The organism is Gordonia sp. YC-XJ4, assembly GCF_059511865.1.
The window spans coordinates 4,541,495-4,599,165 of the sequence record NZ_CM183447.1; the positions used below are offsets into that span (position 1 = coordinate 4,541,495).

Genomic DNA, 57,671 nt, shown 5'->3' on the forward strand with positions numbered 1-57,671 from the left:
CGCGAGAACCGCGAGTATCGCCGGAACCCAGGAATGCACGTCCACAAGGCTAACGGTGTGCCTACCCGCGAGGCGAGGTTTGCACGTCGTAGGTTGGATGCATGCGGTTGCGATCAGAACTGGAGATCCTCGCGACCCTCGATGCCACCACGATCGAGGCCGTGTGCACCGACCCCTCGCTCGTCGACCACCTGATCGTCGGGTGCCTGGACGAGGCCGCCGACGCCGACACCGCCGCCGAACTGGCCGAGACCTGCGCCGACGCGGCCACCGAGACGGATGCCGACGACCCCGTTCGGGATCATGGCGAGTGGGATCACGCCGCCGAGTTGGCCTGCTTCCACCGGCAGGAGGCCGCGGCGTGGCGGGCCACCGCCCGGGTGTTGGCCCGCTCACAGCGCTCCCGCGACACGCCGTCGTCGCGCCGCAACGGCCGCGGCGTAGCGTGAGCCACTCCGACACCGCCGGCCCCCGGCGGACGCTGGTCCTCATGCGCCACGGCAAGTCCGGTTACCCGCCGGGCGTCGGCGATCACGGGCGCCCGCTCGCCGACCGTGGTCGGCGAGAGGCAGCCCTGGCCGGTCGATGGATGACCGAGGCGGGACTGTCGGTCGACGCCGTGCTGTGCTCGACGGCCACCCGCACCCGGCAAACGCTCGACCGGACCGGGATCAGTGCCCCGACCGTCTACCTCGACGACCTCTACGGCGGCAGTCCGTTCGACGTGCTCGAGGCGCTGCGCATCCACGCACCCGCCAACGCCGCGACCGTGCTCGTCGTCGGTCACGACCCGGGTATGCCGACCACCGCGCTCACCCTCGACCCCGAGGGCAGCATCGATCGCTTTCCCACCTCCGCCTACGCGGTCGTGCGCATCGGTGTGCCCTGGGAGACGATCGGCGTCGACCACGATCCCGACGCCCGCCTCCTGGGTGTGCGCGTTCCGCGCGACTGACCTCGCTCGGGCAACTTCGTCGGTCACGCCCGTGTCCTGCGATCTCGGACTTGTCCCGGGCTGCCCGGCGTCGTATTATCGATTTCGCAATCACGTAATCCATCAATTCATCGTTGACTCCAAGCGGTGAATGACCGAGGAGCCCCCGTGTCGACATCCGGTTTCTCCGGCACCGATCAGCCGCTGTATGAGATCAAGGCCAACCTGTTCAAGGCGCTCGCCCATCCGGCGCGTATCCGGGTCCTCGAGGTCCTCTCGGCCAACGACTCGCCGACCCCGGTGAGCGAACTCCTCACCATCATCGACATCGGCCCGACCACCATGTCGCAACATCTCGCAGTCCTCAAACGGCATCACGTGGTCCGCTCGACGCGCACCGGCAACGCCGTGTTCTACACGCTCGCCCACCCGAAGGTGTCGGAGTTGTTGCTCATCGCCCGGACCTTCCTGTCCGACACACTCGACGAGCAGCGCGAGCAGTACGACGCGATCTCCGCGTTACCGCCCGTCGTCCGGGCCTGACGGCACGCGGTCCACCTTCACCCATCCCCCGACATCCCCGGTGACCGTGGTGAACCCACCCGACCGGACGTGCCGTCGCCGGGTAAGCCATTGCGGCCGAACGGATGTGGCCAATACCGTGCATTCGCCGCCGCGCCAGGGACTCAGACGGGGCGCAGCAGGTCGCGGACGGCGGGCGTCGATGTGAGTACCATCCGTGATGTTCACTGTTCGTCCACTGAGCATTGTCCACAGAGATATGTCCATCGAGTTGTGTCCACCAACTCACGTCCACAGCAGAACAAAAGTCTCGGCCGACCTACCGTCGACCGGACCACACAGAGGAGAACCCGATGCGGTTGAGTGTCGCCGAGCGACGCCGACTCGCCATCGAGGCCACCTTGCGGGTCATCGCGACCGAAGGTGTCGAAAGCGCCACCACACGACGGATCGCCCTGGAGGCGGGCGTTCCGCAGTCGGGGCTGTTCTACGCTTTCGACAGTCGCGACGAGTTGCTCGCGGCAGTGGCCGAGCATGGCATCAACGAGGAATTGGATGCGCTCAACGAGCGGATCCGCGCGCTCGAGGAACGCTCGAGCGACGCACCACTACATCCGCGCGAGGTGATCCGCGCCGGATTCGAGAGCTTCGCCGGAGACGTCGTCGGCAACGCCACCCGCGAGCATGCGCTGATCTCGCTCGGACTGTTCGCGCGCCGGACGACGGGCTTGGAACCGCTGGCCGAATATCTGTACGCGCGCTACACAGAGTTGGTCATCCGGATGCTGCGCGAGGGCGCGCGGCTCGGCGGATTCCGTTGGGCGGTACCCGAAGAGCAGATCGCACCCGCAGTGGTGGCAGCCGCCGACGGGCTCACCCTCGGCTTTGTGATGACCGGTGATCAGGTATCGCTCGAGCACACCACCGATGCCTTTGTCCGAATGCTCGGCACGTACGTCACCGTCTGATCAGCCGCCGGTCACCGGCGACACCGGTACGCACGGCACCGGTCCGGGATGGGCCGGGTCGAGGGCGTTGAGCACCAACGCGGCCGATCGCCGGTTCGCCACGATGGACAGATGGTCGGCGTGATCGATCGGACAGCCGTCCTGCACAACGATATTGGTGACGTCGGTGCCGGGCGGTCCGGGAAGGATGCCCGCCGAGTACGGGGTGACGATCTCGTCGTCGCGCGTCACGATGTTGGTGTACCGCACCCCCGGTAGGTAGGGCGTGGGCAGGCGGACCGCCTGGTTGAAGTTCAGATCCGCCGGCGCAGGCGTGCATTCGGGACACGCCGGATGAGCGGGCGGTGCAATCCCCAGTCGCGCACGGAATGCGGCGATCGTCTCGCCGCGGACGTCGTCGTCGTCGGGGCCCTGACGCCAGTACGGCGCGAGCGACACGTAGTGGGCCACATGGCCGCGCCCACCGAGGTATTTCAGCCAGTAGGTGGGGATCTCGGTGCCCAACGAATGTCCGACGATGTCGACCTGATCACTGCCGGTCGCGGCGCGCACGTGGTCGATGAATTCCTTGACCTGCCAGGCACTGTCGGGTTTGGGTCCGAGTCCGCCGAGCGCCGAGACCGGCCACACCGTGCCGAGGGCACCGTAGGTGGGTGCGAACACGCAGTAGCCGGCGTTGACCAACACCGGCGCCAGCGTGGCCCAATTCGTCTGCTGCCCACCGCCGCTGCCGTGAACCAGGATCACCGGCCGTGGGTGGGTGGCAGACGGGCGGCACGAGTAGTCGTTGGTGCCGGGCAGCGACCCGCCGGGATGGGCGAGTTCGGCGGAGATACCGGCCAGGAAGTCGTAGGTCACGGGTAACGGGGTGTGCGGCCGGGCCTGGGCCGTCCCGATCCCGAGAGCCCCGATCCCGAACACGGAGCCCATGACCATGGCCGCAACGACGACGACCGACGCGACGCGAGGTCGTCGGACCCGACTCCCCGGCGGACGGCAGGACCCGGAGCGGCGCACGTGGTGTTCGAGAAGAGACGACACGCCTTACCGTAACCCCGGGCGGCGACGGTGGAGAAGACCTTGCTCCCCCGCAGATGCGCCGCAGCTGGTGCCGTCGCCCACCCCGCGTGCCCGGTCGGCGATGCGCCGGGAGTCGCGACGCGGGTACGCCAGAGGCGTCCGCCGGGGTGCGGTCATCGGGAAAGCATCGCGAGGACTCGACGCGCCGACCCGAAAGCCGTCCGCTCAGTCCGGCTCGCCCCCGTCTCCCGCAGCGCCGTCCGAGTCCTCGACGAGGTCGAGGCGCACCCCCAGCAGTCGGATCGGTCGTCCCTGTTCGAACTTGCCCAACAACTCCACGACGACCGGGGTGATCACCGCCGCGTCGGTGCCGGGGGCCGGCAACTTTCGCGACTTGGTCCGGGTGTAGAAGGTGGAGGTGCGTACGGTGACGGCCACCCGAAAGGCCACCCGCCCCTCCGCGACGACCTGGGTCAGCAAATCCTCGGTGAGTTCGGTTGCTGCCGCAGCGATCTCATCGGGCTCGGTGAGATCGGTGGCGAAGGTCCGGGATTTGGAGTGGGATTTCGCGACGAACGGTTCGACGGTGATGGTCGAGTCGCCGCCGCCACGGCAGAGTACATACAACCAGTTGCCCTGGTGCGGGCCGAATCTCGCGATGAGGTCCTCGCGGGAGGTGGCGATGAGCTCGTCGACCGTGTTCACCCCCATCTCGGTCAGCTTGTCCGCGGTGCGCGGGCCGACACTCCACAGGTCGCGGGTAGGGGCAGAACCCATGAGCGGCAGCCAGTTCCGGTTGTCGAGTAGGAACACACCACCCGCCGACTCGTCGCGCTTGGCGAAGCCGGTGGCCATCTTGGCACGTTGTTTGTTGTCGCTGATGCCGATACGACACGACAACCCACTGCGGTGCGCGACCTGTTCGCGCAGTCCGGTCGCGAGGGTGCGGATCTCGGCGTCGGTCCCGTCGTCGACCCCGGCGTAGGCCTCATCCCAGCCCCAGACCTCGATGGGGTGTCCCGACTCCCGCAGGATGTTCATGACCTGGGCCGACGCCGCGTCGTAGGCCGCCATGTCGAGCGGCAGATACACCGCATCGGGCATCTTGCGGTAGGCGGCCCGCAGCGGCATCCCCGCTCGCACACCTACCGCACGCGCCTCGTAGGACGCACAGGTCACCACCTTGCGCGCCTCGGTCGGATCCCCGTTACCACCGACGATCACCGGCACACCGACCAATTCGGGGCTGCGCAACCGCTCCACCGCGACCTGGAACTGGTCGAGGTCAATGTGCAGGAGCCACCGATGACGCACAGGAGTCGGCGATCGGTGGCTCGGCTCACTCACCTTCGCCACGATACCGCCGACGTCGTGGTCCCGAGCGTGATCGGGGATGGGCGAGATCAGACCGAGCCGAGCAACCTGAGTCCGACCTGTTCGCATGCCAGCGCCAACGAGTGCCGGTTGTAACGCAGCAACGTCAGATCCGACGTGCCCGGGGCCAACCGGTCGCCGACGGCCGGCAGCCGTTTCTCGTCGGGGACCGAGAAGAACGACGCCGCCTTGCTGACGGTGATCTCGAACCACGCCCGGCGTGGGCTCGTCAGCGCCGGCACCACTTGCGCGAGAACCGTATTCATCATCGCGCGATCGCGATGCAGCGGCGGCGGAACGAGATTGAGCGACCGCGACGCCGTCGCCACGTCGGTGGGATCGCTCAACGCATGCGCGGCGACCAGCAGAAAGGCCAGGCGTACCAGATCCGACCTGGCGGCGTCGTCGCCCTTGGCAGCATCGGACAGCAAGAAGCCCTGGGCACGCACCGGCAGTGCACCGGCGACCCCACGCAAGGGGTTGCTTGCGCCCCGATCCACAGGGCTCCGATCATCGAGCTGCCGGCCATCAAGGCGACGGCCATCGAGGTGACGGCCTCCGAGGGCGTCGCGCAGCATGCCCGCCAGGACGTCACTGGTTCGCAGATGCCTTGCGATCGAGGCGCGCACCTGGGTTCGCGCCGACTCGTCGAGCTCCCACGGCGCCGACGATGACGCGTCGGTCCCGTTGTCGCACACCAGCATCCGCAATGCGGGTAGCACGATCACCTCTTCGACGTCGTAGGCCTCGAGGATCGCGTTTCCGCCGAGAAACGCTCGGCGAGTCCGTGTTTCGCACTCCATGAAGTCGAACAAGATGCAGCCCCCACGTTGAATCGATGGTCCGCCGACGTCCCCGAGCGTCAGTTACTCACGAGTAGGTCTCGTACTGAGGAGTAAGTTAGACCACATTGGGTGCTGTGTCCAGATCTGGCCCACAATCTCTTGTGGTAACGCGTGTATACGAATTGCACACGGGCCGAACGCAATACAGACCAGCGAACATCCGGTGTCAACAGGCGAAGTGTGCGCAGCATCGACGAGGGGCGGTTCACTCCCGGCGAGGCATCAGCTCAGCAGGCTCGCGCCGTCAGTACAACTCCGGACGCCGATCGGCGAGATACCGCCAGGTCTCACGTGACCATCGGAGAGTGTCACGGTCGGCAGTGGCGAGGATGACCTGCTCGTCGCGCCCCGCCGAGACGTCGATGGTGCCGCCGGGGCCGATCATCTCGCTGAGACCGCCGAACGACAGTTCCCGTTCGCTACCAACATAATTCGCGTAGGCGAGGTACACCTGATTCTCCAACGCCCGCGCCGGCAGGAGGATCTGCTGCACCTTGTCGTATTCGGGCATGTTCGCCGTCGGCACACACACCACATCGGCTCCGCGGATCGCCAAGTCGCGCACCATTTCCGGGAACTCGACCTCGTAACAGATGAGCATGCCCAACCGCCATGACCGGAAGTCGATCACCGGCGCACGCGTCGTACCGGCGGTCACCATCGCGACGTCGAGGTCGCCGAAGAGGTGCGTCTTGTGATGGGTCGCGATCGTCACGCCGTCGGCGTCGACGAGCCGAATGGTGTTGTACATCGCCTCTTTCACACCGGCGCCCAACCCATGAGCGTCGGTCACGCGCTCGGCGCACCCGTAGAGCACCGCGAGACCGTACCGCGAACACAGTTGCGCCACCGATGCCGCGATCGGGCCGTCGGCATCATCGGCTCGTGCGCGCGCAGCCGCGGCACCGATGTTGTAGCCGCACAGGAACATCTCGGGGGTGATCAGCAAGTCGGCCCGCCCGGCCACGTCGGCCATGGTGTGCTCGAGCCGCGTCAGGTTCTCCGCGATGACACCTGCGTGATCATCACGGTCGGAATCGCGAAGCGGTGAACACTGCCAGAGGGCCAGGCGCAGGGTGTTGGGCGATCCGGTGTTCGGCGACCCGGCGTGCGGCGATCCGGAATCCAGCGACTTGTCGGTCATCCTCATCCCCCGATGTCGATCGGTCCGAGTTCGGCGTACCGGTCCCCCGGCCCCGGATTATCCGGGTGGCACCGTCCGCCGAAGTGCGTCATCACGCCCCAAACCGCGTTGAGTCCGGTCTGCACCGCCCCCTCCACCCACGCCGGGGTGAACGAGACGTCGTCGCCTGCGATGAAGATCCCCCGCTCCTGCTCGGGAAGGAGATGTTGATCGTGGAAATGACCGTACATGCGGGTGTTGTACCGGTAGTGCCCGGGCAACGCACCCTTGAATGCGCCGAGGAAGTTCGGGTCGTCCTCCCACGAGACGGTGATCGGACGGCCGACGATGTGTTCGGCGATGTCGAGATCCGGGTAGATCTTGCGCAACGCCGACAGTGCCAGCGACACACGACGTTCCACGGGGTGCGGCAACATCTTCAGCGCGTCGCTCATCCACGAGTAGGACAGGCAGATCACCCCGGGACGGTCGGGGCCGTTGTCGAACAGATAGGTACCGCGGGTCAACCGGTCGGTCAGCGTCATGCTGAGCACGTCGCGTCCCGTGCGCGGATCCCGGTCGGTCCAGAATGGCCGGTCGACCATCACGAAGGTCTTCGACGACTGCATGTACCGGGTGCGGTCGAGGGCCATCCACAGATCCTGGCTGAACAGTGCCTCGTCGCACTCGATCTCGGTGGAGAGCAACCACGCCTGACACGTCGCGATCACCGCGCCGAACACCCGCGAATCGCCCCACCGGTCGGTGACCTCGATGCGGTTGGGTCCGAGCCGACGCAAGGAGCGCACCCCGGCCCGTGGGGCACCGTGGTGCAACGACGACAGGCTCGTCCCCACCGGCCAGTGCGTGATCTGTTGCGGCGCATCGGCCCACAATGCCCGCGGCACCTGCTCGGCGCCGCCGACGATCAGGTGCTGATCGGTGTCGCAGTTGGTCAGCACCACCCGCAGGATCTCCAGCATCGAGTTGGCGAAGTCCGAATCCCAACCGCCGGTACCGAATCCGACCTGACCGAACAACTCCCGATGGCGAAACGACAGCGAGCCGAATTCGGTGGAGGTCGCCAGGAAGTCGTAGAAGCTGCGGTCGTCCCAGTCGGCAACGAGTGCATTCCATCGGCGCTTGAGCTCGATTGTGTCACGCTCACGAATGGCCTGCTGCAAACCGGTGTAGCCGGCGATGCGTTCGAGCGCCGCGTCCCACGCGTCGGAGATCTCGCGGTAGACCGGTGGCAGGTCGTCGAGGGTGCGGGCGTAGAACGTCTCGCCACCGATGTCGATCACCGTGCTTCCGGCGGCCTCGGTGAGCGGGTTCGGGAACGGCGCCGACCGCAGACCGAACCGGTTCACATAACCGAAGAAGGCGCTCGACGAGATCGGAAAGCGCATGCCGCCGAGCTCGGCGACCTCCGGTTCACCGGGCACGAACGGCTCCGACCGCAGCCGTCCGCCGATGCGATCGGGCTCGTAGACCACCGGTCGCAGCCCCATCCGCATCAGCTCGTACGCCGCGACCATCCCGGCCATACCGGCTCCGATGACGGCGACCTCGGCACCGAGTGCATCGGCCGGTACCTCGCCGAGCCCGGCGGGATGGGCGATCCACTCGTCGTAGGCGAAGGGGAAGTCGGGTCCGAAGATGGTGATCGGGGCAGCGGTGGTCGGTTCCGCGGTGGTCGGTTCAGCGACTTCGCCGGCTCCGGACATCAGGTGATCAGGGTTTCCCACGCCTGTAGAGGTTAGGCGGTGCGCGACGATCCGTCCGTGGGTGACGCACGACACACCGGGGCCCGGGAACCATCGGTCCCGACGCGCCGACCTCTTCTGCGATGCCCCGGAAAGTTCTCCGGGCCCGCACTCGAAGTCCACCAGCCAGCCCGAAAGCAGGACGTACACGTGGTGACGACCCAGCCCGCCGATGTCTCCGATCCCCTCGAACCCCGGGCGCCCGGGGCGTCGGACCGGCTCGACACACGCGGTGCCGCAGGCCGTTCCGCTGCCGACCGGTGGCGCCCCCTGCTGCTGCGCTGGCACTTCTACGCCGGCATCCTGATCGGTCCGTTCCTGCTCGTCGCGGCCGTCACCGGCACCCTGTACGCCCTGATCCCCCAAATCGATCGCGCCGTCTACGCCCACGAACTGACCGTCGATCGCATCGGCAGCACAGAGCTCCCGCTGTCGGCACAGGTCGATGCCGCGCGGCGTGCGCACCCCGAGGGCGCCATCGTCTCGGTGACACCGGCCCCGCGCGCCGGGGACACCACCCGGGTGGTGCTCGCCACCGACGACCTGCCCGCCGACCGCACCCGCACCGTGTTCGTCGACCCGTACACCGGCGAGGTCCGCGGGGCGCTGCCGACCTTCGGCGAGTGGCTGCCGGTCCGGGCGTGGTTCGACGATCTGCACCGCAATCTGCATCTCGGTGACCTCGGCCGCAACTACAGCGAGATCGGCGCGAGCTGGTTGTGGGTGGTGGCCGTCGGCGGGCTGATCCTGTGGATCGGTCATCGGCGTCGCACCCACAAACTCGCCCGGCTGGCCGTCCCGGACCGCACCGCACCCCGGCGCGCCCGCACCCTGAGTTGGCATGGCGCGGTGGGGGTGTGGATCATCATCGGTCTGATCGGATTGTCGGCGTCGGGACTGAGCTGGTCGCGCTTTGCCGGCGAGAACATCGGTGACCTGCGCAGCGAGCTGTCGTGGACGACGCCTGCGGTGTCGACGACGATCGCCGGCTCCGGTGACGCGGCCGCGCATCACGGTTCCGGTGCCGCCCAGACCGGTCTGGCACCGCTCGGCGCCACCGACTTCAGCGCCACCGACTTCAGCAAGGTCTACGACACCGCCCGCGCCGCCGGGCTGGTCGGTCCCATGAACATCTCGGTGCCCGCGGAGCCGGGAGCCGCCTGGTCGGTGAAGGAGAACGCCCGCGGCTACCCGAGCCACTACGACGCGATCGCCGTCGACCCGCACACCTTCGCCGTCACCGATCGCATCGACTTCGCCCAGTGGCCGTTCATGGCGAAGATGACCACCTGGGCCATCAGCGCACACATGGGCCTGTTCGGCATCATCAACCAGATCGCGTTGGTGGCGTTGGGAATCGGACTCATCAGCGTCATCGTCCGCGGCTACCTCATGTGGTGGCGGCGGCGCCCCACCACAAGCGATCGACATCTCCCCCGGGCACCGCGCCGTGGGGCGCTGAGCACTCTACGTCCGGCGGAGGCACTCGCCGTTGTTGCGGTCGCGGCGGGACTCGGCTGGTTCATGCCGTGGTTCGGAATCCCGTTGGCGCTGTTCGTGATCGTCGACGCCGCGCGCGGGGTGTTCACCGCACGCCGAGGCGCCGACGCCGAGGCCGACACCGCGGCCGGGGCAGCCCGATGATCGACGACATCGTGCTGCGGTGGGTGGTCACCATACTGTTCGCGCTGGCCGCGGCGCAGTGCGCCTACCTGATGCTCACCCGTCGGATGCCGTGGGAGGCCTACGTCGGGCACGTTCTGCACCTCGTCATGTCGGTGGCCATGCTGGTGATGGCGTGGCCGTTCTCGGCGGACTGGCCGACCGCGGGGCCCATGTGGTTCTTCGTCGTCGCGGCAGCGTGGTTCCTGGTGAGTCTGGCACTGCACCCGAGGCTGCGGCCCACCGACGACTGTGGTTGTGTCCCACCGACAACCACACCGTTCGGGCGACTCGCCGCGGTGTATCACGCCACGATGATGGGCGCGATGGCCTGGATGTACGCGGTGATGAACGGCATCGTTCTGCCCGGCGGGCCGACGACGCAGGCGATGGCCATGGGCTCGCCGGGGCCGTCGGTGACCGTGCTCGCGCACAATCACGACGACATGCCCGGGATGAACATGCCCGGCATGGACGTGGGCCATCACGCCGCGCAACCCGGCTACGTGACACCCGTCAACTGGATTCTCACCATCGGCTTCGCTCTCGCCGCGGCGGTCTGGTTGTACCTGTACTTCGCTCGTCGTCGGGCCCCGGGTGCCTCGACCGATCTGATGACCTTCGCCGGGGACCTCTGCCAGGTGTTCATGGCGGTCGGCATGGCGATCATGTTCGGGGTCATGCTCGGCTGAGCGTGGCCGCGCCTCTTCGATCGCGGGTCCCTCAGATCACGGGCTTCAGATCACGGGCTTCAGATCGCGGGCTTCAGATCACCGTGGCCTGCCACCGCTGGGTGGGATGTACCTTTGCGCGGTAGAGCGCACCGTCGGCGACGTCGACCAGGGTGGTACTCGAGACCGTCGGCTCGGGATTCTCCAGCGCGGCGATGCCGATGGAGATCCCCAGGCCCGACACGGGATCGGAGGCGGATGCCGACGTCGAGATCCCGCGAACACCGACGGCGATCGCCGCGGCGAGATCGTTGACCTCCGTGAGGGTCTTGCGGGTGCACACCACCGCGAATTCGTCGCCACCCCAACGACAGACGACGTCCCTTCGGTGCGCGGCCGTGAGCATCGCCTCGGCGACCGATCGCAGCACCGCGTCGCCGGCAACGTGCCCGGAGGTGTCGTTGACCTCCTTGAATCCGTCGAGATCGCAGATCAGCACTCCGAGCACCCCGGTCCGCTGGCCACGCAACCGGTCGTTCAGTTCGTCGAGCCACACCTCACGCACGGTGAGCCCGGTCAGCCCGTCGTGATCGGCACGGTAGCGGATGGCGTTCAACTCGGCGCGTGCCTGCGTCCGGTCGGCGATCGTGCACACGAACAGCGCTGCGTCGGTGATGGATTCGACGCGGCGGGCGGTCACGTCGACCCACCGGTCCCAGTGCAGACCGCGGGGGTGGCGCAGCCCGCAGAACTCGGCGACGCCCGCCCCTTCGCCCGGCTCCAAACCGTCGAACCGCCACGCCAACTCGTCGGCGTCGACCGCGACGACATCGGCGAGCACCCGTCCGTCCCACTCACCGGGTATCGCATCGGTGAGTTGCAGGAAGGCGTCGTTGACGTCGATCAGTCGCAGGCGCGAGTCGAGAAGTGCTGTGGCCAAGGGCGATTCGGCGAACGAGGCCCGATAGAGTCGCACCCGATCGGTCGCCCGGCCGGCCTCGGTGACGCGGGTCAGTGCTATCCCCACCCGGACGCCGAACAGTTCGAGCAGTGCCTGTTGTTCCGGGTCGGGGGTCATCCCGCTGCGCGGCAGGTCGACACTGATGACTGCCTGCAATTGCTCGTCGGCGTAGACGGGAACCAGAAGGGCGAACTCCGGCTCCCACACCGCGGGCGGCAGGAACCCGGGCGCGGTGTCGACGGTGTCGACCGGCTCCGCGCCCGACGCGAACCGTTCCCGCCACGGATCGATCGACGCGACGCCGTCGGCCATCTCCGCTTCTCGCGTCAGGTACACCCCGCCCCAGCGTTCGGCGGAGTCGAGCAGCTCCAGCCAGACGGACTCGGTCATCCGCTCGCCACGGAGGTTCTCGAGTTCAGGCGGACCGACCACGGCACGGACCTCGAAGTCGCCGTCGTCACGCCGCACGTTGACCGCGACGGCGTCGAAGCCGATCACCTCGATGATGCCCCGGGCGATGACCTGCAGTACGTCGTCGAGATCGGCGCCCTCACCGAGTTGCTGCGCGACGCTCATCATCGCGAAAAGCGATGCAAAACTCATCGACGCCCGGCGATCCACGTGAACATTGTGCGCTGTCGCGAAGACCCGTGGGGTGGCGAACCGTACCTTGACTTTGGTTTGGGGTGCAATTCACGAAAAACGTGGAGATCACGGACCTGATGTGTCCGCAATCGAGGAGATGCTGGCAGCGGCCGGGTGACCACCGCACCCGATTCGCAGACAACCCGAAAGGCCGAGCACATGAATTGGACACTGGAAGTCGCATTCCTCCCCGTCACCGACGTCGACCGTGCCAAGGAGTTCTACACCCGCGTCGGTTTCCACCCCGACCATGACAGCTCGCCGTCTCCCGACATCCGGTTCGTCCAGATGACCCCACCCGGGTCGGGCTGCTCGATCGCCTTCGGCACCGGCATCGTCGACGGTCCCCCGCCCAGCCGGTCGACGTTGATGCTCTGCGTCTCCGACATCGACGCAGCTCACCGGCACCTCACCGACGCAGGCATCGAGGTCTCCGACGTCGACATCACCGAGTGGGGACACTTCGTGTACTTCGACGATCCCGACGGCAACCACTGGAATGTGCAATTCCTGCCGTACCGCCAGGAGAGCTGACGGTCCCTCCACCGAGGTTGTCGGCCCCTATTGCCCTCAGAACATTACAGATGTAATCATTACAGCTGTAATGTTCTTCTGCCCGGCCGCTACCGCGCAGCAACCGGAACCCGACCGGGAGGTCACTGCAATGTCCTTCGACCGAAACGACTTCGACTCCTTCTGGGAGGACTGGCTCGAGATCAACCGCGAGGCCGAACGTCGCGGCGACTGGGGAATCCTGGCCGACTTCTACGACGAGGACGCCACATACGGCTACACCTACGCAGCCGACGACCAGTACATGAACGTCGGACGTGAAGAGATCCGGGCAGGTGTGCTCGGTCTGGAGATGCTCGGTTTCCAGGGCTGGACATACCCGTATCAGTCGGTCATCTTCGACGAGAAGACCGGTCAGGCGTTCGGATTCTGGCGTCAGCTCACCACATTCGACGGGCCCAACGGCACTCCCTACGAGATCCCCGGAATCGGCGGAAGTTGGTTCTGGCAGGTCCCCGGTAACCGGTCCAGGTAGTTCTAGAGCCGGTTCCTTGTTGTGATCGTCAGTCGATCTCGCAGCCCACGGGGTGATGTTGGTGGGTGCATCCGGCAGCGTACTCGGCCGGGGTTTGGTAGCCCAGCGCTGAGTGCCGGTGTCGGTGGTTGTGGTCGTCTTTGAAGTCGTCGATGACCACGCGGGCCTCGAGCAGGGTGGGCCAGCAGTTGCGGTTCAAGCACTCGTCGCGCAACCGGTTGTTGAACGACTCGATGAACCCGTTGTTCCACGGTGTGCCGGGCGGAATGTAGGAGATCCCGACCGACCCTGCACAGAACTCTTGTAGGGCTTCTGAGATGAACTCGGGGCCGTTGTCCATGCGCAGCACCATCGGCGGGCCACCCCAGATCGCGAACGTCTTCTCCAACTCCTCGATCAACCGCTCAGCCGGAATCGAGCGGTCCACGATGTTCAGCAACGACATCCGGGTGTGTTCGTCCACCATGGACGCGATCTTGACCTTCTTCCCATCCACGGTGGAATCGAACTGAAAGTCCAATGCCCACACCACTTTCGGTGCATCCGCAACGACGATCGGGACCGATGACTGGCCGGCCCGTTTGCGTCGCGGCGCACGGCGCACTTGCAGGCCCTCTTCTTTCCACAACCGGTGCACCTTCTTCTTGTTGATCTCGATGCCGTCGTCGAAGCGCAGGTGTGCCCACGCCCGGCGGAACCCGTGGCGGGGGTTCTTGCGGGCATACGTACGTAGCTGCTCGCGCAGTGCGGCGTCGGGGTCGGCCGGGGTGTGTGCTTGCGGCAGCCGTCGATAGGCGGAACGGGAAAGCCCAACTACCTTGCACGCCATGCGTTCTGACATGTTCTTGACGTCTTTGAGCATGTCGATGGCGGCTCGTTTGGCGGTTGGGCTCAGAATTTTCCCTTCGCGATCTCCCGCAACGCGTCCTTCTCGAGTTCGGCATCGGCGAGCAGTCGCTTGAGTCGGCTGTTCTGCTCCCGCAGCTCTTTGAGTTCCTTCGCGGCGTCGCCGTCCATGCCGCCGTACTGGCGGCGCCAGTTGTACAACGTGGCCGCCGACACCTCGAGATCGGCGGCGATCTCCTCGCCGGTCTTGCCTTCCGCGGCCAACTCATCGGCCCGGCGCAACTTGCGCACGATGTCCTCAGCCGAATGACGCTTCCGTCCTGCCATGTTCTTCATCGTCCCTTCTTCGCCCTCATCAGGGCAATCAGGACTCTAAAACCACCCGGGCCGGTTCACTGGGGACACGCCAGTTCCAGTACAGCGGCAAGCGAAGTTGGTCGTGGCAACGTGACATGTTCGATCCGGGCGTGGGATAGTGCCCCGTGATGTGGTGGGAATCGGTTCCGCGTCTGGTCAGTCGCAGTGATCAACGAGTTCCGTGTTTTGATCATATCCGTTGCTGGCGTTGAGGGCGTGCTGCTTGGCGGCGATGACGGCTCGGAGTTCGCCCATGGAGCTCTCTGAGAGGTAGCGGCGACCGACTTGCCATTCGTCGTGTTGGTCGATCACCACCGAGGTCGCCAGCCGCAGGAAGGCCTCCGGGTTGGGGAAGATTTCTACGACGTCGGCGCGGCGTTTGATCTCTTTGTTGAGCCGCTCGATGGGGTTGTTGGACCAGATCTTCTGCCAGTGTCCGCGGGGGAACGCGGTGAACGCCAGCACGTCCGTTTTGGCCTCGCGCATCATCTGGTGCGCCTTGGGGAACGAGCCGGCGAAGGTGTCGGCGACCTGGTCCCACTGCGCGGCCACATCCTTGGGGTCGGTGTGGGCGAAGATCGTCTTGACCGCCGCGGTCACCGCGGGTGCGTGCTTTGACGCCACCGTGCCGTGCAGGTTGCGCATGAAGTGCACCCGGCAGCGCTGCCAGGAGGCGCCCACAAACTGCTTGGCTACGGCCGCCTTGAGGCCCGCATGGGCGTCGGAGATGACCAGGTGCACCCCGGATAGCCCACGGGCCTTCAGGGAGCGCAGGAAGTCATTCCAGAACTCGTACGACTCACTGTCCCCGACCGCCGTGCCGAGCACTTCGCGGGTGCCATCAGCGGAAACGCCAGTGGCCACGACCATGGCATGAGATACCACGTGCGCACCGATACGGACCTTGCAGAACGTCGCGTCAGCGAACACGTACGGGAACTCGGTGTGGGCCAGCGTGCGGGTACGGAACGCCTCCACTTCGGCGTCGAGCTCGGCGCAGATGCGGGACACCTCAGACTTCGAGATGCCAGTGTCTACACCGAGAGCCCGTACGAGATCGTCCACTGCACGTGTAGAGACCCCGTGTACGTAGGCCTGCATGATCACCGCGTACAGGGCCCGGTCGATGCGCCGGCGCCGCTCGAGCAGAGCGGGGAAGAACGACCCCGATCGCAGCTTCGGGATCCGCGCCTCGATATCGCCGGCCGGGGTCGAGACAGTCTTGTTTCGGTACCCGTTGCGGTGCGTGGTGCGGTCCTCGTTGCGCTCGTACCTGCCGGCGCCGATCTTGGCTGAGGCTTCAGCCTCGATCAGCGCCTGCAGGCCGGCCCGCACCAGTTCGGCGAACATCGCCTGCGGATCGGCGGACAGGAGTGCATCCAACTGGGCGTGTACGCCAGAATGGGAGTGGGTCATCGCGTGGTGTGTCCTTCCGTGAGCTACTTGGTCGTAACTCATTGACCACTACGCGATGGCCCACCCCCTTGGCGGGCCGCCACACCGTCGTCAGCCCAAACCCCGGCCCCCAAACCCCACCACTCCAGGGGACTTACCCGGGCGTGGCAGCAACGACGATGATGGAGATCATCAAGGACGGCAACAACTCCCCCGAACTCGACGAGCGAATGACGATCATCGCCGCGGGCAACATCGAGTACCACTCGAGCCTGGAGGACATGCGCGCGCCGCTGTGGCCCGTGCCGCGAATTCTCCATTGAGACGACCGCGGTGGTGCGCCCGCCAGGTCGCTCGGCACGGTGATGTGGTTGGTTGTGTGTCATGACCGCGCGACGACCCGCAACAGGGAGCCAGCCCCGCGCCGACCGCTCACGGGCCGCACTGATCGCGGAGACCGTCGACTACATATTGACCGAGGGCTTCACTCCCCCGAGCGTTCGCAAGATCACCGAACGCGCCGGCGTCACCTGGGGTGTCGTCCAATACCACTTCGGGGATCTCGACGGGGTGCTGATGGCCGTGGTCGATCAGGGCTTCGCAGAGCTCAACGAATGTCTCGACGAATTGCGGCGAACGGCCGCCGCCACCCCGATCGAACAACGTACCGAGGTGGTGGTCGACACTGTGTGGCAGGCGTTTTCGACCCCGGTGTCGATGGCGGCACTCGAGATTCTCATAGCCACACGTGTGGGGCGATCAGCCGCGGCCAACAGGCACCTCGCCGCCATGTCGTTACGTCTCAACGACGTCGGCCTGCAACTCTCCGACACCATCGATCCGAAGGACGCCACGCGGATCGGGAGCATCATCTGGACGGCCATCCGCGGCATGGTCACCGTGCAGATGCTCTGGCCCGAGCAGTTGGACTCCGCCGGCGATCGCCGGACCCTCGTCGACCTCATCACGAGCTATGTGCGAAGCCTGGAACAGTGAGGAATACGGCGCCGGAAACCTGACCGCGGCGAGATCGGCAACGGCACGGCACAGAAGACCAACGACCCCCGCACCGAAAGGCGCGGGGGTCGTTGGTGTTTCGACGGTGACCAGCGGCGGTCAGACTAGCGGTAGTCGCCGCTGGAGAAGCCGTAGTCGTCGAGCGGCACCGCAGCGCCGGCGGGAGCACCGAAGGTGCCGTCCGGGCTGTAGTAGGTGTCATCGTAGGCGGGCATCGCGTAGGCCGCGGCGCGCGCCTCCTCGGTCGGCTGCACCTGGATGTTGCGGTACCGGTTGATGCCGGTACCGGCCGGGATCAGCTTACCGATGATCACGTTCTCCTTGAGACCGATGAGCTTGTCGCTGCGGCTGTTGATGGCCGCATCGGTGAGCACACGGGTGGTCTCCTGGAACGACGCCGCACTCAGCCACGAGTCGGTGGCCAACGACGCCTTGGTGATACCCATCAGCACCGGACGACCGGCCGCGGGCTCGCCACCCTCGGACACGACGCGACGGTTGGCGGCCTCGAACTCGGCACGCTCGGTGAGCGAGCCGGGCAGGAACTCCGTCGACCCCGAGTCGATGATCGTCACGCGACGCAGCATCTGACGCACGATGGTCTCGATGTGCTTGTCGTGGATCGACACACCCTGGCTGCGGTAGACCTCCTGGACCTCGTTGACCAGGTGCACCTGCACCTGACGCGGGCCCATCACGCGCAGCACCTCGTGCGGGTTCGCCGAACCCTCCATGAGCTGCTGGCCGACCTCGACGTGGTCGCCGTGGGCGAGCAGACGCTCGGAGCCGTCGTCGTGCTTGAACACACGCAGACGCTGACGCTTCGAGATCTTGTCGTAGACAACCTCTTCCGATCCGTCGTCGGGGACGATCGTGATCTTGTAGAAGCGGTCGTCGTCCTCGAGACGCACCCGGCCGGAGACCTCCGCGATCGGCGCGACACCCTTGGGCACGCGCGCCTCGAAGAGCTCCTGCACACGCGGCAGACCACCGGTGATGTCGTCACCGACGCCACCCTGGTGGAAGGTACGCATGGTCAGCTGGGTACCGGGCTCACCGATCGACTGGGCCGCGATGATGCCGACGGCCTCACCGATGTCGACGAGCTTGCCGGTGGCCATCGACCGTCCGTAGCACATCGCGCACACGCCGGTGCCGGTCGCACAGGTCAACACCGAACGGACCTTGACCTGCGTGATACCCGCGGCCAGCAGGGCCTCGATCGCCGGGTCACCGAGATCGTGACCACGCTCGACGACGACGTTGCCGTCGGCGTCGAGGGCGTCGGCGGCCAGCGTGCGTGCGTACGCACTGGTCTCGACGTGCGCGTCACGGATGATCGAACCGTCGGGCTGCTTCTCGCCCAGCGGGACGACGATGCCGCGCTCGGTGGCACAGTCGGTCTCGCGGACGATGACATCCTGGCTGACGTCGACCAGACGACGGGTCAGGTAACCCGAGTCGGCGGTACGAAGTGCGGTGTCGGCCAGACCCTTTCGGGCACCGTGGGTGTTGATGAAGTACTCCGCCACGGTCAGGCCCTCACGGAAGGAGGACTTGATCGGACGCGGGATGAACTCACCCTTCGGGTTGGTCACCAGACCCTTCATGCCCGACAGGTTGCGGACCTGGGTCATGTTTCCGGTCGCACCCGACTTCGGGATCATCGTGATCGGGTTGTCTTCGGGGTAGTAGTCCTCCATGGCCTTACCGACCTCTTCGGTGGCCTGCTTCCAGATCTCGACCAGCGCATCGCGCCGCTCGTCCGGGGTCAGGGCACCGCGCTGGAACTTGCGCTCCAGACCATCGGCACGCTCCTCGTAACGCTCGAGGATCTCGGCCTTCTGCGGCGGCACGAGCACGTCGGCCATCGACACGGTCACGCCCGAACGGGTCGCCCAGTAGAAGCCGACATCCTTGAGCTTGTCGACGGTCTGCGCGACGACGATCATCGGGTAGCGCTCGGCGAGATCGTTGATGATCGCGGCCTGACGCTTCTTCGGCATCTGCTCGTCGACGAACGGGTACTCGATCGGCAGCAGCTCGTTGAACAGCACCCGACCCAGCGTGGTCGTGATGGTCCACGGCTGACCGAACCGCCAGCCGTCGGCGAACTCCTGCGCCTCGATCTCCAGCGGCGGACGCTGATCGGTCAGTCGCACCTTGATGCGCGACTGCACGGTGAGCACCCCGCGGTCGACGGCCATGATGGCCTCGGCCGGGCTGGAGTACACGCCCTCCTCGGGATGATCGGCGGTGGCGGGCTGGTACTCGCCTGCCGCACCCTCCTTGAGGGTGGTCAGGTAGAACAGGCCGGTCACCATGTCCAGACGCGGCATGGCCAACGGGCGACCCGAGGCCGGCGACAGGATGTTGTTCGAGGACAGCATCAGGATGCGGGCCTCGGCCTGCGCCTCCGCGCTCAGCGGCAGGTGCACGGCCATCTGGTCACCGTCGAAGTCGGCGTTGAAGGCCTCACAGACCAGCGGGTGCAGCTGGATGGCCTTGCCCTCCACCAGCTGCGGCTCGAAGGCCTGGATACCGAGGCGGTGCAGCGTCGGCGCACGGTTCAGCAGCACCGGGTGCTCGGCGATGACCTCTTCGAGGACGTCCCACACGGCCGGACGCTGACGCTCGACCATGCGCTTGGCGCTCTTGATGTTCTGGGCCTGGTTCAGGTCGACGAGACGCTTCATCACGAACGGCTTGAACAGCTCGAGCGCCATCAGCTTGGGCAGACCGCACTGGTGCAGCTTGAGCTGCGGGCCGACGACGATGACCGAACGGCCGGAGTAGTCGACGCGCTTGCCGAGCAGGTTCTGACGGAACCGGCCCTGCTTGCCCTTGAGCAGATCCGAGAGCGACTTCAGCGGGCGGTTACCCGGTCCGGTGACCGGACGTCCGCGACGGCCGTTGTCGAACAGGGCGTCGACCGACTCCTGCAGCATCCGCTTCTCGTTGTTGACGATGATCTCGGGGGCACCGAGGTCGATCAGTCGCTTGAGGCGGTTGTTGCGGTTGATGACGCGGCGGTACAGGTCGTTGAGGTCGGAGGTCGCGAAGCGGCCACCGTCGAGCTGCACCATCGGACGCAGCTCCGGCGGGATCACCGGAACGGCGTCGAGCACCATGCCCAGCGGCGAGTTGCCCGACTGCTGGAACGCGGCAACCACCTTGAGGCGCTTGAGCGCACGCAGCTTCTTCTGACCCTTGCCGCTGCGGATCGTCTCGCGCAGCGACTCGGCCTCGGCGTCGATGTCGAAGGTCTCGAGGAGCTTCTTGATCGCCTCGGCGCCCATCGACCCGGCGAAGTACTCGCCGTAGCGGTCCTGCAGCTGGTGGTAGAGCTTCTCGTCGATGATCAGATCGCCGGGAGCGAGCTTGACGAACTTGTCCCACAGCTCTTCGAGACCGTCGAGCTCACGCTGCGCGGCGTCACGCATGCGACGCATCTCGCGCTCGGCCCCGTCCTTGACCTTGCGGCGGACATCGGCCTTGGCACCCTCGGCCTCGAGTTCGGCGAGATCGGCCTCGAGCTTCTGCTGACGCTCGTTGAGGTCGACGTCACGCTGGTCGGCGACAGCCTTCTTCTCGACCTCGATCTCCGCCTCGAGCGTGGAGAGCTCGTTGTGGCGCAGTTCGTCGTCGACGGAGGTGATCACGTAGGCGGCGAAGTAGATGATCTTCTCGAGATCCTTCGGCGCCAGGTCGAGCAGGTAGCCCAACCGGCTCGGCACACCCTTGAAGTACCAGATGTGAGTGACCGGGGCGGCCAGCTCGATGTGGCCCATGCGCTCGCGGCGGACCTTGGCCTTGGTGACCTCGACCCCGCAACGCTCGCAGATGATGCCCTTGAAGCGCACACGCTTGTACTTGCCGCAGTAGCACTCCCAGTCGCGAGTCGGTCCGAAGATCTTCTCGCAGAACAGGCCGTCCTTCTCGGGCTTGAGCGTGCGGTAGTTGATGGTCTCCGGCTTCTTGACCTCGCCGTAGGACCAGTTGTGGATGTCATCGGCCGTGGCGAGACCGATCTTCAGTTCGTCGAAGTAGTTGACGTCGAGCACTCTATGCCTTCCCTGAGCAAGCTCTTTGATTCGACTAATGGGGGTACCCGCCGGGGCCGTGGCCCCGGCGGGCGTTGATCAGTTCGCCAGGTCGTCGACCGTCGCGGATTCATTGCGCGACAGGTTGATTCCCAGGTTGGCGGCGGCGCGCTCGAGGTCCTCGTCGTCGGAGTCGGCCATCTCGATCGCGGCACCGTCACTCGAGAGCACCTCGACGTTGAGGCACAACGACTGGAGCTCCTTGAGGAGCACCTTGAACGACTCGGGGATACCGGGCTCGGGGATGTTCTCGCCCTTGACGATCGCCTCGTACACCTTCACGCGGCCGACCACGTCGTCGGACTTGATCGTCAGCAGCTCCTGCAGGGTGTAGGCGGCGCCGTAGGCCTGCATCGCCCAGCACTCCATCTCACCGAAGCGCTGGCCACCGAACTGGGCCTTACCGCCGAGCGGCTGCTGGGTGATCATCGAGTACGGACCGGTCGAGCGTGCGTGGATCTTGTCGTCGACGAGGTGGTGCAGCTTGATGATGTACATGTAGCCGACCGACACCGGGTACGGGAACGGCTCACCGGAACGACCGTCGAACAGCGTGGCCTTGCCGTCGCCGTTGACCATGACCTCACCGTCGCGGTTGGGCAGCGTCGAGGACAGCAGTCCGGTCAGCTCCTCCTCGCGGGCACCGTCGAACACCGGGGTCGCGGTGTTGGTGTCGGGAGCCGCCGAGTACATGTCCTCGGGCAGCTTCGACGCCCACTCCGGGACCCCGCCGGCCACGTCGACGTTCCAGCCGGCCTTGGCGATCCACCCGAGGTGGGTCTCCAGGATCTGGCCGATGTTCATACGACGCGGCACACCGTGGGTGTTGAGGATGATGTCGACCGGGGTGCCGTCCGGCAGGAACGGCATGTCCTCGGCGGGCAGGATCTTGCCGATGACGCCCTTGTTGCCGTGGCGGCCGGCGAGCTTGTCGCCGTCCTGGATCTTGCGCTTCTGCGCCACGTAGACGCGGACCAGCTCGTTGACGCCGGGCGGCAGATCGTCGTCGTCGTCACGGCTGAACACGCGCACACCGATGACCTTGCCGGTCTCACCGTGCGGAACCTTGAGCGAGGTGTCGCGCACCTCGCGGGCCTTCTCGCCGAAGATGGCACGCAGCAGACGCTCCTCCGGGGTCAGCTCGGTCTCGCCCTTCGGGGTGACCTTGCCGACCAGGATGTCGCCGTCGCGGACCTCCGCACCGATGCGCACGATGCCGCGCTCGTCGAGATCGGCGAGCACCTCGTCGGAGACATTCGGGATGTCGCGGGTGATCTCCTCGGCACCGAGCTTGGTGTCGCGGGCATCGATCTCGTGCTCCTCGATGTGGATCGAGGTGAGCACGTCCTCCTCCACGAGCCGCTGGCTCAGGATGATCGCGTCCTCGTAGTTGTGGCCCTCCCACGGCATGATCGCCACGAGCAGGTTCTTGCCCAGGGCCATCTCACCGTTTTCGGTGCAGGGCCCGTCGGCGAGGACCTGACCGGACTCCACGCGCTGACCCTCGTCCACGATCGGACGCTGGTTGGCGCAGGTGCCATGGTTGGAGCGCGCGAACTTGCGCATCCGGTAGGTGTCGCGGGTGCCGTCGTCGGCCATCACGGTGATGTAGTCGGCCGAGACCTCCTCGACCACACCGGTCTTGGACGAGACGATGACGTCACCGGCGTCGACGGCGGCACGCAACTCCATGCCGGTACCGACCAGCGGCGACTCGTTGCGCACCAGCGGCACGGCCTGACGCTGCATGTTCGCACCCATCAGGGCGCGGTTGGCGTCGTCGTGCTCGAGGAACGGGATCATCGCGGTCGCGACCGAGACCATCTGGCGAGGCGAGACGTCGAGGTACTCGACCTGCGCCGCGTCGACGAACTCCACCTCGGAGCCCTTCTTGCGGACCAGGACGCGCTCGTCGGTGATGTTGCCGCTCAGGTCGTAGCTGGTGTTGGCCTGACCGATGAGGTAACGATCCTCCTCGTCGGCGGTCATGTACTCGATGGTGTCGGTGACGACGCCGTCGACGACCTTGCGATACGGGGTCTCGATGAAGCCGAACGGGTTGACCCGCGCGTACACCGACAGCGAGCCGATCAGGCCGATGTTCGGGCCTTCCGGGGTCTCGATCGGGCACATGCGGCCGTAGTGGCTGGGGTGCACGTCGCGCACCTCGAGGCCGGCGCGCTCACGGCTCAGACCACCCGGGCCCAGCGCCGACAGGCGACGCTTGTGGGTCAGACCCGACAGCGGGTTGTTCTGGTCCATGAACTGCGAGAGCTGGCTGGTGCCGAAGAACTCCTTGATCGCCGCCACGACGGGACGGATGTTGATCAGGGTCTGCGGGGTGATCGCCTCGACGTCCTGGGTGGTCATGCGCTCACGCACGACACGCTCCATACGCGAGAGGCCCACGCGGATCTGGTTCTGGATCAGCTCGCCCACGGTGCGCAGACGACGGTTGCCGAAGTGGTCGATGTCGTCGACCTCGATCGGCACGTCGAGACCCTCGGGGCCGGCGACCTTGGCGAACGACACGGTGTGCGGGTCGGCGTCGTGCAGACGCACCAGGTACTCGACGGTCGCGGCGATGTCCTCGCGGGTCAGCACCGCCTCGCCGGTCATCGGGTTGTCGGTGAGACCGAGCTTCTTGTTGACCTTGTACCGGCCGACGCGCGCGAGGTCGTAGCGCTTCTCCTTGAAGAACAGGTTCTCCAGGAGGTTCTCCGCGGACTCCTTGGTCGGCGGCTCGCCCGGACGCAGCTTGCGGTAGACCTCGAGCAGTGCCTCGTCCTGGTTGGCGGCGTTGTCCTTCTCCAGGGTGGACATCATGATCTCGGAGAAACCGAAACGCTCGCTGATCTCCTCGGTGGTCCAACCGAGCGCCTTGAGCAGCACGGTGACCGGCTGGCGGCGCTTGCGGTCGATGCGCACACCGACGGTGTCGCGCTTGTCGACGTCGAACTCGAGCCATGCGCCACGACTCGGGATGACCTTGACGGTGTGCAGGGTCTTCTCGGTGGTCTTGTCGATGGTGGCGTCGAAATAGACACCGGGGCTGCGCACGAGCTGGCTCACCACGACACGCTCGGTGCCGTTGATGATGAAGCTGCCCTTGTCGGTCATGATCGGGAAGTCGCCCATGAACACGGTCTGCGACTTGATCTCACCGGTGTTGTTGTTGATGAACTCCGCGGTGACGAACAGCGGGGCCGCGTACGTCATGTCCTTGTCCTTGCACTCCTCGACGGAGGCCTTGACCTCGTCGAAGTGCGGGTCGGAGAAGGACAGCGACATCGAACCCGAGAAGTCCTCGATGGGCGAGAGCTCGTGCAAGATGTCCTCGAGGCCTCCGGTCGGGCTCTCGTCGCCGCGCGAGATCGCTTTCGCGCGCCATTCGGGAGAACCGACGAGCCATTCGAAGGAGTCGAGTTGGAGGTCGAGGAGGCCCGGTACCTCCAAGGGTTCGCTGATCTTCGCGAACGAGGCGCGGTGTGGTGCGCCAGGGATGGTGGTTGAGGTGGACTGGCGGTCGACTGCCAAGGTGCGTCCTTCCAACACGATGTGTTCACTGCCGTGCGTTGTGTGGCGTGGCTGATGGGCCGTTCGCTGGTGACAAACCTGGATCGGCGATCACCGCAGCTCACACAAGGTGGCCGGAAGGAGAATCGTTAGATGGACAGGAGGCAGCCAGCGCAACTTCCAACTATAACAGGAAAAGAAGGCACCGTGTCAAGCAGTGATCACACTGCAGGCAGCGACGCCGTGAACCGAATCCGCGCTGTGTGGCTGCCACCCGCGATATTCGCTGGTGACAGATTGGCCCGCCGACGCCGTCACGTCAAGCGCTACGCGCAGATTTGTGGAAGAAATAGTGTGTTGAACCTGCTGAGGAGCGATTCCGGGTACGCCGGATGCCGGCCAGACCGCACCGCAGTGGTGTCGCCAGGTCTCAGATGTCGGTGTAGCTCCGGATGAGCCACTGATCGCCCTGCTTGACCAGACCGAGCTGGTAACGACCGATGACGCTCTGTGTCGGGGCGCCGTTGGCGGTCCCCGAGGCGACGAAGTTCAGGATCACATCCGCGGTCGAGCCGTCGGAGTCGCCGGACAGCCTCGTGATGCCGACGGCGTCGACCTTGCAGTCGTTGGTGACGTCCTGCTGCCCGAACTGCTCCTTGATGGTCGGCAGGCCCTGGTTGAACTGCTTGAGGGCGTCGCCGGTGAGCGCGGTCCGTGCCGAGGCGGCCCAGTTGTCGAAGTCCTTGCTGCGCGCGCCCTGGACCTGACAGAACTTCGACTGCGCCTGCGAGGTCAGGTCGGTGGTGGCGGCCTGATCGATGAAGGCCTTGTTGTCGCCGACGTTCGCACCCGGATGCAGCGCGAGGACGACGGCGACGATCGCGAACAGCGCGGCCACACCGGCGATGATCGCGATGGCCCGACCGGAGAACCATCCCCGCTCGGCCCGACGAGCGGCGGCCAGTTCCTTCTCGGCCGACCTGTCGCGACCCGCTCCGCGTCGACCGAACCCGTTGCCGCGCTGCGCGTTTGCCTGCGCGCGGCGCGCGGCGTCGGGCTGCGGTTTGATGGTCGACACCCGCGACACCGGTCGCGTCTTGCCGGTCGGACGTTCGGGCTCACCGGCGGGGTCGTCCGGGGCCCCGGCTTCGGGGTCCTTGGCGTCTGTGTCCTTCTTCGTCAGTGAGATCGGCGCTGCCTCGGTCGGCGTTGCCTCGGGCTCGGCGGACTCGAGCTCGGCCGTGTCCGACTCGGCCGTCTCGGGCTCGGCTGCCTCGGACTCATCGGTGACCGGCTCGTCGACTACCGGCTCGTCGACTACCGGCTCCTCCCTGACGTACTCCTCCGCGGCAGACTTGTCGGCAGGCTTCTCCTCTGCGGAGGTCGCCGACACGTCGGTCGCCGTCTCGTCCGTGACCTGAGCGGTAGCCGTCTCGTCTGTGACCTGATCGGCCGGGCGTCGCGACCCGGCGACCTTCGGGCGATAGCCGGGCTTGCGCTGCCCCGGTGTGCGTGCCATCAGTTACCCCCTGTCGGTGCACCGGTCGGGGCGGGCGTACTGCCGCCGCTGTCGGTTCCGGTACCCGACGATCCGTCGTCGGCGTAGGAGATCCCGTCGAGCGGACTCACCTTCACCGCCTTCCACGTGTCGCCGAATTTCTGCATGCCGACGAGGAATCCCATGGTGTTCGGGGTCTCCGACGCCTGCCCGGGCATCTTGCCCGTCACCGCGACGTACACGAGGACCTGCGCGGTCCCCTCGTCGGCGTTCACCTGCGTCGGCGCCGACCGCACCACCCGCGAGGTCGTCGACCCCACCTGGCTGCCGGCCTGCTGGAGCTGCGGGTCGAGCGTGCCGGCCACCTGCTGGCGGACCTGATCGAGGGCGTCACCGGCGAAACTGCTCTGCAGCCGCTGGTTGAAGGTGTTCATGTTCTTGGGATCGATCGTGGTGACGTTGAGCATCGCCTGCTCGGCGGCTCCCGTCGCATCGTCGCGTGCCTGCTGCGTCGGCGCCGCCACCGCGTAGGCCTCATAGGCCCGATACCCGAACCAGCCGACGCATGCGATCGCGGCGACCAGTACGCCGATCACCACCACGCCCAGAATGTTGCGCAGCATCGCGGCATTGCGCGGTGTCGGCCCGTTCTTGTCGGCCGCGGTACCGGCAGCGGGGTTTCGTCCGCCCGCCGCACCGGGTTCGTCGGTCCCCTGCCGGGGCGTACGGGACCGCTTCGGGTCACTCTTCGTCGTCATCGCGCGTCACTGTAACGATTGGACCTGAGAGGTTGCCAATCGCTCCTTCATCGTCGAACAGGCGTCGTCGGCGGGCCGGGAACAGCCCGTCATCCAGCGTGTTTCGTCACTGGCCGACGCCGTACCCGAATCCACCGGGGTTCACCGGTCGCACACCCAACAGGTAGGCGAGCTGGGTGGCCAGCGGATTGAGGTTCAGTTTGTCGGGGTCCTTCTTGGGCGTGTTGTCCCACGGTTGCGGGGTGTCGGGGTTGGCGTACTGCACGCGGTCGGCGCTGCGCACACCCGTCGGATTACCGAACGGCACATCACACGACGCGTTCGTGTTGAACGGGAAATCGTCGTAGCGGATGTCGAAGGTCGGGTCCTTCTTCTTGATCTCGTCGATCATCTTGTAGGTGCTCTCGTACCCCTTGGTGCACGCCGGCGGGTTGTTGGTCTCGAGCACGATGCCGAAGTGGATCTGCCCGTCGCCGGGCGCCGGGCTGTGGCTGCCCGCCGAGAGCGCCGAGAGCATCGCGAACGTCCCCGAGGTCATGTACGTCGCGGGTTGGATCGTGCGCGACACCTCGGACAGGTCGCCGACCACCTTGCTCAGATCGCCGCCGTTCTTCTGGATCAGCGCCGAGATCTGGGTCGCCGACGCCGTGCCCGTGGTGAGCAGACGTCGCAGATCGGGATCCGACGACGCGAGCGTGGCGGTGATCAGGTTCAGGTTGCGCGACCACGTCAGGATCGCATCGGACTGATCGGCCTGGGTGGAGAGCACCACATCGGAGTTCTGGATCAGCGAGATCGTCTGCGGCAGGTTGTCCGCGCCCGCCTTGGCGAGCGTGTTCAGCGAATCGACGAGACGGGACAGATTGTCACCCTGCCCGTTGAAGGCCTTGCCGAGTTCGGTGATCACCGTGTGCAGATCGTCGATCGGGATCGAATTGGTGAAGTTGATGGCCGAGGCGACGACATCCTCGAGCGGCGCCGGGATCGAGACGTTGTCGGGTGAGATCGTCGACCCGTTCCCCAGATACGGCCCGGACGTCGACCCCGACGGCTGCAGGTCGATGAACTGCTCACCGATCGCCGACCGCTCGGCGACGACGGCCTTCGACGACGCCGGGATCTTGGGACCACCGGAGTTGAGGTCGAGTTTGACGTCGACGCCGTCGGCGGTCAGCGTCATCGCGCCCACCCGGCCGACGGGGATGCCCATGTAGGTGACCTCGGCGTTGGTGAAGATACCGCCGGACTGCTGCATCTCCGCGGTCACCGTGTAGTTGCCGATGCCGGCGAGCTTGTCGAGCCGCGCGTATTTCGCACCGACGTAGACGATCGCGACGATGCCGACGACGGCGAACACCACCAGCTGGATCTTGGCGAGCTTGCCGATCATGCGCCCACCCCCATCTGTGCGAGCGTCTTGTCCAGGAGTCCCTGTCCCTGAGCGGGGACCGGGGCGAACGACGCCGGGTTGGCCGGGTACGTGCCGCCCGACGGTGGCGTGTTGGGGCCCGGGCGCGAGTTCGCGGCCGGCGGCAACAGGGTGATCGTCGGCCAGCCGTAGCGCGGCCCGTTGCCCTTGTAGTAGGGGTTCGACGGGTTCACCGGCACGTTGTGCCGCTCCGGCGGCGAATAGACCGGGTTGCCCTGACCCACACCGAGCGCCTCGAGCTGATTCAGGGTCCGCAGATCCAACGTCATGAACAGGTTGGTCGAGTCACCCTGCACCGCGGGCAGCAGCGAGTCGGGGAACGGGTGGGTCAGCATCAGCGGCGCGGCGGTGATGAGATCCGGTGCGGCCTTGGACAATTCCGTCAACACCGGTCGCAGCGCCTTGAGATCGGTGATCATCGACTCGCGGGCGCGGCCGAGGACGTCGGTGCCCACCTGCCCGAGTTTGTCGAGCTTGGTCAACAGGTCGACGAACTGCGGGCGCTGTTGCTCGAGGACGGCGATACCGGCGGGCAACTGCTGCAGGATGCGGTTGATCTGATCGGTCTGCGCATTGGCCCGCGCCGAGAGCGTGTTGAGCCCGTCGATCGCGCTGATGATGTCGTCGCGCTGCTTGTTGAGACCCGAGATGAGCTCCGAGGCGTTGTTCAGCAAGCTCTTGACGTTGTTCGCGCGGCCGTCGAAGGCCTTGTTGAGCTCGGTGACGATGGGCTCCAGCTGGTTGATGCCACCACCGTTGAGCAACATCGACAACGCGCCGAGCACCTGCTCGATGTCGGTGGCGGTGCGGGTCCGGGCCAGCGGGATCGGCTGGCCGTCGGGCTGGCGCGGCGCGTTGCCGGCCTCCGCCGGGTCGTCGAGGGCCACGAACTTCTCGCCGAGAAGACTGGTCTGCTGGACCGCCGCCTGCGCCTGGTCGGACAGGTCGATCTCGTGCTTCACCTTGATGGTGACCAGCGCGTACCACTCGTTGTCGGGGACCTCGACCTTGGTGACGCGGCCGACGGCGACGCCGTTCTGCTTCACCATCGACTGCGGGACCAGGTCCAGGATGTCGCTGAACTGGATGGTGTAGGTCCGCGGGTTGTCGCCGACGTCGACGCCACCGGGCAGCGGGATCGACTGGATGCCGTTGCTGCCGCAACCGGCCACCAGCACCACGGTGGTCAGGCTCAGCAGTGCTCCGGTCAACCGACCACCCAATGTCCCGGTCAACCGAGTACGCAGCGAACGGCGCGAGCGCTTCGTCTCGTACCCCATGTCAGTTGCCCCCCGTTCCCGGTCGGGCCGTCGTCGACGCCGGGCGGCTCGTCGACGGCCGTGCGGTGGTCGAGGCCGGCGTACGGCCCGTGCTCGGCCCCGGATTCAGCCGCGGGTCCGGGGTACCGGGCACGGTGCCCGGGACCGGATACTGCTGCAACTTGCCGTTGCTCATGATGCCGAACGGCAGGATGGGCAGGATCGGGGTGAGGACCTTGTCGTTGACCTGGTTGGCGATGTTGGTGCACTGATTGATCAGCGGCGCGAGGGTGTCGCTGAACTGGGTGGCGGCCGGGTTGCCCGGCAGCAGCTGACCGAGGTCGAGGAACTTGCACTGCGCCGCAAGCAGATTCTGCAGATCGGGGATCGTCAGTCGCATCGCGAGCGTGCCGGACTCGGCGTCGTAGGCGTTGATCAGGTTGCTCAGCGTCAGCGGGAGCACCGTCAGGATCTCCTTCAGCGACGTCTTGGTGTCGAGCAGCGCCTGCGTCGTCGGCTGTAGATCCTTCAGCGTCTGACCGATCTGTTCGCGGTTGTCCTGGATGAACCCGGCGACGTCGCCGAGGGCGATCGACAACTTGTTCAGCGCGGTCGCGAGCTGCTGGCGTTCACCGGCGAGGAAGCTGTTGAAATCGGCCATCTGCGTGTTGAACTGGCGCACCTGGGAGTCGTTCTCACGCAGCGCGCCGACGAAGGTGTTGAGGTTCTTGACGGTGTCGAACAGGTCGCCGTGCGAGTCCGACAGGGTGGTGCTGGCCTTCGAGAGATTCTCGATCGCGGCGCCGAGCTTCTCACCGTTGCCCTGCAGGTTGTCGGCACCGGTGGTGATGAGCTGGCTCACCGCTCCCTTGCTGTTGGCGCCGTCAGGGCCGAGCGCCTCGGACAGTTTCTGCACGCTCGAATAGACCTGGTCGATCTCGACGGGGACCATCGTCTTGTCGAGTCCGAGGGTGACGTCCTTGCCGGCCTTGGGTCCGCCGGAGTAGGCGGGCGTCAGCTGGACGAAGCGGTCGGCGACCACCGACGGGATGATCTGAACGGCCTTGACGTCGGCGGGCAGATCCACACCACGGTCCACCGTCATCGTCACCTTGACCGAATCACCTTCGGGCTCAACGGAATCCACCTTGCCCACCGACACCCCGAGGACGCGGACGTCGGTGCCCTCATAGATGCCGACGGAGCGGTGGAAGGTGGCGGTCACCTTGGTGGTGCCGATCAGCGAGAAGGCCCACCACAACACCCCCGCGACGATCAGCGCGATGATCACGCCGAACACGATGTAGACGATGTGGCGCGGGGTGAACCACCGGCCGGGGCCGGAGGTGTTCGTCAGATCCGGTGCGGTGGTCATCCGGTGGCCCCCGTTCCGCCGTTGTTCTGGTTGGCCTGCTTGTTGGGCAGTCGGGTGGTGTTCTGCTGCGGCAGCGCCGGGGGCAGCAGGTTGGTGACCACCGACTCGAACCACCGACCGTTGCCGAGCACGTTGGCGTAGAGCCGATAGAACGGCGCCATGTTCGTGATCGTCGCGCGCAGGTTGGCGTTCTGCTTGGTCAGCAGTTCGTTCACGCCCTTGAGCGAGTCGAGCGCGGGCCCGATCTGCGCCTCGTTGTCACGCACGATGCCGGTCAACGCCGTCGACAGCGTCGTCGTCGTGGCGAGCAGTGCCGAGATGTTCTTCTGCCGGTTGTTGAGTTCGTCGAGCAACTGCCCGGCACCGGCGATCAGCCGCACGAAGGTCTGGTTGCGGTCGGCGAGGATCTTGGAGGTGTCCTTGGTGGCCTGCAACAGCTTCTGCACCTCTTGGTCACGGCTGGCGATGGTGTTCGACAACCGCGCGATGCCGTCGAGCGCCGGCCCCATGTCACCCGCGGTACCGGAGAAGGCATCCGAGAGCGAGCGCATCGACTGCGCCAACTGGTTGGTGTCGAGGTCCTCGATCTGGGTCGTCGCGTCGGAGAACGCCTCGATGACGTCGTACGGCGAGACCGTATCGGTCAGCGGCACATCGGGATCGGCCTGCTTGCTCCCACGCGGATTGAGGCTCAGGTACTTCTGTCCCAGCACCGTCTTGATCTGGATGGACGCCTGCGTCTGGTTACCGATCCAGGTGTTGGACACCCGGAACCTGACGTCGACCCGATCGCCGTCGAGGGTCACGTCCTTGACCTCGCCGACCTTGACGCCGGCGACGCGGACCTCGTTGCCCGCCTTGAGCCCTGCGGCCTCGGTGAACTTCGCGGTATAGGTGGCCGCCTGCCCGACCAATGGAAGAGAGGTCAGATAGAACGCGGAGACCGCGGCCATCAGCAGGATCAGGATGCCGATCCCGCCGATGGAGACCGGACTTCGCCGACCGCCGAAGCGGCGATGCGGATGGGACTTCTTCGGTGCCTGCGCGCCGGTACCGTCCGCGCCGTTGCCGGCGTTGCTGTTATCCGTCATCTCGTCTCTCACCCCCCTGGCCTGTTGTCTTTCCAGCAGCGGGTCGCCGCGCTGGTGTAGAGCACATGATTGATGTCGGGCAGCGGCACCGCCGGCTGGGTCAGCAGGGTCGACTTACCGTTACCCGCCACGACGTCGATGCCGCACAGATAGAACTGGAACCACGACCCGAAGGTCGCCGCGCGGCCGATCTTCTGGAGCTTGACCGGCAGATTGTTCAGGATCTGGTTCACGTCCTTGTTGCGCGCGTTGATCTGGTCGGCCAGTGACTTCAGACCCGCGATGTCACCCTGGATCGACGGCCTGGTCTGCGACAGGATCGAGGCGGTCACCGTCGTCAGATTCGACACCGAGGCAATCGCCGATCCGACCGAACCGCGTTGCGCCGCAAGGCCGGTCACGAGTTGCTCGGTGTTGTCCAGGAGCGACTTGAAGTTCGCGTCGTTGCGATTGACGGTGTTGAGCACCGATGTCAGGTTGGTGATGAGCTCACCGATCACCTTGTCGCGGTCGGCCAGCGAGTTCGTCAGCGACGAGGTGCTCGAGATCAACGTGGAGATGCTGCCCTCCTCGCCCTGGAAGATCTTGATGATCTGGTCGGCGAGGTTGTTGACGTCGGTGGCCGAGAGCTGACGGAACAGCGGTTTGAACCCGTTGAACAACTCGGTGAGATTCACCGCGGGATGCGTGTCGCGCACGTTCGGGTCGGTACCGAAGGTGAAGCCCGGCGCCACGGTCGCATCCGAGGTACCCGCGCCCCGCTCGACGGCCAGATAGCGCAGTCCGGTGAGGTTGCGGTAGCGGATGTAGAGCTGCGCACCCTGCGGCAGCGACGACCGATTGATGTTGAACTTCACCATCGCCTTGTTCTGGTCGTACACCGCGACGTCGGTGACCTGACCGACGCGCACACCGGCGATACGCACGTCGTCGCCCTTGTTGAGCAGGGCGGCGTCGTCGAACACGGCGCTGTACTTGCTGTCGCCGTCGCCACCGGCGTTGGCGATCGTCAGGGCGAGAAGACTGGTCGCGAGCACGGTGATCACCGCGAACGTGATCAGTTTGATCAGCGGTCCCACAACGGATTTCACTGGATGTGCACCTCCGCGCCGGCCAGCGCCGGACCACCGATCATGGTGACCCAGGTCGGGACGTCGTCCGGGCGGGTACCGCTGGCCGAGCCATAGATCAGCTTCAGCTGGGTCCGGAATGATGGGTCGTCGAACGGCGAGGGCTTGATCAGTCCGACCGGGGTGGTGGTGAACTGCGGCTGCGGCAGACTCGGCATCGTCCGCGGGCCGGGGTTACGCGACGGCGGCTGGTAGGAGCCGTCGGCCAGTCCACCGCCGGGGTACTGCGGGAACGGGCGGCCGTTGGTCGGCGGCTCATAGCAGACCGCGGGCGGATCGGTGTCGAAGAACCGCGGCTCGTCCTGGTTCGGGAGATAGCGTCCGCGGGGGTTCACGAACTGCAGGTTCACGCGCACACCGGGATTGGCGGTGCCGGCACCGACGATCTTCTGCGACTCCGGGATCAGGGTCGCGAAGTTGTGGAAGGTGCACTGGAAGGTCGGCGACTGCTTGGCCAGTCCGGTGAGCAACTGCTCGGAATCGACGAACAGGTCGACGAGGTTGTTTCCGTTCTGCTGCAACCAGCCGGTGGTGTCGGTGGCCGCGACCCCGAGGGTGGCGATCAACGTCCGCAGGTCACCTTGCCGCTCCACGATGGTGTTCGACGTGGTGCGGAAGTTGTCGAGGGCGTCGATGACGTCGGGCAGCGCCTGGGAGTAGGTCTGCGAGAAACTCGCCAAGCCCCGCAGGGTGCCCTGCAGGTCGGGCAGTACCCCGTTGATGCCGACGAACACCTTGTTGAGGTTGTCGATGGTGGTGCCGAGCTCCTCGCCGCGGCCCTGCAGGGCCTGCGACAGCGACGTCAGGGTCACGTTGAGATCCTGCGGCGGGATGGCCTGCAGGACCGGCAGCAGCTTGTCGAACAGTTGCTGCAGCTCCTGCGCGTTACCGCTCTTGTCGGTTGCGATGACGTCACCGTTTTGCAGCCCCGGTCCGCCGGCGGCGGGCAGCTGCAGATCGACGTAGCGCTCGCCGAACAGCGTCTTGGGCAGGATTCGCGCGGTGGTCGCCTGCGGGATCTGCTTGGCCATGTCGGGGTTGAGCCCCAATTCGACGTCGACCGAACCGTTCGGCGCCGGTGAGATACTGCGGACCTCGCCGACGACGACCCCGCGGGCCTTGACGTCGGCATTCGCGGGCAGCGCGTTGCCGACGGCGTCGGTGGTGAGCGTGACGGTCGTGAAGTCGGTGAACGTCTTGTTGAACTTCATGATCGTCACCGCGAAGAACAGCGCGACGACGACCAGGAAGGCGACGCCGAGGAGTCTGCGGCGCACGGTCCCCATCGATCAGCCTCCCACTCTGACGGTCGTGGTGGTGCCCCAGATCGCCAGTCCGAGGAAGAAGTCGAGCACCGCGATCAGGACGAGTGCGGCACGAACGGCGTGCCCCACCGCCACGCCGACGCCCGCGGGACCCCCGCTGGCGTAGTAGCCGTAATAGCAGTGCACCAGGATGATGACGAACGCGAAGATCAGCACCTTGCCGAAGGACCACAGCACGTCGGCCGGTGGCAGGAACAAGTTGAAGTAGTGGTCGTAGTTGCCCGCGGACTGGCCGTTGAAGATGACCGTGATCTCCCGAGAGGCCAGATACGACGCGAGCAGACCGAGCACGTAGAGCGGGATGACCGCGATGAAACCGGCGATCACACGTGTGGACACCAGGAACGGGATCGACGGCACCGCCATCGATTCCAGGGCGTCGATCTCCTCGGAGATGCGCATGGCACCGAGCTGTGCGGTGAAACCGCACCCGACCGTCGCCGACAACGCCAGCCCCGCGACCAGGGGTGCCACCTCACGGGTGTTGACGTAGGCCGACAGGAAGCCGGTCAGCGCCTGCGAACCGATCTGGTCGAGCGCCGAATATCCCTGCAGACCGACGACGACGCCGGTGAACCCCGACATCAACACCATCACGCCGACGGTGCCCGCGACGACGGCCAGGCCGCCGGTACCGAAGGCCACCTCGGCCAGCAGACGCAGCACCTCGCGCGTGTAGTGCACGAGCGTCTTCGGGATCCACGCCAACGTCCGTCCGTAGAAGGACATCTGCTCGCCCGCACCGTCGAGTACCTTCAACGGCTTGCCGGCCAGTTTGCGTGCTTCGTAGAAGTAATACTCGGGACGACTCTTGGCGATCGTCACTCCGCCACCACCGGACACGCCTAACTTCCCTTCGGCGGGACGATCTGCAGGTAGACCGCCGTGATGATCAGGTTGGCAAGGAACAGCAGCAGGAAGGTGATGACCACGCTCTGGTTGACCGCGTCACCGACACCCTTGGGGCCGCCCTTGGGATTGAGTCCCTTGTAGGCGGCGATGACCCCGGCGAGCACACCGAAGATCGCGGCCTTGATCGTCGAGATCCACAGGTCGGGAAGCTGTGCGAGGGCACCGAACGACGCCAGATAGGCGCCCGGGGTGCCGTCCTGGACGATGACGTTGAAGAAGTAGCCGCCGCCGATACCGACGACCGCAACGAGGCCGTTGAGCAGCACGGCGACCAGGATCATCGCCAGCACACGCGGAACCACCAGGCGCTGGACCGGGTTGATGCCCAGCACCTCCATCGCGTCGATCTCCTCGCGGATGGTGCGCGAACCGAGGTCGGCGGCGACCGCCGACCCGGCGGCGCCGGCGACCAGCAGCGAGGTCACCAGTGGCGATCCCTGTTGGATCACCACCAGCACACTCGCCGCACCCGTGTACGACTCGGCACCGAGCTGTTTGATCAGCGAACCGGTCTGCAGCGAGACGATCGCGCCGAACGGGATCGCGATGAGCGCCGTCGGCAGGATCGTGACGCTGGCGATGAACCAGGCCTGCTGGATGAACTCGCGCCACTGGAAGGGCCGTACGAAGGTCTGACGCGCGACGTCGACGAACAGCTGGACGATGTTGCCCGCCTGGGCAAGTGCACTCGTTCCGGCTTGCGCGATCTTGTCGGCGCCACGCGTGGTGGCATTGGCCATTCTCGGTTAGCTCCGCCCGTCGCCGTGTCGGGGTTTCTTGGTGGTGTCGATCTGCTCGGTGGGCTGGTTTGCCTGGGCGGCCGGCGGCACGTCCCACTGTTGAGTGGGCGCGTCGTTGCCGGCGAACTCGTAGACGTCGGTGGGCGCTTCGGCGGTGGCCACACCGCCGGCCGAGCTCCACTCCCCCTGGCCCGACCCACCGGCATGGGCGGGCGCGCCTGCCCCGTTCTCGGCCATGTCGGCGCCGTGGGCCTGTGCCTGGGCGCGGATCTCGTCCTCCTGCTCCATCGACTCGCGGATCGCGCGCTGAGCGTTTTCCGGCAGCGACGGCAGCAGTTCCAGGACGCGTTCGCGGTGGCGGGCGACAGCCTTGCGTTCGGGCATACCCGGATTGGGCTGCACCTGCGGGATGATCTCCGAGAAGTCGTCCTTGGTACCGCCACCACCGATACCCGCGGCCTGCATCGCCTCTTCCTGCTTCTGGACCGCCTCGTCCTTCTCCTCCGACATACCGATCGGACCGAACCGATCACCGGAAAGGAACTGCTTGACCACCGGCTGCTCCGAAGTCAACAACTGCTCCCGCGGACCGAACATCACCAACTCCTTGCGGAACAACATCCCGATATTGTCCGGAATCGTCCGAGCGATGTTGATGTTGTGCGTCACGATCAGAATCGTCGCATCGATCTGCGCATTGATATCGATCAACAACTGCGAAATATAGGCCGTACGCACCGGATCCAGACCCGAATCCGGCTCATCACACAAGATGATCTGCGGATCCAACACCAACGCCCGCGCCAACCCGGCACGCTTACGCATACCACCGGAGATCTCACCCGGCAGCTTGTCCTCGGCACCGGCCAGACCGACCAAATCGATCTTCTCCATCACGATGTCGCGGACCTCGTTCTCCTTCTTCTTCGTGTGCTCACGAAGCGGGAACGCGATGTTGTCATACAAACTCATCGACCCGAACAGCGCACCGTCCTGGAACAACACACCAAACAACTTGCGGATTTCGTAGAGTTCCTTCGCCGAGCACTGGGTGATGTCGGTGCCGTCGATGATCACCGATCCCTGCTCCGGATGCAGCAACCCGATCAACGTCTTCAAGAACACCGATTTACCGGTACCCGACGGACCCAGCAGGGCCGACACCTCACCCTCGGGCAAGGTCAACGACACATCACGCCAAATATTCTGCGAACCGAACGATTTGGTGAGCCCCTCAACGCTGACCTCAACACCCACAGTTTCCTCCAGAAGTTCGCTGCCCCCAATGAGCTCCCGCCGGTGCGAGAGTCCACCCCTCGGTGACATGTGTGGTTGGGGTCACTGTATCGGACCACCGCAACAGCAACCCTCCACACACGTGGACCGAAGACCCACAGCGTGGACGCGAAAGAAATCTACCAACCGGTAACTTACCCTCGGGCGATGACACTAGCCGATGAAACGGTCCGAAGGAAAGTGGGCGCGGTTCCATCGTCGGGACACGAGTGCGGTGGCACTCCTTGTCCCCGGTGCGGTGGCGTGGCGCACGGCTCAGGACCGCGCGAGGCCCTCTTCGCGGTCGTCGAAGGCCCCGGTGTCGGCGCCTCCGACGGCGCTTTCGGTGTGGCCGGGCCCGACCGACTCCGGCCCGACCGACCCACGCTCGGCCAACTCCGGCTCGCCTGGCTCCGGCCCGACCGACTCCGGCCCATACGCCCCGGGCTCCCATGCCTCACGCACCCGGGTGAGCGGCAACCACCAGGAAATGAGCAGGATCAGCACGAGCCAGATCAGCGACGAGTTGCCGTAGATGATCTCCCACCACCCCCACCGCAGCTCGTTGAGCTGTGCGCTCGGCAGTGACAACGACGGACCGGGAAGCTGCGCGATCAGACCGAGGATGCCCAGCCCGAGGAAGACCGCACCACGCCGGTCACCGCGTCTGGCCCGCAGTGCTCGCACTCCGATGGTGACGAACACCAGGATGTACACCGACGTGAGGACCCAGTGGTGAATCCAGGCGGCCGGGGTGGCCAGCAGGGCCACCGCCCACGCCGCCAGGAAGCACAGCTCGTATTCGCGACGCTTGGCCAGATGCCACGCCAGTGCCAGACAATAGAGCCCTGCGATCGCACACAGCGGCAACCACCAGTGTGAGCGATCGCTGTCGCTCATCCCGGTGCGCGCCAGCACACCGGCGATGCCCTGGTTGTAGACGAAGGCCAGTCCGCCGATGCGTTCTGGGTCGAACACCGTCGACGTCCAGTACTTCCACGTGTCCGACGGCGTGATCGCCCACGCGATACCGGTCGCGGCCAGGAATCCGACGACGACGTTGATCGCCGCCCGCCACTGCCGGCGCGCGAGGAAATAGATGACGACGACTGCCGGGGTCATCTTGATCGCCGCGGCGATACCGACCAACAGTCCCCGATACGGTTCGGCCCACGCGGGGCGCCGATCCCAGAGGGTGTCGGCGATGACCAGTCCGGCCAGGATCAGGTTGATCTGGCCGAGATCGAGGGTGATGCGGATCGGTTCGAGTTCGAAGGCCACACCGGTGAGGATCATCGACCAGCCGACCGGCAGGTCACCACATCCGACACGACGCAGCAGGATTCGGATCAGCCACCACGTCAGGAGGCATCCGAGGATCAGGAAGATGACCGAGAGCAACCGCACCGGCATCCAGCTCATCGGCACGAAGGACACCGCTGCGAACGGCGGGTAGGTGAACGGCAGGATGCTGTCGTTCGCCTGCGGCATCGGCCCGTCGTAGAGGTGCTGCCCGTGGAGGAGGAACTGGCCGCCATAGCGGTAGATCTGCAGATCCACCGGCGGACCCCAGTACTTGGTGGGCCCGAGATGCACCAGCCACGGCTGGCCGAAGACACGGCACACCCCCAGGACGAGCACCACGGCCCCGACGACGTTGATCGTCGTGAACGCACGACGGGACACAGGAGCAGTCACGCGGGGTGATACTAGTCCGTCCGGGTCCCACCACCCCAAACCTCCCACCACCCCAAACCTCCCACCGCCCCGGCGGCCCGGCGGCCCGTGACAGCAACGAACCCGGGACGGATCTCTCCGCCCCGGGTTCGGGACATGCACCGTCAGTCGACGGTCACACCGCACAAGTAAGCACGCGAGCTTACTTGACGGTCACACTGCGCAAGTAAGCGAGCTTACTTGACGGTCACATGCGCAAGTAAGCGAGCTTACTTGACGGACACCTTGGCGCCGGCCTCTTCGAGCTTGGCCTTGGCAGCCTCTGCGGCGTCCTTGTCGACCTTCTCCAGGATCGGCTTGGGAGCACCCTCGACGAGATCCTTGGCCTCCTTGAGGCCCAGGCCCGAGACGACCTCGCGGACGACCTTGATGACCTGGATCTTCTTGTCGCCGGCAGCCTCGAGCACGACGTCGAACTCGTCCTGCTCGGCAGCGGCCTCGGCGGCACCACCGGCAGCCGGGGCACCGGCAGCGGCGACGGCGACCGGAGCGGCCGCGGTGACCTCGAAGACCTCTTCGAACTTCTTCACGAAATCGCTGAGCTCCAGCAGGGTCAGTTCCTTGAACTGATCGATGAGCTCGTCAGCGGTGAGCTTCGCCATGGTTGGCGTCCTTCCTATTCAAGCCCCACACGGGGTCGTGGTGATCCCCGTGGGGATGTTTGTGGTGCGGCGAGTTATTCGCCGGCTTCGTTCTTCTTCTCCTGCAGGGCCGCGGCGAGGCGCGCCACCTGCGATGCCGGCTGGTTGAACAGGCCGGCAGCCTTTGCCAAGTTGCCCTTCATGGCACCGGCGAGCTTGGCCAACAGGACCTCGCGGGTCTCAAGGTCGGCGATCTGTTCGATCTCGGCCACGGACAGCGCACGGCCGTCCATGTATCCGCCCTTGATGACGAGAGCCTTGTTGTCCTTGGCGAAGTTCTTGATCGCCTTGGCGGCCACAACCGGTTCGCCTTCGATGAAGGCAATCGCGGTCGGACCGCTGAACAGCTCGTCGAGCCCTTCCACGCCCGCCTTTTCGGCGGCACGCTTCACCAGGGTGTTCTTGGCGACGGAGTAGGTTGCGCCCTCACCGAGGGAACGACGCAGATCGGTGATCTGACTGACGGACAGGCCACGGTACTCCGTGACGACCGCCGCCGTTGCGCCCTCGAACTGCTCTGCGATCTCCGCGACTGCGGCGACCTTGTCGGACTTGGCCATACTTCGCCTCCTTCCTCATCACTCGAGTTGAGTTGGTCAGAGTTCAACGCAGGGAACCTTCGGAAGACGCCGCGCCACGGAGGGCGAATGCCCTCGAAACGACGAAACGCCCCGGCACACAGAGGCACGGGGCGTCACACTGGCGATCTTGCCGAACCGGCATGATCGAGCTTCTTCCTCGTTCTCCCTGCGTGGGCCGCCGACATTGCTGTCGCCCTTCGATCGGGATCGCTCCCGATGACCAACGGTCTCTGGTTGAACCGATACGACGCGTGCAAGCGCGTCACACCGAGAAAGAGGTTACCCGAGCTCGACGTCGTCGACCAAATCCGTCCCCACGTCACCGGGTCACCTGTCCGAACGGAGGGTTTCCCAGGTCACACACGGCTTTGAACTGCAGATTCACTGTCGTGACCCAAATGGACCCCACCTCGATGCGGTTCCGAGATCGACGATGCACTACAGTCGGCCATCGGGAGTGATGTGGCCCACAAAGTGTAAGCGGGGTTTCACTCACGCCCGAGCACACGACGGGGTGTGGGTGACGCCGGTGGGTCCGGCGTCCGGTCATACCCCAGGCAGGGTGAGGCACCATGACGTACCAGTTGGACCCGGGCGCTCCCGGGTTGTCACGACCCCAGGTGGTCCCGACGCGGCCCGACGGCGGTCGCGCCACTCCCCATTTCGGCACCCTCCCCCTCGGTGATCCGACCGGCGGCGCCGACGGTATCCGGTGGCGGGAAGCTGTCGACGGCGCCCAGCTCTATCCCCGAGTGGTCGTCGATCGGGACGTCAAGATCACCATGAGCGACGGTGTCACGTTGCGCGCCACGGTGGTCCGACCCGCCAACCGCTTCGGCCAAACCGTTCTCACCCCGTATCCCGCGATCGTCAACATCAACCCCTACAACCGGGCGGCCGTCGACTTCATCGACACCACCACCCACGCACCGGTACTCGGGCGTGCGTTGCGGGTCGCGTCGTCGTCGATCGATGCGACGGGCACCGCCCTCGGCGGGCTCACCCGCCTGACCGGCACGCTCTCCGGCGGAATCCTCGACGTCTTCGGCATCAACCGCACCCTGGTCCGCAGCGGTTACGTCCAGGTCATCGTCGATGTCCGGGGCACCGGGGCCAGCGGCGGCAAATGGCAGATCCTCGGCGCGCGCGAGCAGCAGGACTCGGTGGAGGTCATCTCCTGGGCCGCCGAACAGGAATGGTGTGACGGCAAGGTCGGACTCGCCGGCTGGTCGTACTCGGCGATCAATTCGCTGCAGGCCGCCGACAAACGGCCGGCCGAACTCGGCGCGGTCTTCGCGGTCGAGGGATGCGACGACATCGTTCGCGACGTCTACATCACCGGCGGCATGCCCTCGGCGTTCATCCCGATGTGGCTGTCGGTGGTCAACGTGCTCAAGTGGGTACCCAATCCGTCGACGTACCTGCGCGATGTGGTGCGCGGCGACACGCTGCGTTGGCTGCGCGATCGCGTGGCCTCCCCGGCGACCGAGATCCCGTCGTTGCTGTGGGGTTTCCTCACCGCCCGCGACGACCGGATCTTCGACGACCCCTATTTCGACGAACGGGATCCGCAGATCGACCGGATCACCGCACCCACCTTCACCGTCGGCGGGTGGCACGATCTCTTCGGGCGCAGCGCCACCGGCATCTACGAGCGGCTCCGCCTCGAGCCCGGCCGCAAGCAGATGCTCGTCGGCGACGGGTATCACTTCGACGTGGGCACCGGCCACGGATCCAGCTCCGCCCCACCGCGTCTCGACGTCCTCGAGCGCGCCTGGTTCGATCGCTGGCTCAAGGGCCACCGCAACGGTATAGACCACTACGGGCCGGTCACGATGATGCAGCAGGGCGGTTCGTGGACGTCCGGCGCGGCGTTCCCGCGACCGGGCGTGCGACCCCGGCGGCTCTATCTCACCGAGGAGCCGTCGACGACCGCGGATCACGCCGTGCACGACGGATCGCTGAGCACAGCTCCGGCACAAGGTGTTTCGTCTCTGCACATCCGACCCGACCTGCGCGGCATGGTGTCCCGGGACATGACGCAGGTGACCGCGGGTGCGTCGATGGTCCTCGGCAATCGATTCACCACCGATGCACGTTTTCAGGAGCGCGGCGGATTGTCGTTCACCAGCGCCCCGGTCACCGAGGCGACCCACCTCAGCGGCGCGATGAACCTCCGCCTCAACGTGGCGACCACCGCACACGAGGGTATCTGGGCGGTGACCGTCAATGATGTTGCGCCCGATGGCACCTCGACCGTTCTCACCAATGGCGCGCTCTCGGCGACCAATCGCGCCCTCGACCGGTCGATGTCGACATTCACCGCCGACGGGCATCTCCTCGGTGCCCATCACTACCTCTCCCGCAAGCGCAAACTGCCGGTCCCCGCCGACGAGCCGGTCCGGATCGATGTCGATCTCGTCCCCACCGACGCCGTGCTCGAACCCGGCCACCGGTTGCGGGTGGACGTCTACGCCGCGAGTTTCCCCCGCTACCTCACGGTGGTCCCCGACCTGATCAAGGCCCGCGGACGCAAGCAACGTCTCGTTCTCGACCCGGAGCACCCGAGTTACCTGACGTTCCTGGCCGGCGACGGGCTCGCCTGAGCCCGTCAAGCGGGCTCAGAATGCCTTGCCGGGATTGAGGATTCCGTCGGGGTCGAGAGCGTGCTTGACCGCTCGGTGCATGTCGAGCACGGCGGGTGACAGTTCCTTGCGCGCGCCGTCGAGCTTGAGCACGCCGACGCCGTGCTCGCCGGTGACCGTGCCCCCGAGTTCCAGTGCGGCATCGATGATCTCACCGAAGGCGAGCTGCGCCCGGCCACGCGCGGCGGCGTCTCCCTCGTCGGCGATCAGCAGTGGATGCAGATTGCCGTCACCGGCGTGGGCGATGTTGGCGATGACGATGTCGTGGCGGATGCCGATCTCCTCGATGCGCGCCAGCATCGCCGGCACATGCTTCTTGGGGACGCAGACGTCCTCGGTGAGTACGGGACCGAGTCGCTCCAGCGCCGGATAGGCCAGGCGTCGCGCCGCGAACAGCGCCTGCGCCTCCTGCTCGTCGGAGGACACCGCCGACCACGTGGCGCCCGCGGCGTCGAAACACTCACGCAAGCGCTCGGATTCACGCTCACCCTCGATTCCGGGCGTGTCGATCCGGCCGAGCAGAACGACGTTCGCGTCGACCGCGAGCCCCATGTTCTTCCACGCATCCACCGCGAGCAGACACTGCCGATCGACGAGTTCCAGTGCGGCGGGGGTCAATCCACTCGCACCGACGGCAGACACTGCCCGTCCGGCGTCGATCAACGAGTCGAAGTAGCCCGCGATGGTCCGCGATGGTGGTTGCAGGGGACGCAGTTTCACCGTCATCTCGGTGACGATCCCCAACGTCCCCTCCGAGCCGACCATCAATCCTGTCAGGTCGTACCCGACGACCCCCTTGGCCGTCGGGTGCCCGATCCGCACCAGTTCGCCGGTACCGGTGACCACCTGCACCGCGAGCACGTAATCGCGTGTCACTCCGTACTTCACACAACACACACCGCCGGCGTTGGTCGCCACGTTGCCGCCGATGGTCGACCACGGCGAACTCGCCGGGTCGGGCGGATACCACAAACCCACCTCCGCGCAGGCTGCTCGCAGATGGTCGTTGACGACTCCCGGCGCCACGACCGCGATGCGTTCGAGCGGATCGATCGAGAAGATCTCGGTCATCGCCGCACAGGAGAGGACGACGCTGCGGGCCCATGCGTTGGCACCACCGGACAGACCGGTCCCGGCTCCGCGGGGGATCACCGCGACCTGGCGGGCACGGCACGCGCGCACCACCTCGACCACATCCCCGGGCGTACGCGCACGCACCACGGCGATCGGCATCTGGTGCGGCGCCCACTCCGCGTCGTCGTGGGCGTATCCGGCCATCACATCCGGATCGCACACCACCGCACCGGGGGTGACCGCCGCCTCCAGTGCGGCGATCAGATCTGCCCGGAGATCGGGTGCGACGTCGGCGGTGAAATCCACACCCCACCCTAACGCCACCGCCATCCGGTCGAGAACGAAGTCCGGTGCCATCGGCCAACTCTGGCCGCGCGCGGTGCGCAACCACCCATCCGGGACGGGCGCGATGGAGTCACCCGGTATTCCGGCAATAGTCCGGATCGATCGGGGCGTTCACGACGCCGATCGATGCGGCACGACGTCTCCTCGGCACGCGATACTCTCCCGGTGGACACCGTGCACACCATCGACATGCCGAACGCGACCATCACCTGTCGGGACTCCGGCGTACCGCGGGCCGCGGACCCGACGGAGACGATCCTCTTCGGTCACGGGCTGTTGTTCGACGGCACCATGTTCGACGATCAGGTGGCCGCGCTGCGCGGGCGGTTCCGCTGCATCCGCCCGGACTGGCGCGGCCAGGGTGCCAGCGTGGGCCACCATTCCGCCTATGACATGGATACGCTCACCGACGACACGCTCGGGGTGATCGAGCACCTGGCAACAGGTCCCGTGCACTACGTCGGACTGTCGATGGGTGGCTACGTCGGGATGCGGCTCGCCCTGCGTCATCCCGAACTGCTCCGCTCGCTGACCCTCCTCAACACCATGGCGCGCAACGAATCAGCCCGATCCGCCATCGACTACACCGCCATGGCCTGGATACAGCAGCTGACCGGTGTTCGGCCACTTCGACACCTGCTGGAGTCCAAGCTCTTCGGTCGTGGGTTCGTCGACACCGCGCGTGGCAAGCGCATCGGTGACGAATGGTTCGCCCGACTCGCGACCACCCAACAGTCCACCGCCCGTCGGGCCACCCTGCGACGCGTCGTGGCGGGTGTCGTGGCACGAGATGCCGTGGCCTCCCAGCTGCCGCTGATCACCACCCCGACCCTGGTCATCGGCGCCGAGAACGACGTGGCAACACCTCCGGTGGAGGCCTCCCGGGTCGCCGCGGCCATTCCGGGAGCAACACTGCACCTGTTACCGGGGTGTGGCCACAGCAGCGTTCTCGAGCAACCGGACACCGTGTCGGCGCTCTTGGCCGACCACCTCGGTTCGGTCAACTGACGGTCACCACAACCGATTCCGGACCGCGGATGTTGCGTCGCCCGTTCCAGGACAACGAATCCAGCCGTGCGCGGGGGAACCGCTCGATGAATCCGGAAAGGAAAGCCGCGGTTTCGGCCCGCGCCAGCGCCGCACCCAGACAATGGTGAATCCCCGCACCGAACGACAGATGACGGTGCGCCAGCGGCCGATCAGGACGAAACGTCGCGGCATCCCCACCCCAGAAGGCGGGGTCCCGGTTGGCCGCGGCGATGACGCCGATCACGAACGAGCCCAGAGGGATTCGCACTCCTTCGACGTCGAGGGGCGCGGTCGTGACCCGTCGCATCAGGTGCACCGACGGCTCGAACCGCAGAACCTCTTCGACCACATTGGTCACGAGATCGGGTCGCTGCCGCACCATCGCAATACTGTCCGGATGCGCGAGAAGTGTTGCCACCGCGGAGCCGATGAGGTTGACCGTGGTCTCATGACCGGCAATCAGGACGAACATCACCTGGGCGACCAACTCGTCACCAGTGAGTTCACCCGCGCGTTCCGCCGCGATCAGGGCGGTCAGCAGATCATCGCCGGGATCGGAGTGCTTGCGCCGCACCAGATCACGGGTCATCGCCGTCAACTCATCGTTGGCCGCTCGAATACGGGCCTGGGTGGCCGGCTCCGCAAGTGGTTCGAGCCCGAGCACGAGCGTACCGATGTGTTCTCGGAACCGTTCGGTGTCGACCCCGGACACCCCGAGGATCTCCGAGATCACCTCGTACGGCATGGTGAACGCGACTTCGTGCATCAGATCGATGGTGCCCGCAGCGGCCACACGGTCGAGCGCGCGATCGGCGAGTCGGCTGATCCGGTCCATACGTGCGGCGACACCTGATCGGGTGAACGGCGTACCGACCAGCCGCCGGAGTCGGGAATGGTCCGGCGGGTCGCGATCGAGCAACGACAATCCGCGCATCATGCGGTTCTCATCGCCCAGTCGGGTGCTGTCGCTCTTGAAATCGGGAATATGGCGAAGTGCGCTCTCTTGCACGGAGTGTCCGGACCGCTGTAGCGCCGCGACATCGGCGTAGCGGGTCAGTAGCCAGAATCCCTGCGGGTGAACGACAACCGGGGCGGTCGCCTGCAACCTCCGATACGCGGTATGTGGATCGACCGCAAACGCCGGGTCGAACAGATCCATCCCGCCGGCATCGATGCGCGTGTTCACCGCACCAACCGAACGTTACGAAACGTCGACAACGCAGTCGCACAGAGATTTCCGTCCTCATCGAAGATGTCGGCGCGACCGACGGAGATGGTTCGACCCGCCGACACCGCGGTTCCCTGCGCGCTCAGTTGCGGGCCGGGGGCGGGCGCCACGATCTTGATGGTGTAGTCGAGCGTGACGTTCGCCCAGCCCGTCGGCAGCAACGTCGCCACTGCCGCGCCTGCTGCGTAATCGGCGAGAGCGCCGAGAACGCCCGCCTGAACGTGTCCGGTGTGCTGGGTGTGATCGGGGCGAACCGCCAGTCGAAGCGTGGCGGCGCCGGTTCCGAGTGACTCGATCGCGAAGCCCAGCGCACGTGCCGCGGGCATCGCGTCCAGGACGGCTCTGATGGCCTCGGCGGCGGCGGGATCCGGCGAGTCGGACGTCGTGGTGGTGGTCATCGATACTCCGTTCCGACGGGCGTGAACCCGTCATTGTCGTAGAGGGCACGTGCCGCTCGGCGCCGCACCTTTCCGCTGGTCGTCTTGGGCAACTCGCCGGCGGCGATGAGTCCGATACGGAGCACAGTGATCCCGAGGTCGGCCCGGATCGCCGCACGGATCGCCGAACGCACCTCCGCCGCGTCGAGGTCTCGGTGCGTGGCCCGGATCTCGGCGACCACGACCACCTCCTCGGCAGGAGTGTCACCACCCGATGACTCCTCGGCCCACCCGAACGCCGCGCAGCCGCCCGGACGGAGCGCCGAATGTGCTCCCACAGTCGCTCTTTCGATGTCGGTGGGATAGAAGTTGCGACCACGGATGACGATCATGTCCTTGATGCGTCCCACCACGTACAGTTCGCCCGCGACGACGAACCCGAGGTCACCGGTGCGCAGCATGGGATCACCGCCACCGACGATCACCCCGAACAACGCCTCGGTCGCGGGGCGATTGTGCCAATAGCCCGCACACACATGCTCACCGGAGACCCATATCTCCCCGACGACGCCGTCGGGGAGGCCGACGCGCCTGTCCGGGTCGACGATGCGGATCACGCTGCCCCGCACCGCTGTTCCGGACCCCACCACTTCGGTCCCGGCCGAATCCGGACGGTAACGTCGATGTTGTAGGTCCGCTGCGGACGCTCGCAGCGTGCGCGGCCCACGACCCGGACGGGACGCCGTGACCAACAGGGTCGACTCGGCGAGCCCGTAACACGGATACATTGCGCGAGCGTCGAATCCGTGGGGCGCGAACTCCGCCGCGAAGCTGCGGATCGTGTCGGAGCGGATCGGCTCGGCTCCATTGAAGGCGACGGTCCAGCTCGTCAGGTCGAGATCGGCCGGCAATCCGGTACGACGGGCATGCGCCACGCAGGCCGCGTAGGCGAAGTCCGGCCCTCCGCTGGTGGTGGCCCGATACCGCGAGATCAGCGTCGGCCACAGCAGTGGCCGACGGATGAAGGTCATGGGCGACATCAGAACCGCTCGGGCACCGACATACAGCGGCTGCAACACATTTCCTATCAAGCCCTGATCATGGAAGAAGGGGGCCCAACCAACGACCACCGATGTCTCGTCATGACCAAAGGCATCGCGGATCATCTCTTGGTTGGCGCGCAGGTTGCCATGCGTCACCATCACTCCCTTGGGCGCACCGGTTGAGCCCGAGGTGTACTGCAGGAGTGCGACGTCGTCGGCGTCCACCGGATCCGCGGCGTGCGTGGAGTCATACGGGATGGCCGATCGTTCATCGGCGGGTACGTCATCGACCACCCCGTTGTCGGTCAGATCGCTGTCGGTCAGATCGCTGTCGGTCAGATCGCTGTCGGTCAGGTCATCGACCCACATGGGCGGTACCGGACACAGCGTCCTCAAAGTCTCGCCGAAGAATTCGTCGGATACCTTGTCGGTCAACACTATTGCGGGTTGGGCGTCGGCGATCACATTCCGAATCGCGCTCGGCCCCGCGGTCGGGGTCGGCAGCGGCGGCGCCACCGGTACCGCGACGACACGCGCATACATGCACCCGAAGAAGGCGGCGATGAAGTCGAGGCCGGGAAGGAACGCCAGCAGGGCTCGGTCGCCGGGCACGCATTGCCGCCGCAATCGTTCCGCGATCCGGACGGCACGACGGTGCAGGGTTGCGTGGTCGAGTTGATCGACCTCCGTACCGGACTCGTCGACGAACACATAGACAACCCGGTCCGGCGCCGTCCGCGCGCGGGTCATGAGCACGTCGGGCAGGAACGCGCCCCGCCGTTCGGGATCGTCGTGGCCGATCATGACCCCGCCGGCTCCGCAGTCGATGGCGGCGACACGAACAGTGCGGTCAGGCGATCCCGGTGTTGCTGCGGGAAGAAGTGGTCACCGGCGAACGTGTGCCCGGCGAAACCCGATGCGGTATGTGCCGACCACGACCACGCCTCGTCGGCATCGACGAGCGGATCACGGTTGCCGTGGCACACCGTGATCGGTACCGGGAGCGGTACCACCCCACCGTCCTCGAGGATCGGTCCGGCGACATATCGGTACTGCTCCACCATCGCCAGGTCATATCGCACCAGATCCAAGGCGTCACTGAGGAATTCCGGCGTTCGTGCCAGTAGGTGCCAGGTGTCGGACAGTTCGGCGAGCCCGGCGAGGAGTTCCTCGTCGTCGCGTTCGTGCAGCGGCGGGCGGCTGGCGGGGAGGTGAGGAGCGCGCCGCCCCGAGACGCACAGATGGATCGGCGACCGACCGGCAGCGAGGAGGCACCGGGTGAGCTCGAAGGCGATGACCGCACCCATGGAATGCCCGTACACCACCGTCGGTATCTCGGGCAACGCCAACAGCTGGCCGGCCAGGGTGGTGGCTGCGGCGAATACCGAGGTCGCCCGGGCCGCATGACGCACATCCTCCCGCCCCGGCAACTGCACTCGCAACACCTCGAGACCGGCGGGGAAGCAAGCGCCCCAACGGGTGAACGTCGACACGCCCGCGCCGGCGTGGGGCACCATCACCACTCTGGTGTGGGCGCGCCCACGGTTCACGCGGTGCGTGTCCGGCATCGGCCGCAGCCAGAGTCCTGGCGGCTCCTCGATGTGATGCGAGATGGTGGACATCATCGTGATCTTCCCCTCACGGGTAACGCGCTCGGTCCGCGCATGATGAAGCTCTCGGTCTGCCAGGTCGGCGCGATGCCCGTCGGCGTCAGCTCCAAGCGCCGCCACACCCGCTCCAGTGCCGTCTGGGCGATCAGTTGGGCGAGAGCGGCGCCGAGACAACCGTGCATTCCGTGTCCGAACCCCAGATGTGAGGCAGCCGAGCGCATATCGGCTCCGCGGTCGATACTGAATTCGTTCGGGGCGTCGAAGACCTCCGGGTCCCGGTTACCTGCACCGAGGCACAACAACACCTGGTCTCCACACCGGATGACCTGTCCGCCGTATCGGCTCTCGGCGCGTGCGACCCGCTTGGTCATCTGCAACGGGCTGTCGTAGCGCAGCGTCTCGCGAATGGCATCTCCGGCACGCTCGGGTGCTGCGGCGAGCTTGGCCGACTGTTCCGGATGCGTGAGCAGCGCGGCAACGGCGTTGCCCAACAGGGCGGTTGTGGTTTCGGTACCCGCGACGAAACACATGATGCAGATGTAGGCGAGCTCGGTCTGCGAGAGACGATCGCCGTGGCCCACCGATACCCGCGCGAGCTCGCTGATCAGGTCGTCGCCGTGCTGATCGGTCCGTTCGTCGACCAGCGCGCGCAGTGCCGAGGCGAAGTCACCGACGACGCGTCCCACCCGGGTGAGGTCGGCGACCGACATCCGTCCCGGCTCGAGTAACCGGCGTACCTCGTGGGTCCACTCCGGTGCCACCGAGGCGAGCGACGGCGGCAACGCCATCCAGTCGACGAGAACCGCACTCGGCAGCGGGCTCGCGAGACTCGCGATGAGATCGAAGGTCAGCGCCTGGACGCCGATATCGAGGCGATCGAGCATGTCGTCCACCCGCTGCGCCACGACCGGTCGCAACCCCTCGATTCGTTGACGGGTGAAGACCCGGTTGACCAGCGCGCGCAACCGCGCGTGTGCGGGGTCGTCGGTGAACACCAACGAGGTCCGTCCGAGGTCAACGATCCGAGCGGCGTCCGCCCGTGCGTGCGGTGGCAGTCGATCGATCCGTCCGGCCACCTCATCGGGAATCAACGAGGAACTGAATCCGTTGTCGCGCAAGAGGTGACGGATGTCGTTGTGCGCCGTGAACACCCACATCCCGAGGGTGCGGTGTACCGGTTCGGCTTCCCGGAGCGCCGCGTACAGCGGGTAGGGGTCCATCCGGAATCCCGGTGCAAGCGGGTTGAAACGCGGAGTCGTGGCCGTCACTTGTCCACGTCCAGGTCATGTCGCGGTGCGGATTCCGACACGAAGTAGCTGCGCCGGTACGGCCGTAACACCAAGCGCAGCAGACAGATCTTCCCCATACGGAACCCCAGCGCCGACATCGTCAGGTAACGGAGGTAACGATCGACCGTGTCCTCGCCCACGATGCGGGTCGCCTCGTCACGTCGTTGCCTCAGCCGGTGCGCCCACTGCGCACAGGTCCAGGCGTAGTCCAGGCGACCGTTGGTCACGCGATCGATCTCGAAGATGCCGTCCGCGGTAACCGCGATATCGGCGAAGGTGGGCAGTTCGGCGTGCGGGAAGATCTCCCGCTGCATGAACGAACTCGCCTGCATCGCAGACATGTTCGCATACGCGATGGTCTGCAGCGACAGAGCGCCGTCATCGTTGAGCCAGTCGCGGCATCGGGTGAAGAATGCTCGATAGACCGCGCGGCGCGTCTCGATGTTCTCATCGGGCCGCGCGAAGTGCTCGAAGGCGCCCACCGACACGATGCCGTCGAAACGATGCGGCGGCCGGTACTCTGCCCAATCGGTGACCTCGGCGCGAATCCGGGGTTCGCCGAGTGCGCGGATGTGGGCGGCCTGTTCCACGCTGAGCGTGAGTCCGATCGCCTCGGTCACTCCGGGGTGCGTTACGGCCTGGCGCAGCAGCGCGCCCCAGCCACATCCGATGTCGAGAATCCGGTGCGCGTTCCCGATTCCGATCGCGTCGAGGTGATATCGCACCTTGCGCGACTGCGCGGCGTCGAGGTCGTCACCCGGACTCTCGGGCATGGCACAGGAATAACTCTGATCCGCGTCGAGCCAGAGGCGATAGAAGTCGTTGCCGACGTCGTAGTGGAACGCGATGGCCTCGGCGGCCTCGCCACGCCTGCGCTCACCGGTCACTGCGCCGGTGCCGGGCGTCAGGGTCGTTTCCCCACAGGTCATTTCCGCACCGGTCATTGCCCCGCCGCCGCATCGAGGTGCTCGAACAGATGGTTCGACACCGCACTGATGGTCGGGTTGTCGAACAAGGCCTCGGACGGGAGTTCCACTCCGTAACGCGCTTCCACCTCGATCAGCAGGGCGACGGCGTGTGCCGAATCCAGCCCGAGCCGATCGAATCCGGCATCCGGGTCGACCGATTCCGGCATGGTCTCCAGCAGGTCTGCGAGGTACTCGCGACACCAGCGCACGATGCTCTCGCGCGTGATCGGCTCCGACGACGGCGCGGTGTCGATCGGTCCGTCGGGCTGGGGCATGTTCATGGTCCCTCCTGGGTTCAGCAGGCTCGAGTGGATTGCGCAGGCCCGCAGGGTGCGGGACGGGGCAGGTGCTCTTGGAGCGCAGGTGCTCTTGGAGCGAAAACTTCTGGACACGAATGGAACTGAGGGTGCAGAGTTGATCAGTCGCCACCGCGGACGTCGCCCGCGCCCGCCCCCGCCGGCGTCGTCCGGATACGTTTGGCGGCACGCCGCTGCGGTGACGGCACCCCCACATCGGTGGCCAGACCGCACGCAGACAGTACGACGATCAGCCAGTAACCGGGGTCGACGCGATACCAGTTCAATCCGAACGATGCGGAGTCGGGAAACGCGTGGTGATTGTTGTGCCAGGCTTCACCGAGTGTGACGAGCGCGAAAACCCCTCCGTTGCGGCTGTTCTCACGTGACTCGTATGGCCGGGTGCCGTACATGTGGAGAAAGGAGTTGATCGCCCAGACGATGTGCTCGAGGACGAATATCCGGACGAGACCGCCCCACAGGAAGCCCATCAGTACGCCGGTGAGGCTCCATTCCATCACGCCGACGATCGCCGCCGGGATGACCAGACCGAGCACCACCCACAGGTGGTAGTGGCGGGAAATACGCAACAGTGCGCGATTCTTCAACAAGTCGGGGGCGTAATGCATCACGTTCGGGTACTCGTGACGCCGCATCCACAGGAAGTGCGAATGGACGAGCCCCCGCAGCGCACCCCGGAATCCGTCGCCGGAGAGGTTGGGCGAGTGCGGATCACCGTCGCGGTCGCTGCACTCGTGGTGTCGCCGGTGCAGGGCGACCCACGATATCACCGGCCCCTGTCCGGCCATGGAGCCCGCGATCGCCAGCGCGACAACCGCTCCCGGCGCGGCCTTGAAGGTGCGATGGGTGAACAGACGGTGGTACCCGACGGTGATGCCGAGTCCGGTCAGCAACCACATCACACCGAGTGAGACCCACGCCGAGGTCGGTACCGGTATCACCCAGAGCAAGCCGACCGCGACGGCGGTGCCGATGATCGGTAGGACGTCGAACAGCAGGAAGTGCCTGCGCTGCAACCGATGGATGTAGGGGTTGCTGATCGTCTTCTTTCTCGGTTCGGGCGGTGTCGAGGACGGCACGCCGATGTTCTCGGACGACGCGGCGGAGTGGACCATGACGGATTCACCTCGTTGATCACTGCGTGGATGGGTTCTCAGGAAATCTGGCAGACATAGTCGAAATAGACCTTGCCGACGACTGCGCCGCCCGGGTCGCGCAGGACCGCTTTCGCATCGACGTCGAGGCGTCCGGGTTCGCCACGGGCGGCCAGTTCCCGGACCGCACGGAGGTCGACGGCGGCGGTGGCGGTGATGGTTCCGGTCGCCGGGCGGGTGTAGACCGCGCGGCAGTCCCGCACGACCATCCACTCGACCCGCTCCAGGTGGGCGGCAGCGGTGCCGACAAACGCTGCTGCAGCACAGAACTCGGCACCCAGATACAGTGCGGCGGCGTGCACCGTGCCCACGTGGTTGTGCAGATGCGTCACATCGGGGATCTGCGCCACCGCGCGCTCGGCATCGAGGTCGATGATGCGGATGTCGTTGTGTTCGGTATGTGGAGCCAGGCCGTTGGCCACCTCCCGCAACTTGGCGAAATCGGGATCCGAGCCTCCGAAGGGCACGAACGGCTCATAGGCCTTGCCGAAGAAGCTCATAGATCCAGCACCAGCCTGTCCGACGCTGCGCGCGACACGCAGACCATCATGGATCGCCCCGCCTGCCGCTCCGCGGCGGTGAGCACCGAATCCCGATGGACGATCTCACCCTCGAGTACCCCGGTCTCACAGCTCGCGCAGGTGCCCTCGCGGCACGAGGTCACCGGCGACACCCCCACCGCCTCCAGCGCATCGAGGATGCTCTGGTCGGCGCCGACGTCGACCGTGAGCCCCGAACTGGCCAGGCACACGGTGAAGGCCCGGGCGCCGTCATCCTCGACGATCTGCTTCGGGGTGAACCGTTCGGTGTGCACCGCGACATCGGGACCCGCGAGGTCCTCGACCGCTGCGATCAAACCTGCTGGGCCGCAGCAGTAGACCCGGGTACCCGGGCCCGCGTCGGCAAGGATGTCGGCAACCGGCAACGGCCCCAGTCGATCCTGTGGACGAACGTGCACCCGGGCCCCGTGGTCCCTCAGTTCGTCGAGGTAGGCCATCGATTCTTCGGATCGTCCGCCGTAATGCAACTCCCACTCCGAGTCCCGTGAGGCGAGATCGGCGATCATCGGCAACAGCGGGGTGATGCCGATGCCGCCGGCCACGAAGACGTGGCGATCGGCGTCGGCGAGCGCGAAGTTGTTACGCGGCATCGAGATACGCAACTCGTCGCCGACGACGACGCTCTCGTGCAGGGTGATCGAGCCGCCCCTACCGTCGATCTCGCGGAGTACCGCGATCCGATATCTGTCATTGTCGGCGGGCGACGAGCACAGGGAGTACTGCCGCGGACCGATCCCGGGAACGTCGACGTCGATGTGGGCGCCCGGTGCCCACGTCGGCAGAGCCGATCCGCCGGGTGGGGTCAGGACCAGCTCGACGATGTCCGGCGTCAGCCGGCGACGGGTCTCGACCACCACGGACAGGGCTGCGTTGGCGGTGGATTGCGGGGGCATCGGATCTCCTCGACCGGCGACATTCGCCGATTGGCGACATCACCACGGTGACCGGGATTCGAGACGGCCGCATCACGGAGCGCTGCCCTTTGTTCGCGCGATTGGCAGTCTCTATCGATCACCCGCCAGCGGCGGCCGACCGCCGACACTGATCTGTGTTCCCGACCGGAAACGTCCCAAGGAGGACTGCTGTGACCGCAGAGACCGCGACTGAATCCGGGGAAGGACGCGTGTTGACCGACTTCGCCGCGGCCTTCCCCCAACTCGACTTCACCGCACCCGATTACGAGTACCTGCGCTCGGTTGCCACCGCCCTGGTCCCCTTCGGTGAGCTCGTCGGCACCGCCGTGACCGAGATTTCGGCGGAGCAGGCCGTGGTCACCATCGCAGCGGGTGAGTCGGTCACCAATCACATGGGGACCGTCCATGCGGGGGCCCAGTTCACCGCAGCGGACATCGCCGGCGCGTTGGCCTTCATCGGGGCTGCCGCCCCGCGGCTGTACACGATCGAACGTCTGGTCCTGCGTGCCGCCACCGTCACCTATCGCCGTCCGGCGCTCGGCGCGATCCGCGCGGTTGCCCACATCGACGAGCGTGAACTGCGATCGGTGCTCACCGCCGACGACGGCGGGCGCCATGACATCACCGCCAAGGCGGTCGTCCTCGACGACGCCGGGGTCGTCACCGCGAAGCTCGTCTTCGACTATGTGTGCGACGTCGTTGCGGCCACCCCCGGGAACAGCCGATGACCAGCGCACCGGCACCAACCCGTGAGGTCCTCGACGTCGTCACGACCGACGGCACCTCGTTCCGGCTGCACCTGTCGCCCGACCCGGGCGCGCCGACGGTGTTGGTGCTCCCGGCGATGGGCATGAAGGGCAAGCACTATCGCGGACTTGCCGATGCGATTGCCGCACAGGGCTTTGCCGTCGCGACGTGCGACCTGCGTGCCCAGGGCGAGTCCCGGCCCGCACTGGCCGACGCACCGAACTTCGGGTATCGGGAGATGCTGGAGATCGATCTCCCGGCGATCATCGACCGCCTCCGCGAGCACACCGGCACCGACGTCGTCCACCTCGTCGGCCACAGCCTCGGCGGCCAGTTGTCACTGCTGTACGCCGCCGCCCATCCGGATGCGATCGGCAGCGTCACCGTTGTCGCCACGGGAACGGTGTTCTGGCAGGCGTTCGATCGCCGCCGCCGGTTCGAGATCCTGTGGCAGACCCAGTGGATCGGGGCGGTCTCGCGCACCACCAAACGGTGGCCCGGTGGCGTGGCGATACCGGCACCCATGGCGGGCGGCGTGATGACCGACTGGTCGATGCAGGCGTTGACCGGTCGGTACCGGGTCCGTGGTTCCGATATCGACTACAACGCCGCGTTGCGCACCTTGCAGCGCCCGGTGTTGATGATCTCCTTCGCCGGTGATCCGCTGGGCCCCAAGAGCACGGTCGACCATCTCGCCCGCCGGATGCCTGCGGCCTCGGTGAGCCACTGGCACGTGTCCGGCAGCGCACCCATCCGCTCCGGCGACCATTTCGCCTGGCTGAAGGATTCACCCGCGCTCGCCACCCAGGTTGCCGGGTGGTTCGACACGGCAATCGGTACGCGCCGACCGGAGCAGCAGTGAGCCGAATCGAGCTGGACTCCCTGACAAAGGCATTCGGCAATTCGCGGGCACTCGAATCGGTGGATCTGACGATCGGCGACGGGGAGTTCATCGTTTTCCTCGGGCCGAGCGGATGCGGCAAGTCCACCTTGCTGCGGACGATCGCGGGGCTCTCCGAGCCGACATCGGGTTCGGTCCGGATCGACGGACGCGATGTCACCGGCACGTCGCCGCGCGAGCGCAACCTCGCGATGGTCTTCCAGAGTTACGCGCTCTATCCGCATCTGTCCGTCGCGAAGAACATCGGCTTTCCGCTGCGTACCAGGCGGCTTCGACGTTCCGACATCGCCGCGCAGGTGGCCGACGCCGCCGAGTCACTCCAACTGACACCGTTACTCAACCGGCGGCCGGCGGACCTGTCCGGCGGCCAGCGCCAACGGGTGGCCCTCGCCCGGGCGATGGTGCAGAAGCCGGGCGCCTACCTGATGGACGAACCGCTGTCGAACCTCGACGCCCAGTTGCGCTCGGCCACCCGTGCCGAGCTCATCGACCTCCATCGCCGCATGGGGGCGACGTTTCTCTACGTCACCCATGACCAGGTGGAGGCCATGACCATGGCCACCCGCATCGTGCTGCTCAATGCCGGTCGGGTCGAACAGGTGGGAACGCCGACGGAATTGTACGATCGTCCCGAATCCTCGTTTGTGGCAGCCTTTCTCGGCGCTCCTCCGATGTGTTTGTTCGACGCAGTCGCCGGCGGCCGCAACGGCCGGGTCGTCGTCGCCGCCGGCGGCCTGACGGTTCCGCTCGAACTGCCCGCACCGACCGACTACTCCGCGCAACCGGTCACCGCAGGCATCCGACCCGAACGCATACGGCTGATCGCCGCGGCAGCACCGCGGCCGACGGACGCGATCGAGGTCGGTGCGCGCGTCGGAACGATCGAGAACCTCGGCAGCGACGAGGTCGTGCACCTGCGCGTCGGATCCACGGCTTTGCAGGCTCG

Annotated in this window: 51 protein-coding genes (2 of these 51 running past the window's edge); 15 read left to right on the forward strand and 36 right to left on the reverse strand. The window is 66.2% G+C overall.

Annotation, left to right across the window (positions count from 1 at the left end; all coding sequences use genetic code 11):
* Positions 1-45, reverse strand: the 5' end (the start) of a protein-coding gene (locus tag AC5ZH6_RS20140) for a DMT family transporter (RefSeq protein WP_014361096.1). Its footprint begins 978 nt before the window's first position; the window shows 45 of its 1,023 coding nt (coding positions 1-45); its start codon is at positions 43-45; its stop codon lies beyond the left edge, outside the window.
* A gap of 56 nt (positions 46-101) precedes the next feature.
* On the opposite strand from AC5ZH6_RS20140, the gene AC5ZH6_RS20145 reads away from it, so the two are divergent.
* The 4 genes from AC5ZH6_RS20145 (at position 102) to AC5ZH6_RS20160 (ending at position 2,424) form a co-directional block, all read left to right on the forward strand.
* Positions 102-449 (forward strand): hypothetical protein, encoded by a 348-nt coding sequence (locus AC5ZH6_RS20145; protein WP_211544049.1) that lies wholly within the window; start codon positions 102-104, stop codon positions 447-449.
* Complete coding sequence (locus AC5ZH6_RS20150; RefSeq protein ID WP_249154930.1) at positions 446-955, forward strand: SixA phosphatase family protein; 510 nt, start codon at positions 446-448, stop codon at positions 953-955. Before AC5ZH6_RS20145 ends, AC5ZH6_RS20150 begins: the two co-directional genes overlap by 4 nt.
* Positions 956-1,102: 147 nt before the next feature.
* Positions 1,103-1,477: an ArsR/SmtB family transcription factor gene (locus AC5ZH6_RS20155; protein ID WP_006368406.1), complete on the forward strand. Its 375-nt coding sequence runs from the start codon at positions 1,103-1,105 to the stop codon at positions 1,475-1,477.
* A gap of 332 nt (positions 1,478-1,809) precedes the next feature.
* Positions 1,810-2,424, forward strand: a complete 615-nt coding sequence (locus AC5ZH6_RS20160; RefSeq protein WP_006368405.1) for a TetR/AcrR family transcriptional regulator — start codon at positions 1,810-1,812, stop codon at positions 2,422-2,424.
* On the opposite strand, the gene AC5ZH6_RS20165 is transcribed toward AC5ZH6_RS20160, so the two are convergent.
* The 5 genes from AC5ZH6_RS20165 to AC5ZH6_RS20185 form a co-directional block, all read right to left on the reverse strand.
* Positions 2,425-3,354 (reverse strand): esterase/lipase family protein, encoded by a 930-nt coding sequence (locus AC5ZH6_RS20165; protein WP_420795430.1) that lies wholly within the window; start codon positions 3,352-3,354, stop codon positions 2,425-2,427.
* Positions 3,355-3,669: 315 nt separating this feature from the next.
* Positions 3,670-4,791 carry a DNA polymerase IV gene (locus tag AC5ZH6_RS20170; RefSeq protein ID WP_211544047.1) on the reverse strand — a complete coding sequence of 374 codons (1,122 nt, stop codon included), beginning with the start codon at positions 4,789-4,791 and terminating at the stop codon, positions 3,670-3,672.
* 56 nt (positions 4,792-4,847) lie between these two features.
* Positions 4,848-5,621 (reverse strand): hypothetical protein, encoded by a 774-nt coding sequence (locus tag AC5ZH6_RS20175; RefSeq protein WP_238534749.1) that lies wholly within the window; start codon positions 5,619-5,621, stop codon positions 4,848-4,850.
* A gap of 286 nt (positions 5,622-5,907) precedes the next feature.
* Entirely contained in the window at positions 5,908-6,807 is a 900-nt protein-coding gene (locus AC5ZH6_RS20180; protein ID WP_014361102.1) for a carbon-nitrogen hydrolase family protein, read from the reverse strand.
* 2 nt (positions 6,808-6,809) lie between these two features.
* Positions 6,810-8,513 (reverse strand): flavin monoamine oxidase family protein, encoded by a 1,704-nt coding sequence (locus AC5ZH6_RS20185; protein ID WP_014361103.1) that lies wholly within the window; start codon positions 8,511-8,513, stop codon positions 6,810-6,812.
* Between the two features lie 192 nt (positions 8,514-8,705).
* On the opposite strand from AC5ZH6_RS20185, the gene AC5ZH6_RS20190 reads away from it, so the two are divergent.
* Together AC5ZH6_RS20190 and AC5ZH6_RS20195 are read left to right on the forward strand one after the other, a co-directional pair.
* Positions 8,706-10,196, forward strand: a complete 1,491-nt coding sequence (locus AC5ZH6_RS20190; protein WP_043457258.1) for a PepSY-associated TM helix domain-containing protein — start codon at positions 8,706-8,708, stop codon at positions 10,194-10,196.
* Complete coding sequence (locus AC5ZH6_RS20195) at positions 10,193-10,906, forward strand: DUF5134 domain-containing protein (protein ID WP_014361105.1); 714 nt, start codon at positions 10,193-10,195, stop codon at positions 10,904-10,906. The genes AC5ZH6_RS20190 and AC5ZH6_RS20195 overlap by 4 nt, the downstream gene beginning before the upstream one ends.
* 73 nt (positions 10,907-10,979) lie before the next feature.
* Here the strand turns inward: AC5ZH6_RS20195 and AC5ZH6_RS20200 are convergent, their stop codons facing one another.
* The gene (locus AC5ZH6_RS20200) at positions 10,980-12,449 is read right to left on the reverse strand and encodes a diguanylate cyclase domain-containing protein (RefSeq protein ID WP_238534750.1); all 1,470 of its coding nucleotides are present in this window, start codon (positions 12,447-12,449) and stop codon (positions 10,980-10,982) included.
* 201 nt (positions 12,450-12,650) lie between these two features.
* Between AC5ZH6_RS20200 and AC5ZH6_RS20205 the strand changes: the two genes are divergently transcribed.
* Together AC5ZH6_RS20205 and AC5ZH6_RS20210 are read left to right on the forward strand one after the other, a co-directional pair.
* Positions 12,651-13,025 carry a VOC family protein gene (locus AC5ZH6_RS20205; protein ID WP_014361107.1) on the forward strand — a complete coding sequence of 125 codons (375 nt, stop codon included), beginning with the start codon at positions 12,651-12,653 and terminating at the stop codon, positions 13,023-13,025.
* 130 nt (positions 13,026-13,155) lie between these two features.
* Positions 13,156-13,539 (forward strand): hypothetical protein, encoded by a 384-nt coding sequence (locus AC5ZH6_RS20210; protein WP_288338206.1) that lies wholly within the window; start codon positions 13,156-13,158, stop codon positions 13,537-13,539.
* A 28-nt stretch (positions 13,540-13,567) separates the two neighbouring features.
* On the opposite strand, the gene AC5ZH6_RS20215 is transcribed toward AC5ZH6_RS20210, so the two are convergent.
* Both AC5ZH6_RS20215 and AC5ZH6_RS20220 read right to left on the reverse strand, forming a co-directional pair.
* Positions 13,568-14,712, reverse strand: a protein-coding gene (locus AC5ZH6_RS20215) for an IS3 family transposase (protein ID WP_496167732.1) whose coding sequence is annotated in 2 segments (ribosomal slippage) — positions 13,568-14,445 and positions 14,445-14,712 — 1,146 coding nt in all. Because the reading frame shifts where the segments join, the coding sequence is not laid out codon by codon here.
* A gap of 186 nt (positions 14,713-14,898) precedes the next feature.
* Positions 14,899-16,158, reverse strand: coding sequence for an IS256 family transposase (locus tag AC5ZH6_RS20220; RefSeq protein ID WP_163376561.1), 1,260 nt, complete (start codon positions 16,156-16,158; stop codon positions 14,899-14,901).
* Between the two features lie 143 nt (positions 16,159-16,301).
* Between AC5ZH6_RS20220 and AC5ZH6_RS20225 the strand changes: the two genes are divergently transcribed.
* Complete coding sequence (locus AC5ZH6_RS20225; protein WP_288336346.1) at positions 16,302-16,460, forward strand: hypothetical protein; 159 nt, start codon at positions 16,302-16,304, stop codon at positions 16,458-16,460.
* Between the two features lie 61 nt (positions 16,461-16,521).
* Positions 16,522-17,133, forward strand: coding sequence for a TetR/AcrR family transcriptional regulator (locus tag AC5ZH6_RS20230; protein WP_006368394.1), 612 nt, complete (start codon positions 16,522-16,524; stop codon positions 17,131-17,133).
* Positions 17,134-17,258: 125 nt separating this feature from the next.
* Here the strand turns inward: AC5ZH6_RS20230 and AC5ZH6_RS20235 are convergent, their stop codons facing one another.
* The 16 genes from AC5ZH6_RS20235 to rplJ form a co-directional block, all read right to left on the reverse strand.
* On the reverse strand, positions 17,259-21,218 hold the full coding sequence (locus tag AC5ZH6_RS20235) for a DNA-directed RNA polymerase subunit beta' (RefSeq protein WP_211544044.1): 3,960 nt from the start codon (positions 21,216-21,218) through the stop codon (positions 17,259-17,261).
* 78 nt (positions 21,219-21,296) lie between these two features.
* On the reverse strand, positions 21,297-24,794 hold the full coding sequence (gene rpoB / locus AC5ZH6_RS20240) for a DNA-directed RNA polymerase subunit beta (protein ID WP_006368392.1): 3,498 nt from the start codon (positions 24,792-24,794) through the stop codon (positions 21,297-21,299).
* A 409-nt stretch (positions 24,795-25,203) separates the two neighbouring features.
* Positions 25,204-26,292: a ribonuclease E domain-containing protein gene (locus tag AC5ZH6_RS20245; RefSeq protein WP_288336810.1), complete on the reverse strand. Its 1,089-nt coding sequence runs from the start codon at positions 26,290-26,292 to the stop codon at positions 25,204-25,206.
* On the reverse strand, positions 26,292-27,029 hold the full coding sequence (locus AC5ZH6_RS20250) for a hypothetical protein (protein ID WP_014361112.1): 738 nt from the start codon (positions 27,027-27,029) through the stop codon (positions 26,292-26,294). The genes AC5ZH6_RS20245 and AC5ZH6_RS20250 overlap by 1 nt, the downstream gene beginning before the upstream one ends.
* Positions 27,030-27,135: 106 nt before the next feature.
* Positions 27,136-28,419: an MCE family protein gene (locus AC5ZH6_RS20255; protein WP_006368389.1), complete on the reverse strand. Its 1,284-nt coding sequence runs from the start codon at positions 28,417-28,419 to the stop codon at positions 27,136-27,138.
* Positions 28,416-29,738 carry an MCE family protein gene (locus tag AC5ZH6_RS20260; RefSeq protein ID WP_020170345.1) on the reverse strand — a complete coding sequence of 441 codons (1,323 nt, stop codon included), beginning with the start codon at positions 29,736-29,738 and terminating at the stop codon, positions 28,416-28,418. Before AC5ZH6_RS20260 ends, AC5ZH6_RS20255 begins: the two co-directional genes overlap by 4 nt.
* 1 nt (position 29,739) lies before the next feature.
* Positions 29,740-31,092 carry an MCE family protein gene (locus tag AC5ZH6_RS20265; protein WP_006368387.1) on the reverse strand — a complete coding sequence of 451 codons (1,353 nt, stop codon included), beginning with the start codon at positions 31,090-31,092 and terminating at the stop codon, positions 29,740-29,742.
* Positions 31,089-32,183: an MlaD family protein gene (locus AC5ZH6_RS20270; protein ID WP_026919916.1), complete on the reverse strand. Its 1,095-nt coding sequence runs from the start codon at positions 32,181-32,183 to the stop codon at positions 31,089-31,091. The genes AC5ZH6_RS20265 and AC5ZH6_RS20270 overlap by 4 nt, the downstream gene beginning before the upstream one ends.
* 8 nt (positions 32,184-32,191) lie before the next feature.
* Positions 32,192-33,274, reverse strand: coding sequence for an MCE family protein (locus AC5ZH6_RS20275; RefSeq protein WP_014361116.1), 1,083 nt, complete (start codon positions 33,272-33,274; stop codon positions 32,192-32,194).
* A complete protein-coding gene (locus AC5ZH6_RS20280) occupies positions 33,271-34,599 on the reverse strand; it encodes an MCE family protein (RefSeq protein ID WP_006368384.1) in 1,329 nt (442 codons plus the stop codon). The genes AC5ZH6_RS20275 and AC5ZH6_RS20280 overlap by 4 nt, the downstream gene beginning before the upstream one ends.
* Before the next feature lie 3 nt (positions 34,600-34,602).
* Positions 34,603-35,481: an MlaE family ABC transporter permease gene (locus AC5ZH6_RS20285; protein WP_006368383.1), complete on the reverse strand. Its 879-nt coding sequence runs from the start codon at positions 35,479-35,481 to the stop codon at positions 34,603-34,605.
* 2 nt (positions 35,482-35,483) lie between these two features.
* The gene (locus AC5ZH6_RS20290; protein ID WP_006368382.1) at positions 35,484-36,290 is read right to left on the reverse strand and encodes an MlaE family ABC transporter permease; all 807 of its coding nucleotides are present in this window, start codon (positions 36,288-36,290) and stop codon (positions 35,484-35,486) included.
* Between the two features lie 6 nt (positions 36,291-36,296).
* Entirely contained in the window at positions 36,297-37,547 is a 1,251-nt protein-coding gene (locus AC5ZH6_RS20295; RefSeq protein ID WP_014361117.1) for an ABC transporter ATP-binding protein, read from the reverse strand.
* A 294-nt stretch (positions 37,548-37,841) separates the two neighbouring features.
* Complete coding sequence (locus AC5ZH6_RS20300) at positions 37,842-39,263, reverse strand: glycosyltransferase 87 family protein (protein WP_020170343.1); 1,422 nt, start codon at positions 39,261-39,263, stop codon at positions 37,842-37,844.
* Positions 39,264-39,511: 248 nt separating this feature from the next.
* Entirely contained in the window at positions 39,512-39,904 is a 393-nt protein-coding gene (rplL, locus tag AC5ZH6_RS20305) for a 50S ribosomal protein L7/L12 (protein ID WP_006368379.1), read from the reverse strand.
* Between the two features lie 74 nt (positions 39,905-39,978).
* Positions 39,979-40,503 (reverse strand): 50S ribosomal protein L10, encoded by a 525-nt coding sequence (rplJ, locus tag AC5ZH6_RS20310; RefSeq protein WP_006368378.1) that lies wholly within the window; start codon positions 40,501-40,503, stop codon positions 39,979-39,981.
* Between the two features lie 593 nt (positions 40,504-41,096).
* Between rplJ and AC5ZH6_RS20315 the strand changes: the two genes are divergently transcribed.
* Positions 41,097-43,130, forward strand: a complete 2,034-nt coding sequence (locus AC5ZH6_RS20315) for a CocE/NonD family hydrolase (protein ID WP_020170342.1) — start codon at positions 41,097-41,099, stop codon at positions 43,128-43,130.
* A gap of 15 nt (positions 43,131-43,145) precedes the next feature.
* Here the strand turns inward: AC5ZH6_RS20315 and AC5ZH6_RS20320 are convergent, their stop codons facing one another.
* Positions 43,146-44,600, reverse strand: a complete 1,455-nt coding sequence (locus tag AC5ZH6_RS20320) for an FAD-binding oxidoreductase (RefSeq protein WP_231386609.1) — start codon at positions 44,598-44,600, stop codon at positions 43,146-43,148.
* 153 nt (positions 44,601-44,753) lie between these two features.
* Here AC5ZH6_RS20320 and AC5ZH6_RS20325 point away from each other — a divergent pair, with 153 nt between their 5' ends.
* On the forward strand, positions 44,754-45,596 hold the full coding sequence (locus AC5ZH6_RS20325) for an alpha/beta fold hydrolase (protein WP_231386608.1): 843 nt from the start codon (positions 44,754-44,756) through the stop codon (positions 45,594-45,596).
* Here AC5ZH6_RS20325 and AC5ZH6_RS20330 read toward each other — a convergent pair.
* From AC5ZH6_RS20330 to AC5ZH6_RS20375, 10 genes are all read right to left on the reverse strand, one after another.
* On the reverse strand, positions 45,589-46,803 hold the full coding sequence (locus tag AC5ZH6_RS20330; RefSeq protein WP_020170340.1) for a cytochrome P450: 1,215 nt from the start codon (positions 46,801-46,803) through the stop codon (positions 45,589-45,591). The genes AC5ZH6_RS20325 and AC5ZH6_RS20330 overlap by 8 nt on opposite strands.
* A complete protein-coding gene (locus tag AC5ZH6_RS20335; RefSeq protein WP_006368373.1) occupies positions 46,800-47,243 on the reverse strand; it encodes a PaaI family thioesterase in 444 nt (147 codons plus the stop codon). The genes AC5ZH6_RS20330 and AC5ZH6_RS20335 overlap by 4 nt, the downstream gene beginning before the upstream one ends.
* On the reverse strand, positions 47,240-49,069 hold the full coding sequence (locus AC5ZH6_RS20340) for a fatty acyl-AMP ligase (RefSeq protein WP_020170339.1): 1,830 nt from the start codon (positions 49,067-49,069) through the stop codon (positions 47,240-47,242). The genes AC5ZH6_RS20335 and AC5ZH6_RS20340 overlap by 4 nt, the downstream gene beginning before the upstream one ends.
* On the reverse strand, positions 49,066-49,890 hold the full coding sequence (locus tag AC5ZH6_RS20345) for a thioesterase II family protein (RefSeq protein WP_006368371.1): 825 nt from the start codon (positions 49,888-49,890) through the stop codon (positions 49,066-49,068). Before AC5ZH6_RS20345 ends, AC5ZH6_RS20340 begins: the two co-directional genes overlap by 4 nt.
* Positions 49,887-51,143, reverse strand: a complete 1,257-nt coding sequence (locus tag AC5ZH6_RS20350; protein ID WP_026919914.1) for a cytochrome P450 — start codon at positions 51,141-51,143, stop codon at positions 49,887-49,889. Before AC5ZH6_RS20350 ends, AC5ZH6_RS20345 begins: the two co-directional genes overlap by 4 nt.
* On the reverse strand, positions 51,140-52,108 hold the full coding sequence (locus tag AC5ZH6_RS20355) for a class I SAM-dependent methyltransferase (protein WP_020170336.1): 969 nt from the start codon (positions 52,106-52,108) through the stop codon (positions 51,140-51,142). The genes AC5ZH6_RS20350 and AC5ZH6_RS20355 overlap by 4 nt, the downstream gene beginning before the upstream one ends.
* The gene (locus AC5ZH6_RS20360; RefSeq protein ID WP_006368368.1) at positions 52,105-52,413 is read right to left on the reverse strand and encodes an acyl carrier protein; all 309 of its coding nucleotides are present in this window, start codon (positions 52,411-52,413) and stop codon (positions 52,105-52,107) included. The genes AC5ZH6_RS20355 and AC5ZH6_RS20360 overlap by 4 nt, the downstream gene beginning before the upstream one ends.
* 137 nt (positions 52,414-52,550) lie before the next feature.
* Positions 52,551-53,564, reverse strand: coding sequence for an acyl-CoA desaturase (locus tag AC5ZH6_RS20365; protein WP_006368367.1), 1,014 nt, complete (start codon positions 53,562-53,564; stop codon positions 52,551-52,553).
* A 38-nt stretch (positions 53,565-53,602) separates the two neighbouring features.
* Entirely contained in the window at positions 53,603-54,103 is a 501-nt protein-coding gene (locus AC5ZH6_RS20370) for a DUF4442 domain-containing protein (protein WP_006368366.1), read from the reverse strand.
* Positions 54,100-55,056 (reverse strand): PDR/VanB family oxidoreductase, encoded by a 957-nt coding sequence (locus AC5ZH6_RS20375; RefSeq protein WP_006368365.1) that lies wholly within the window; start codon positions 55,054-55,056, stop codon positions 54,100-54,102. Before AC5ZH6_RS20375 ends, AC5ZH6_RS20370 begins: the two co-directional genes overlap by 4 nt.
* Before the next feature lie 191 nt (positions 55,057-55,247).
* On the opposite strand from AC5ZH6_RS20375, the gene AC5ZH6_RS20380 reads away from it, so the two are divergent.
* The 3 genes in view from AC5ZH6_RS20380 to AC5ZH6_RS20390 are tightly spaced (each overlapping or abutting the next) and all read left to right on the forward strand, a layout consistent with a single transcriptional unit that may run on beyond the window.
* Positions 55,248-55,805: a DUF4442 domain-containing protein gene (locus AC5ZH6_RS20380; protein WP_006368364.1), complete on the forward strand. Its 558-nt coding sequence runs from the start codon at positions 55,248-55,250 to the stop codon at positions 55,803-55,805.
* Positions 55,802-56,686 carry an alpha/beta hydrolase family protein gene (locus AC5ZH6_RS20385; protein ID WP_006368363.1) on the forward strand — a complete coding sequence of 295 codons (885 nt, stop codon included), beginning with the start codon at positions 55,802-55,804 and terminating at the stop codon, positions 56,684-56,686. The genes AC5ZH6_RS20380 and AC5ZH6_RS20385 overlap by 4 nt, the downstream gene beginning before the upstream one ends.
* A protein-coding gene (locus tag AC5ZH6_RS20390; protein WP_006368362.1) for an ABC transporter ATP-binding protein crosses the window boundary here: on the forward strand, positions 56,683-57,671 show its 5' portion. Its footprint extends 193 nt past the window's final position; 989 of the gene's 1,182 nt are visible here — the first part of the coding sequence; the start codon lies at positions 56,683-56,685; its stop codon lies beyond the right edge, outside the window. Before AC5ZH6_RS20385 ends, AC5ZH6_RS20390 begins: the two co-directional genes overlap by 4 nt.

Bases quoted from the DNA above. Each gene is read 5' to 3' on its own strand.
- AC5ZH6_RS20145 (WP_211544049.1), top strand. From the start codon at position 102: ATGCGGTTGCGATCAGAACTGGAGATCCTCGCGACCCTCGATGCCACC.
- AC5ZH6_RS20160 (WP_006368405.1), top strand. From the start codon at position 1,810: ATGCGGTTGAGTGTCGCCGAGCGACGCCGACTCGCCATCGAGGCCACC.
- AC5ZH6_RS20165 (WP_420795430.1), bottom strand. From the start codon at position 3,354: ATGGGCTCCGTGTTCGGGATCGGGGCTCTCGGGATCGGGACGGCCCAG.
- AC5ZH6_RS20175 (WP_238534749.1), bottom strand. From the start codon at position 5,621: ATGGAGTGCGAAACACGGACTCGCCGAGCGTTTCTCGGCGGAAACGCG.
- AC5ZH6_RS20180 (WP_014361102.1), bottom strand. From the start codon at position 6,807: ATGACCGACAAGTCGCTGGATTCCGGATCGCCGCACGCCGGGTCGCCG.
- AC5ZH6_RS20185 (WP_014361103.1), bottom strand. From the start codon at position 8,513: ATGTCCGGAGCCGGCGAAGTCGCTGAACCGACCACCGCGGAACCGACC.
- AC5ZH6_RS20195 (WP_014361105.1), top strand. From the start codon at position 10,193: ATGATCGACGACATCGTGCTGCGGTGGGTGGTCACCATACTGTTCGCG.
- AC5ZH6_RS20200 (WP_238534750.1), bottom strand. From the start codon at position 12,449: ATGAGTTTTGCATCGCTTTTCGCGATGATGAGCGTCGCGCAGCAACTC.
- AC5ZH6_RS20205 (WP_014361107.1), top strand. From the start codon at position 12,651: ATGAATTGGACACTGGAAGTCGCATTCCTCCCCGTCACCGACGTCGAC.
- AC5ZH6_RS20210 (WP_288338206.1), top strand. From the start codon at position 13,156: ATGTCCTTCGACCGAAACGACTTCGACTCCTTCTGGGAGGACTGGCTC.
- AC5ZH6_RS20220 (WP_163376561.1), bottom strand. From the start codon at position 16,158: ATGACCCACTCCCATTCTGGCGTACACGCCCAGTTGGATGCACTCCTG.
- AC5ZH6_RS20230 (WP_006368394.1), top strand. From the start codon at position 16,522: ATGACCGCGCGACGACCCGCAACAGGGAGCCAGCCCCGCGCCGACCGC.
- AC5ZH6_RS20245 (WP_288336810.1), bottom strand. From the start codon at position 26,292: ATGGCACGCACACCGGGGCAGCGCAAGCCCGGCTATCGCCCGAAGGTC.
- AC5ZH6_RS20250 (WP_014361112.1), bottom strand. From the start codon at position 27,029: ATGACGACGAAGAGTGACCCGAAGCGGTCCCGTACGCCCCGGCAGGGG.
- AC5ZH6_RS20255 (WP_006368389.1), bottom strand. From the start codon at position 28,419: ATGATCGGCAAGCTCGCCAAGATCCAGCTGGTGGTGTTCGCCGTCGTC.
- AC5ZH6_RS20260 (WP_020170345.1), bottom strand. From the start codon at position 29,738: ATGGGGTACGAGACGAAGCGCTCGCGCCGTTCGCTGCGTACTCGGTTG.
- AC5ZH6_RS20265 (WP_006368387.1), bottom strand. From the start codon at position 31,092: ATGACCACCGCACCGGATCTGACGAACACCTCCGGCCCCGGCCGGTGG.
- AC5ZH6_RS20270 (WP_026919916.1), bottom strand. From the start codon at position 32,183: ATGACGGATAACAGCAACGCCGGCAACGGCGCGGACGGTACCGGCGCG.
- AC5ZH6_RS20280 (WP_006368384.1), bottom strand. From the start codon at position 34,599: ATGGGGACCGTGCGCCGCAGACTCCTCGGCGTCGCCTTCCTGGTCGTC.
- AC5ZH6_RS20290 (WP_006368382.1), bottom strand. From the start codon at position 36,290: ATGGCCAATGCCACCACGCGTGGCGCCGACAAGATCGCGCAAGCCGGA.
- rplL (WP_006368379.1), bottom strand. From the start codon at position 39,904: ATGGCGAAGCTCACCGCTGACGAGCTCATCGATCAGTTCAAGGAACTG.
- rplJ (WP_006368378.1), bottom strand. From the start codon at position 40,503: ATGGCCAAGTCCGACAAGGTCGCCGCAGTCGCGGAGATCGCAGAGCAG.
- AC5ZH6_RS20315 (WP_020170342.1), top strand. From the start codon at position 41,097: ATGACGTACCAGTTGGACCCGGGCGCTCCCGGGTTGTCACGACCCCAG.
- AC5ZH6_RS20320 (WP_231386609.1), bottom strand. From the start codon at position 44,600: ATGGCACCGGACTTCGTTCTCGACCGGATGGCGGTGGCGTTAGGGTGG.
- AC5ZH6_RS20335 (WP_006368373.1), bottom strand. From the start codon at position 47,243: ATGACCACCACCACGACGTCCGACTCGCCGGATCCCGCCGCCGCCGAG.
- AC5ZH6_RS20340 (WP_020170339.1), bottom strand. From the start codon at position 49,069: ATGATCGGCCACGACGATCCCGAACGGCGGGGCGCGTTCCTGCCCGAC.
- AC5ZH6_RS20345 (WP_006368371.1), bottom strand. From the start codon at position 49,890: ATGATGTCCACCATCTCGCATCACATCGAGGAGCCGCCAGGACTCTGG.
- AC5ZH6_RS20355 (WP_020170336.1), bottom strand. From the start codon at position 52,108: ATGACCGGTGCGGAAATGACCTGTGGGGAAACGACCCTGACGCCCGGC.
- AC5ZH6_RS20360 (WP_006368368.1), bottom strand. From the start codon at position 52,413: ATGAACATGCCCCAGCCCGACGGACCGATCGACACCGCGCCGTCGTCG.
- AC5ZH6_RS20365 (WP_006368367.1), bottom strand. From the start codon at position 53,564: ATGGTCCACTCCGCCGCGTCGTCCGAGAACATCGGCGTGCCGTCCTCG.
- AC5ZH6_RS20370 (WP_006368366.1), bottom strand. From the start codon at position 54,103: ATGAGCTTCTTCGGCAAGGCCTATGAGCCGTTCGTGCCCTTCGGAGGC.
- AC5ZH6_RS20375 (WP_006368365.1), bottom strand. From the start codon at position 55,056: ATGCCCCCGCAATCCACCGCCAACGCAGCCCTGTCCGTGGTGGTCGAG.
- AC5ZH6_RS20385 (WP_006368363.1), top strand. From the start codon at position 55,802: ATGACCAGCGCACCGGCACCAACCCGTGAGGTCCTCGACGTCGTCACG.